This is a genomic window from Aliivibrio sifiae (assembly GCF_002954705.1).
Taxonomy (GTDB): Bacteria; Pseudomonadota; Gammaproteobacteria; order Enterobacterales; family Vibrionaceae; genus Aliivibrio; species Aliivibrio sifiae_A.
The window spans coordinates 1,503,484-1,561,154 of record NZ_MSCO01000001.1 but is presented as its reverse complement, the minus strand read 5'-3'; the positions used below and the strand labels follow the sequence as shown (position 1 = coordinate 1,561,154).

53 protein-coding genes (2 of these 53 only partly in view) are annotated in these 57,671 nt (G+C 38.8%); 31 read left to right on the top strand and 22 right to left on the bottom strand.

The window, feature by feature from the left end; genetic code table 11:
- From BTO22_RS06995 to BTO22_RS06960, 8 genes are all read left to right on the top strand, one after another.
- A protein-coding gene (locus tag BTO22_RS06995) for a hypothetical protein (protein WP_105054869.1) crosses the window boundary here: on the top strand, positions 1–457 show its 3' portion. It extends 515 nt beyond the left edge of the window; 457 of the gene's 972 nt are visible here — the last part of the coding sequence; its start codon lies beyond the left edge, outside the window; its stop codon occupies positions 455–457.
- 152 nt (positions 458–609) lie between these two features.
- On the top strand, positions 610–1,428 hold the full coding sequence (locus BTO22_RS06990) for an alpha/beta hydrolase (protein WP_105054868.1): 819 nt from the start codon (positions 610–612) through the stop codon (positions 1,426–1,428).
- A 205-nt stretch (positions 1,429–1,633) separates the two neighbouring features.
- The gene (locus tag BTO22_RS06985) at positions 1,634–2,665 is read left to right on the top strand and encodes a cytosolic protein (RefSeq protein ID WP_105054867.1); all 1,032 of its coding nucleotides are present in this window, start codon (positions 1,634–1,636) and stop codon (positions 2,663–2,665) included.
- 172 nt (positions 2,666–2,837) lie between these two features.
- Positions 2,838–4,106 (top strand): DEAD/DEAH box helicase, encoded by a 1,269-nt coding sequence (locus BTO22_RS06980; RefSeq protein WP_105054866.1) that lies wholly within the window; start codon positions 2,838–2,840, stop codon positions 4,104–4,106.
- Positions 4,107–4,237: 131 nt separating this feature from the next.
- A complete protein-coding gene (locus tag BTO22_RS06975) occupies positions 4,238–4,690 on the top strand; it encodes a hypothetical protein (protein WP_105054865.1) in 453 nt (150 codons plus the stop codon).
- 54 nt (positions 4,691–4,744) lie between these two features.
- Complete coding sequence (locus BTO22_RS06970) at positions 4,745–4,906, top strand: hypothetical protein (RefSeq protein ID WP_105054864.1); 162 nt, start codon at positions 4,745–4,747, stop codon at positions 4,904–4,906.
- Between the two features lie 75 nt (positions 4,907–4,981).
- Complete coding sequence (locus tag BTO22_RS06965; RefSeq protein WP_105054863.1) at positions 4,982–5,434, top strand: YccF domain-containing protein; 453 nt, start codon at positions 4,982–4,984, stop codon at positions 5,432–5,434.
- Between the two features lie 318 nt (positions 5,435–5,752).
- Positions 5,753–6,109: a DUF4156 domain-containing protein gene (locus BTO22_RS06960; protein WP_105054862.1), complete on the top strand. Its 357-nt coding sequence runs from the start codon at positions 5,753–5,755 to the stop codon at positions 6,107–6,109.
- Between the two features lie 109 nt (positions 6,110–6,218).
- Here BTO22_RS06960 and nqrM read toward each other — a convergent pair whose 3' ends face one another.
- From nqrM to BTO22_RS06945, 3 genes are read right to left on the bottom strand one after another with little or no spacing between them, the layout of a single operon-like run.
- Positions 6,219–6,416 carry a (Na+)-NQR maturation NqrM gene (gene nqrM, locus BTO22_RS06955; RefSeq protein WP_105054861.1) on the bottom strand — a complete coding sequence of 66 codons (198 nt, stop codon included), beginning with the start codon at positions 6,414–6,416 and terminating at the stop codon, positions 6,219–6,221.
- Positions 6,413–6,853 carry a NifB/NifX family molybdenum-iron cluster-binding protein gene (locus BTO22_RS06950; RefSeq protein ID WP_105054860.1) on the bottom strand — a complete coding sequence of 147 codons (441 nt, stop codon included), beginning with the start codon at positions 6,851–6,853 and terminating at the stop codon, positions 6,413–6,415. The genes nqrM and BTO22_RS06950 overlap by 4 nt, the downstream gene beginning before the upstream one ends.
- Complete coding sequence (locus BTO22_RS06945; RefSeq protein ID WP_105054859.1) at positions 6,850–7,137, bottom strand: DUF134 domain-containing protein; 288 nt, start codon at positions 7,135–7,137, stop codon at positions 6,850–6,852. Before BTO22_RS06945 ends, BTO22_RS06950 begins: the two co-directional genes overlap by 4 nt.
- Positions 7,138–7,361: 224 nt before the next feature.
- Here BTO22_RS06945 and BTO22_RS06940 point away from each other — a divergent pair, with 224 nt between their 5' ends.
- Positions 7,362–7,706, top strand: coding sequence for a hypothetical protein (locus BTO22_RS06940; protein ID WP_105054858.1), 345 nt, complete (start codon positions 7,362–7,364; stop codon positions 7,704–7,706).
- 191 nt (positions 7,707–7,897) lie between these two features.
- Positions 7,898–8,173 (top strand): nitrogenase-stabilizing/protective protein NifW, encoded by a 276-nt coding sequence (locus BTO22_RS06935; protein ID WP_105054857.1) that lies wholly within the window; start codon positions 7,898–7,900, stop codon positions 8,171–8,173.
- A gap of 60 nt (positions 8,174–8,233) precedes the next feature.
- Here the strand turns inward: BTO22_RS06935 and BTO22_RS06930 are convergent, their stop codons facing one another.
- From BTO22_RS06930 to BTO22_RS06920, 3 genes are all read right to left on the bottom strand, one after another.
- Positions 8,234–9,805: an arylsulfatase gene (locus tag BTO22_RS06930; RefSeq protein ID WP_105054856.1), complete on the bottom strand. Its 1,572-nt coding sequence runs from the start codon at positions 9,803–9,805 to the stop codon at positions 8,234–8,236.
- 170 nt (positions 9,806–9,975) lie between these two features.
- Positions 9,976–10,881 (bottom strand): hypothetical protein, encoded by a 906-nt coding sequence (locus tag BTO22_RS06925; protein ID WP_105054855.1) that lies wholly within the window; start codon positions 10,879–10,881, stop codon positions 9,976–9,978.
- A gap of 68 nt (positions 10,882–10,949) precedes the next feature.
- Complete coding sequence (locus BTO22_RS06920; protein WP_105054854.1) at positions 10,950–12,500, bottom strand: arylsulfatase; 1,551 nt, start codon at positions 12,498–12,500, stop codon at positions 10,950–10,952.
- 223 nt (positions 12,501–12,723) lie between these two features.
- Here BTO22_RS06920 and BTO22_RS06915 point away from each other — a divergent pair, with 223 nt between their 5' ends.
- From BTO22_RS06915 to BTO22_RS06875, 9 genes are all read left to right on the top strand, one after another.
- Positions 12,724–14,271, top strand: coding sequence for an arylsulfatase (locus BTO22_RS06915; protein ID WP_105054853.1), 1,548 nt, complete (start codon positions 12,724–12,726; stop codon positions 14,269–14,271).
- Positions 14,272–14,441: 170 nt separating this feature from the next.
- Positions 14,442–16,697 (top strand): multiheme c-type cytochrome, encoded by a 2,256-nt coding sequence (locus tag BTO22_RS06910; RefSeq protein WP_105054852.1) that lies wholly within the window; start codon positions 14,442–14,444, stop codon positions 16,695–16,697.
- Positions 16,698–16,794: 97 nt separating this feature from the next.
- On the top strand, positions 16,795–17,808 hold the full coding sequence (locus BTO22_RS06905; RefSeq protein WP_105054851.1) for an AAA family ATPase: 1,014 nt from the start codon (positions 16,795–16,797) through the stop codon (positions 17,806–17,808).
- 8 nt (positions 17,809–17,816) lie between these two features.
- Positions 17,817–18,755: a DUF58 domain-containing protein gene (locus BTO22_RS06900; protein WP_105054850.1), complete on the top strand. Its 939-nt coding sequence runs from the start codon at positions 17,817–17,819 to the stop codon at positions 18,753–18,755.
- Positions 18,752–19,276 (top strand): DUF4381 domain-containing protein, encoded by a 525-nt coding sequence (locus tag BTO22_RS06895; protein ID WP_105054849.1) that lies wholly within the window; start codon positions 18,752–18,754, stop codon positions 19,274–19,276. Before BTO22_RS06900 ends, BTO22_RS06895 begins: the two co-directional genes overlap by 4 nt.
- The gene (locus tag BTO22_RS06890; protein ID WP_105054848.1) at positions 19,266–20,336 is read left to right on the top strand and encodes a vWA domain-containing protein; all 1,071 of its coding nucleotides are present in this window, start codon (positions 19,266–19,268) and stop codon (positions 20,334–20,336) included. The genes BTO22_RS06895 and BTO22_RS06890 overlap by 11 nt, the downstream gene beginning before the upstream one ends.
- Positions 20,329–22,059, top strand: a complete 1,731-nt coding sequence (locus BTO22_RS06885; protein WP_105054847.1) for a vWA domain-containing protein — start codon at positions 20,329–20,331, stop codon at positions 22,057–22,059. The genes BTO22_RS06890 and BTO22_RS06885 overlap by 8 nt, the downstream gene beginning before the upstream one ends.
- Entirely contained in the window at positions 22,059–23,408 is a 1,350-nt protein-coding gene (locus BTO22_RS06880; RefSeq protein WP_105054846.1) for a BatD family protein, read from the top strand. Before BTO22_RS06885 ends, BTO22_RS06880 begins: the two co-directional genes overlap by 1 nt.
- A gap of 64 nt (positions 23,409–23,472) precedes the next feature.
- A complete protein-coding gene (locus BTO22_RS06875; RefSeq protein ID WP_181044617.1) occupies positions 23,473–24,384 on the top strand; it encodes a LysR family transcriptional regulator in 912 nt (303 codons plus the stop codon).
- Positions 24,385–24,521: 137 nt separating this feature from the next.
- On the opposite strand, the gene BTO22_RS06870 is transcribed toward BTO22_RS06875, so the two are convergent.
- Positions 24,522–26,201 (bottom strand): alkaline phosphatase family protein, encoded by a 1,680-nt coding sequence (locus BTO22_RS06870; protein ID WP_105055574.1) that lies wholly within the window; start codon positions 26,199–26,201, stop codon positions 24,522–24,524.
- A 45-nt stretch (positions 26,202–26,246) separates the two neighbouring features.
- Entirely contained in the window at positions 26,247–26,918 is a 672-nt protein-coding gene (locus BTO22_RS06865) for a formylglycine-generating enzyme family protein (RefSeq protein WP_374954010.1), read from the bottom strand.
- A 321-nt stretch (positions 26,919–27,239) separates the two neighbouring features.
- On the opposite strand from BTO22_RS06865, the gene BTO22_RS06860 reads away from it, so the two are divergent.
- Positions 27,240–28,559 (top strand): anaerobic sulfatase maturase, encoded by a 1,320-nt coding sequence (locus BTO22_RS06860; protein ID WP_105054843.1) that lies wholly within the window; start codon positions 27,240–27,242, stop codon positions 28,557–28,559.
- A gap of 29 nt (positions 28,560–28,588) precedes the next feature.
- Positions 28,589–29,608: a hypothetical protein gene (locus tag BTO22_RS06855; RefSeq protein WP_105054842.1), complete on the top strand. Its 1,020-nt coding sequence runs from the start codon at positions 28,589–28,591 to the stop codon at positions 29,606–29,608.
- A gap of 80 nt (positions 29,609–29,688) precedes the next feature.
- On the opposite strand, the gene BTO22_RS06850 is transcribed toward BTO22_RS06855, so the two are convergent.
- Positions 29,689–31,071: an MATE family efflux transporter gene (locus tag BTO22_RS06850; protein ID WP_105054841.1), complete on the bottom strand. Its 1,383-nt coding sequence runs from the start codon at positions 31,069–31,071 to the stop codon at positions 29,689–29,691.
- Between the two features lie 262 nt (positions 31,072–31,333).
- Between BTO22_RS06850 and BTO22_RS06845 the strand changes: the two genes are divergently transcribed.
- Entirely contained in the window at positions 31,334–31,948 is a 615-nt protein-coding gene (locus tag BTO22_RS06845; RefSeq protein WP_105054840.1) for a riboflavin synthase subunit alpha, read from the top strand.
- 10 nt (positions 31,949–31,958) lie between these two features.
- Here the strand turns inward: BTO22_RS06845 and BTO22_RS06840 are convergent, their stop codons facing one another.
- Positions 31,959–32,159, bottom strand: coding sequence for a CPXCG motif-containing cysteine-rich protein (locus BTO22_RS06840; protein WP_105054839.1), 201 nt, complete (start codon positions 32,157–32,159; stop codon positions 31,959–31,961).
- Positions 32,160–32,397: 238 nt separating this feature from the next.
- The gene (locus tag BTO22_RS06835; protein WP_105054838.1) at positions 32,398–33,267 is read right to left on the bottom strand and encodes a fructosamine kinase family protein; all 870 of its coding nucleotides are present in this window, start codon (positions 33,265–33,267) and stop codon (positions 32,398–32,400) included.
- 276 nt (positions 33,268–33,543) lie between these two features.
- On the opposite strand from BTO22_RS06835, the gene BTO22_RS06830 reads away from it, so the two are divergent.
- Entirely contained in the window at positions 33,544–33,879 is a 336-nt protein-coding gene (locus BTO22_RS06830) for a DUF3802 family protein (protein WP_105054837.1), read from the top strand.
- An 86-nt stretch (positions 33,880–33,965) separates the two neighbouring features.
- On the opposite strand, the gene BTO22_RS06825 is transcribed toward BTO22_RS06830, so the two are convergent.
- Positions 33,966–34,442: a C40 family peptidase gene (locus BTO22_RS06825; RefSeq protein ID WP_105054836.1), complete on the bottom strand. Its 477-nt coding sequence runs from the start codon at positions 34,440–34,442 to the stop codon at positions 33,966–33,968.
- 433 nt (positions 34,443–34,875) lie between these two features.
- On the opposite strand from BTO22_RS06825, the gene BTO22_RS06820 reads away from it, so the two are divergent.
- Both BTO22_RS06820 and BTO22_RS06815 read left to right on the top strand, forming a co-directional pair.
- Entirely contained in the window at positions 34,876–36,468 is a 1,593-nt protein-coding gene (locus BTO22_RS06820; RefSeq protein ID WP_105054835.1) for an AbgT family transporter, read from the top strand.
- A gap of 149 nt (positions 36,469–36,617) precedes the next feature.
- Complete coding sequence (locus BTO22_RS06815; protein WP_105055573.1) at positions 36,618–37,304, top strand: pseudouridine synthase; 687 nt, start codon at positions 36,618–36,620, stop codon at positions 37,302–37,304.
- A 36-nt stretch (positions 37,305–37,340) separates the two neighbouring features.
- On the opposite strand, the gene BTO22_RS06810 is transcribed toward BTO22_RS06815, so the two are convergent.
- Positions 37,341–38,144: a sterol desaturase family protein gene (locus tag BTO22_RS06810; RefSeq protein WP_105054834.1), complete on the bottom strand. Its 804-nt coding sequence runs from the start codon at positions 38,142–38,144 to the stop codon at positions 37,341–37,343.
- 86 nt (positions 38,145–38,230) lie between these two features.
- Here BTO22_RS06810 and BTO22_RS06805 point away from each other — a divergent pair, with 86 nt between their 5' ends.
- A complete protein-coding gene (locus BTO22_RS06805) occupies positions 38,231–38,968 on the top strand; it encodes a tRNA-uridine aminocarboxypropyltransferase (protein ID WP_105054833.1) in 738 nt (245 codons plus the stop codon).
- Positions 38,969–39,099: 131 nt separating this feature from the next.
- Positions 39,100–40,011 carry an N-acetylglucosamine kinase gene (nagK, locus tag BTO22_RS06800; protein WP_105054832.1) on the top strand — a complete coding sequence of 304 codons (912 nt, stop codon included), beginning with the start codon at positions 39,100–39,102 and terminating at the stop codon, positions 40,009–40,011.
- Between the two features lie 139 nt (positions 40,012–40,150).
- Here the strand turns inward: nagK and BTO22_RS06795 are convergent, their stop codons facing one another.
- The 6 genes from BTO22_RS06795 to BTO22_RS06770 form a co-directional block, all read right to left on the bottom strand.
- The gene (locus tag BTO22_RS06795; RefSeq protein ID WP_105054831.1) at positions 40,151–40,483 is read right to left on the bottom strand and encodes a PBPRA1643 family SWIM/SEC-C metal-binding motif protein; all 333 of its coding nucleotides are present in this window, start codon (positions 40,481–40,483) and stop codon (positions 40,151–40,153) included.
- A 94-nt stretch (positions 40,484–40,577) separates the two neighbouring features.
- Positions 40,578–41,369, bottom strand: coding sequence for a M48 family metallopeptidase (locus tag BTO22_RS06790; protein WP_105054830.1), 792 nt, complete (start codon positions 41,367–41,369; stop codon positions 40,578–40,580).
- Positions 41,369–44,647, bottom strand: a complete 3,279-nt coding sequence (locus BTO22_RS06785; protein ID WP_105054829.1) for a type I restriction endonuclease subunit R — start codon at positions 44,645–44,647, stop codon at positions 41,369–41,371. Before BTO22_RS06785 ends, BTO22_RS06790 begins: the two co-directional genes overlap by 1 nt.
- A 16-nt stretch (positions 44,648–44,663) precedes the next feature.
- Positions 44,664–45,101: a DUF1016 N-terminal domain-containing protein gene (locus BTO22_RS06780; protein ID WP_105054828.1), complete on the bottom strand. Its 438-nt coding sequence runs from the start codon at positions 45,099–45,101 to the stop codon at positions 44,664–44,666.
- Complete coding sequence (locus BTO22_RS06775) at positions 45,101–46,348, bottom strand: restriction endonuclease subunit S (RefSeq protein ID WP_105054827.1); 1,248 nt, start codon at positions 46,346–46,348, stop codon at positions 45,101–45,103. The genes BTO22_RS06780 and BTO22_RS06775 overlap by 1 nt, the downstream gene beginning before the upstream one ends.
- Complete coding sequence (locus BTO22_RS06770; RefSeq protein ID WP_105054826.1) at positions 46,338–47,870, bottom strand: type I restriction-modification system subunit M; 1,533 nt, start codon at positions 47,868–47,870, stop codon at positions 46,338–46,340. The genes BTO22_RS06775 and BTO22_RS06770 overlap by 11 nt, the downstream gene beginning before the upstream one ends.
- Positions 47,871–48,202: 332 nt before the next feature.
- Here BTO22_RS06770 and BTO22_RS06765 point away from each other — a divergent pair, with 332 nt between their 5' ends.
- The 4 genes from BTO22_RS06765 (at position 48,203) to BTO22_RS06750 (ending at position 54,187) form a co-directional block, all read left to right on the top strand.
- On the top strand, positions 48,203–48,721 hold the full coding sequence (locus BTO22_RS06765) for an Hcp family type VI secretion system effector (RefSeq protein ID WP_061002478.1): 519 nt from the start codon (positions 48,203–48,205) through the stop codon (positions 48,719–48,721).
- Positions 48,722–48,797: 76 nt separating this feature from the next.
- Positions 48,798–51,062 carry a type VI secretion system tip protein TssI/VgrG gene (gene tssI, locus BTO22_RS06760; RefSeq protein ID WP_105054825.1) on the top strand — a complete coding sequence of 755 codons (2,265 nt, stop codon included), beginning with the start codon at positions 48,798–48,800 and terminating at the stop codon, positions 51,060–51,062.
- Positions 51,044–51,637: a DUF4123 domain-containing protein gene (locus BTO22_RS06755; RefSeq protein ID WP_105054824.1), complete on the top strand. Its 594-nt coding sequence runs from the start codon at positions 51,044–51,046 to the stop codon at positions 51,635–51,637. The genes tssI and BTO22_RS06755 overlap by 19 nt, the downstream gene beginning before the upstream one ends.
- 15 nt (positions 51,638–51,652) lie before the next feature.
- Positions 51,653–54,187 (top strand): LysM peptidoglycan-binding domain-containing protein, encoded by a 2,535-nt coding sequence (locus tag BTO22_RS06750; RefSeq protein ID WP_105054823.1) that lies wholly within the window; start codon positions 51,653–51,655, stop codon positions 54,185–54,187.
- Between the two features lie 51 nt (positions 54,188–54,238).
- On the opposite strand, the gene BTO22_RS06745 is transcribed toward BTO22_RS06750, so the two are convergent.
- The 3 genes from BTO22_RS06745 to mobA form a co-directional block, all read right to left on the bottom strand.
- A complete protein-coding gene (locus BTO22_RS06745; RefSeq protein ID WP_105054822.1) occupies positions 54,239–55,288 on the bottom strand; it encodes a formylglycine-generating enzyme family protein in 1,050 nt (349 codons plus the stop codon).
- A 215-nt stretch (positions 55,289–55,503) separates the two neighbouring features.
- Positions 55,504–57,285 (bottom strand): bifunctional molybdopterin-guanine dinucleotide biosynthesis adaptor protein MobB/molybdopterin molybdotransferase MoeA, encoded by a 1,782-nt coding sequence (locus tag BTO22_RS06740; protein ID WP_105054821.1) that lies wholly within the window; start codon positions 57,283–57,285, stop codon positions 55,504–55,506.
- On the bottom strand, positions 57,282–57,671 hold the 3' portion of the coding sequence (gene mobA, locus BTO22_RS06735; protein ID WP_105054820.1) for a molybdenum cofactor guanylyltransferase MobA. Its footprint extends 195 nt past the window's final position; 390 of the gene's 585 nt are visible here — the last part of the coding sequence; the start codon falls outside the window, past its right edge; its stop codon occupies positions 57,282–57,284. Before mobA ends, BTO22_RS06740 begins: the two co-directional genes overlap by 4 nt.

Sequence of the window (57,671 nt, the reverse complement as noted above, 5' to 3'; positions counted from 1 at the left end):
AGATAAATTGAAACTTGTTTACCGTTATTCTTATTACTCTGATGGACGACTAAAAAGAGTGAAAGAGATTAAGAAATTGAACCATACCGTTTTGGATAGGAATACTCTGAAATTAGACTATTATGATAATGGTGAAATTAAAAAAGCAACCCATGAAAAACAAGGTAACTTGGTAAGAGTGGTGGAATTAGAATACATAGATGATGGTTCATTGATATACGGTGTACATTATGTTGATCCAATAAAAGAATGGAAAGTTGATATGGACTTTTTTGGACTTGCTTTCTTTCCGATTAAATACCTCAAAGAAACAAGCGGTGATAATATTACTCAGTATGAATATAATTATCAAAATACGGATGGTGACAGATTGCCTGACGCGCTTGATGTCAAACTTACGTTACCAAGCAACCTGGCTATCGATCTTAAATATCGTTTTGAAAACAGCCAATTTTAGATCTGTAGGGTTGTAATACTTAGTATTAAATATCGATAAATAGATGCATTATTGTTCATCACCTGTCTTTAGATTTGCTCTTTTATGATTTAAATTATTTATTGATTTGTATAGTATCAATAGGTGTATTAATTGTAGGTTTGAGGGATTACATGCTAAATGAACAATGGTTAGATATTGATGATGATAAGCTATATTGCTTATCAACCCAATTTGAATCGTCTAAGAAAACAGTCGTTTTTATTCATGGGTTAGGGGAGTCTCATCTTTGTTTTGTTGATGCGCTTGATTATCTTGCTCAATATAATTTAGTCATGTTTGATATGTGTGGGTATGGATACTCTCCTGCATCTAATATTTCCCATACTACTGAGTTTCAAGCTTTGCGTGTATTAAAAGCGCTTGATTTACTAGAGGTTAAAAAGTGTGTTCTTATTGGTCATTCTTGGGGTGGGGATGTTGGTACGTTAGCGTGTAACCTTGATGATCAAAATAGAATCGATGGGTTTATTAATGCAGAAGGTGGATTACACGAAGAAAGCATTATTTTGTCCAAAATTATCTCTGATAAATATCGTAGCACTGATAAGGTTGAGTTTGAATCATGGGTGCATGGAGATGGCTTTGCTAAACAATTCTCGTTCTCTTGGGGGCACAGTGCAGGGATTAAATATTTATCATCATTGAGGCGTTGCTCTTCTACCGTATTAGGGGAAACCGCCAGTGAAATATATGCACAACATAAAACACTTGACTCAAGAGGCGTTGTTGAATGGGGGCAAATGTATGAGAATTTAGACTTACCTAAATGTTATTTTTGGGGAACAAATAGTCTTGATGAGTGTAAAGAAGCATTAAACTTTATTAACTCGTTAGAAAATATACCATTTCAAAATGCTAATCATTGGGTTCAAAACGATGCTTCTCTTTTTTACAAGGAAGTAGATAAGTTTATTAGCCATCTAGAGTAAAAATCACGATTAAATCGTTTCCGGTGGATTTAACCGAGTCATCGAATGTTCTTCACTTCTTTATATTAAATGCCAAGTTATATGTATAACTTGGCATTTTTTGTACCGAAATCATTCCAACTGTAATTATTAGTGTTCAAACTAAAATTTTCGTTTAACGGCTATCTTTGATACAATCTCGCGCCTGTTTTTGATGGAAGATTAAATGAAATTACTATATTGGTTAGATGAGTGGTTAACCAACTCACGTTCAGAGCAGCAAGCACAACTGCCAATGTCTGGTGGAGACTTACTAGACAACGTATATGTTAAATATAACTTTGTTGATGTGAACAAGCCGCTATTATTCACTTTTTCTCCTGCTGGAACTAACGTACAAGAGCAAGATCTGCATGAAGATTTTGCACCTTGGGGTTACCACTTAGCACAAAAACAGCAAGTGAACGTTATCTCTTTCCAACACTTAGGAAAAAGCAATTGGTTTCGTAGTCGAAATTTGATTTTCTTTTTAGAACAATTAGCTACGTTGCTTGAACCTTTTACTTATCGTTTAGGTTATGGGCTGAGTCGTGGTGGTTTTGCTGTCGGTGCTTTTGCAAACTTGCTGCAACTTGACCAAGTATTACTGTTTCATCCTGTGAGTACTAAAAATCAACAAATAGCTCCTTGGGATGATCGCTCTAGTACTGAAATTGCACAGCAGTTTGATTGGGAAGGGGATTATCACGATCTTGATTTAGGTAAAGCGAAGGGTTACATCATTTATGACCCGACCAATCGTATCGACCGTTTACACGCTAAACGTTATCCAGAATTGACTCACTTACGGGTGTTTGGGATGGGGCATGGAACTCATGCAACTTACTTGAATAAATTTGGCTTTTATAAGCAAGTAGCAGTGGATTTCATTCGTAATCAACAGATTGATATTGCACAGTTTCGCCAGCAAACGAGAACGTTACGTTTTAAAGAAGATTATTATAAACGTCTCAGCAAAGTTAATTCGAGCTCAGAACACCGTTTAGGCTTGTTGAGCAAAGCTCATAATATTCTGATTGATGAGAAAGAAGAACATGTGCAAGAGCATCAAGCACAAATTGATGTGCAGCCGCTTATTGATATCGCACTTAGACATCAAGATGATCATCCTAAAGATGCGATTAAATTATTAGAAATGGCTCAGCAATTAGTGCCAAACGATCCTTTAGTTGAACATAAGCTTAGACAGCTACTTTAGATTTTCTTTCGTTGTCTGAAGAAAAAGCGCCCCGTTTAAAATGGGGCGTTGTTGTATCTGAGCTATTATTTTTATTAATAGAACAGCTTATATGATGGATTTAATTCACTTTAGAAAGCAAAAATAAGTTAAAATAGTCAGTTATTATCTTAGCTTTGAGCCCTTTATATTAATGAGCACTATTACAACTCCAGCCAACTTTACTGAACTTGGCCTTATTTCACCTTTGTTAGCACGATTAACTGAGCTGGAATATCAACAGCCAACGCCTATTCAAGCGCAAGCTATCCCAAGTGTCTTAGCTGGACGTGACTTAATTGCGGGAGCAAACACAGGCTCAGGTAAAACAGCAACATTTGCTTTACCTATGTTGCAGCAAATTGCTGAACTTCAGCAATCAGGCAAAGTACAAAATACGAAAGGTAACTATGTTACTGGTCTAGTGTTAGTTCCAACTCGTGAGCTTGCTAAGCAAGTGGCTGACAGCATTAAATCTTATGCGGTGCATTTTAATGGTGCGATTAAAACCGTTTCTGTTTTTGGTGGCGTTTCAGTCAATACTCAAATGCTGGCACTGCGTGGTGGTGCTGATATTTTGGTTGCGACTCCGGGTCGATTACTGGATTTGATTTCAAGTAATGCTATTAAGCTTGATAAAGTAAAAACCTTAGTACTTGATGAAGCAGATAGAATGCTAAGCCTTGGCTTTACTGATGAGCTTAATCAGTTGCTTTCATTAGTACCAAAGAACAAGCAAACATTATTGTTCTCAGCAACGTTCCCTGAAGAAGTACAAACATTAACTCAAGAGTTACTTAATGACCCTGTTGAGATTCAATTACAAAGTGCAGATGCAAGTACATTAGTACAGCGTGTATTTACCGTTAATAAAGGTGAGAAAACCGCAGTTTTAGCACATTTGATTAATCAGAATGAATGGCGACAAGCACTTATTTTCGTTAATGCGAAAAACAGCTGTAATCACTTAGCTGATAAACTTTCTAAACGTGGTATTACTGCTGAAGTATTCCATGGTGATAAAGGACAGGGCGCTCGTAGTCGTGTTCTTGAAGCCTTTAAAGCCGGCGAGATTGAAGTGTTAATCGCAACTGATATTGCGGCTCGTGGTTTAGATATTGAAAAGCTACCAGTAGTAATTAACTTTGATTTACCAAGAAGCCCTGCTGATTACATGCACCGTATAGGTCGAAGTGGCCGTGCTGGTGAAGTGGGCTTAGCGTTATCACTTATTGATTATGAAGATTACCATCACTTCAAAATCATTGAGAAGAAAAACAAAATTCGTCTTGAGCGTGAACAAATCGCAGGTTTTGAAGTGGATGAAGAGATCACAGAAGCTTTATTAGAAGCGATTAAACCAGTGGCAAAACCAGAAGGCACTGGCAAGAAGAACAAAAGAAAATACCCAGATAACTGGTAAATATAACGTAAGTTATTAAATTAGAATGAAAAGCACTCGACACTTAACCTTGTCGGGTGTTTTTGTTTTAATGGTACTATTGAAAGGTGAATTTAGACTGATATAACTAAGATTATTAGGGAGAAGCTTGTATGACATTGTTATGGATACCTTTTTCATTGTTTTTGTTTGGTTGCAGTGAGCAACCCCAGTTAAGGCCAGATATACATCAAGCGGTTTCAGTTGCGCTTGAAAATAATGCCGCAGATTTTGATGTCGCTTATACCGATTTAAATAATGATGGACTTGAAGATGCCGTTGTTATGCTAAAAGGCATGAACTGGTGTGGTTCTGGTGGTTGTTCAATGTTGGTTTTTCAAAATACAGGATCAGACTTTGCTCTTATTTCTAAAAGTACGGTTATTAGTACGCCAATAAGGGTTACTGAGACAAAAAAGAATGGATGGAATAACTTAATTGTTTGGTCCAAAGGGAAGGGGTATGTACTTATGACATTTGATGGTAAGAGCTACCCAACTAACCCTTCTTTGCAGGACGGTGTTAGTGAAGAAGAAACCTTAAAAGCGAAAACTATTTTTAAATAGATAATATATTGAATCTTAATCCAAAGTAAATTTGGAAAAATATAAGGTATCTCGATGAGAAAGTTTTATACAACCGAAGGTAATACTGCTTCAAAAAAAAGAAAAGAAGCATACCCAATTCTCGCTTTGTGTGAAAAGTGTGTCATTCAATATACAGTGATCAGCGAAGGGGAAAGAACCTATGATGAATGTGCAAAATGTGGTGCTGATGATTAATTACAGTATTGATTTGTAATAGTGGTACTATGTTTCACGTTATATAAGTAATCATATTTAAGTTAAGGAAAGAAAATGAGCGCAATTGGTAATTTAATTTGGTTCCTTTTTGGTGGTGTATTCATGGGCTTGGCTTGGTGCTTTTTTGGCATTCTTGCTTTCATTAGTATTATTGGTATCCCATGGGGGAGAGCGTGTTTTGTTATTGCTGGATTTTCATTTTTTCCTTTTGGAAAAGAGGCGATTGCGCGTGATGAATTGACGTTAAATGAAGACATTGGTACAGGTAGCCTTGGTTTTATAGGTAATGTGCTTTGGTTTATTTTTGCGGGTTTCTGGCTGGCAATCGGACATGTAATATCAGCGGTTGCGTGCTTTGTTACTATTATTGGTATTCCATTTGCGATTCAGCACTTAAAGCTTGCTGCCATTTCTATTGCTCCTATTGGGCAGACAATTGTAGATAAAGAAGTTGCAGCGGCCGCTCGTAATGCAAATGCAAGAGCAGAAGCAGATAAGTGGCGATAAGCGTAATATCAAATAGCATCGATAATATCATTGTTATTGATGCTATTTATCTTTATATAAATAATATATCTACCTAATAAATCTGCACTTCATTCTTATTTAATTTAAAAGAGTTGGATTAATGTTTTTGGAATACGAAGGGCAATACAAAAATCAATAATTAACAATATTGTTAATTAAAAGGTAAGGTTAAATGTTATTATTATGGTTATATAATTGATTGGTTTCTATTAATTTACGCGTCTATTCATTTTTAACTTGCCAGCGGATTTTTTTTCACTAAAATCACGCAACATTTATTTTGTTAGTGATTATTTAATGAAAACGCTAATGGCTGGCATCATGCTGGCATCTACTATGCTATTAACTGGCTGTGTTACTTTTCCAACTCAAGAATCAGAAAAAGTAGACGTTATCTGGGATGAGGTTGATGAGGTAAAAGACTGTCAACGAATGGGAATTGTATTTGGTTCTGAAGGCCATTTTTATGATTATTGGTTACATGCAGATAAAAATATGGTTTGGGGAACATTAAACCAAATGCGTATTAAAACTGCAGCATTGGGGGCTAATACATTATATTTATTTCAGCCTTTGAATTTTTCAAGTTCAGTAACTATGTTTGGTAACGCTTATCTATGTGATAAAAAAGAAGAAGTAAAACCGTCAGCATAATAACAAATAGTAACCATATTTAACCGATGATATTAAATAAAGCAGTGAAGTGAGTTAATCATCACTGCTTATTTTCTAAGTATACTGACTGTAAGTGATAAGATTTAATTTATTTATCGGTAGGCTCTGATATTTGATACAGTTTGTGTTCGTCGCAGGTAGTCTCACAATTACATACCTTATTAACTCCGACATTATTTAGCCCGCCGCAACTGCCTTGAATTTCTTTTCGACCAAAAATTACGCCTAGCGCCATTAATAAAATAACGAGTATAAAAACGCTAAAAGTAATGAATAGGGTACTCATTGTTTCACTCCAAATACAGTAAATTGCCCGTTGATGTTTTGTTGAGGCTTTAATATTCTCGGTGGTGTATTTACTTCTTTTTTACAGCAGTTTTTTTTGCTGTTTTTACATGGGCGCCCTTGAGAGGGGTCGATTAATTCTGTTAGTTCAGAAAGTTTTAGTGTTTCTAGTGATAAACGACCAGATGTGCGAAAAACACGAATATTAGCATTAAGTAGTTTTGCTAATATCTTCTGTCCAATATTTCGAATTAAGACAGCATCTGTTTGTTGTTCTTTTAATAGTGCTAATAGGGATTTTTTTCCACCACAACTGTCGTTATTCAATGCTGGATTATTTCTGATTATAGAGTCGCTCTTATTGGTAAATACAAACGACTCTGCTTTTGAAAAATGGCCAGCGATGCGTTCATTTTGATAGGGGATTGCAAATATCATTCTTCTTTCTCCGTTTGGAGCATTAAGGCCTTTCCTTGCACTAAGCAACTCGTTACTTTGAACCTTGCCTGTTTAACAATATTCCCGAAGGTTTGACGTGAAACCATCATTTGATCAGCCGCTTCTTGTTGACTGAGACCTTCAAAATCGGCGAGGCGTAGAGCTTCTAATTCCTCAGCAAGTAACTTAATTTGTGGTAGTTCAGTTGTAGGTACACCATTTGGCTTAAAGCAACTGTAAGATGCTCTGCCACAGATTCTGCGACACTTTTTAGGTCTAGCCATGAATACTCTCCATTAAATATAAAACGATTATAAGAATGTTTTTAGCATATGCCAATAACTATTCTTGGTATATGCTAAAAACTAGCTCAGTAGTCAGATTAAAAAGTAATCACGGCGCTATTTTCCTTTACTTAGATCAATTGGTTTGTAGAAGTAATCACGACAAAGAGCGTATTTTTCGTTATTATTCGGCCTAATTAGAATAATTTAATTGGCTAAATATTATGAAAATATCTGTTGATGGTGGCTCTTTTAAGGTTTCAGTTGAAACTGAATATGCAGGGCTAGTAGTTGAAGCGACTAAGATTTTTCACACAACGCGTGAGCAAGCAGGATCAAACGATAAAGCAATCTTGCGTTTTCTACAAATCATCATTGAACACCGTGAAGACAACGATGCTATTGGTTATGCATCAATGGGGTTGCTGGGTTGGTATAATGAAGTGATTTATCCGGTTGAAGATAAAGATATTGTATTGAACTTACCTAAAATCTTACCGCATTTATTGAATCCAGCGGGTGATTTAACTGCAACAAGTGCCACAGAAATGAATACTTTCAAGCACTAAGTGCAGTGTGAAAGTTAGCAGATAATAATAAGGGATGCCCTCAATATTTTGAGTATTGGGGGCATTTTTTTGATTATTTATTAATATAAATAAGGCAATAGACGTTTTACATCAAGAATTGAATATCTATTAACTTTTACACTAATTTCTGTAATGAGCAGAATAGCTAGTCAATGGTATTGGTATAAATAATGAGCCAAGAAGAGATTCAAAAAACAATAGCGAGTTTTACCAAGATAGAACAAGCATTAGATCATTTTGACATTGGTTTTGATAGTCGTTTTATTGATGAGAATCGCCTACAGCTCATGAAGCGTTTTAATGGGTATTTGTTACTGACAAAGCCGGATGATTGGTTTTCTGCTCGCCGCGCCCTTAAAAATGCATATTGTAAGGTGCAAAGGAGCTATTTGAGTAAACATACTCGGTCTGCTTGTCGAGGATGTACTACGTGCCAACGTCGATAATGAGATATAAAAAATCCCCTTAGTGAATAAACATTAAGGGGATTTTATTTAACGAATGAATTACTTAATATTTAAGCTATTCATTTGTTGTTGAAGCTTATCTAATTGCTGCATTTTTGCTTTCAATTGAAGTGATTGAGAGCTAATTGCCGCTGGGTTCATTTGTGTACTCATTTGCATTGGATAATCAGGTAGTGTGTTAAAGAACTTACCTAATACATCTTGCATTGGAACGAATAACCACATGTTATCTGCCATCCAGCGCATATACATGCCTGATTCATGTGGTGCTTTTTCAAATGGGTCAGCACGTAGGTGAATGATTTGAGGCCAGTTTGGTTCTAGACGAACGGCATTAGAGATATTACCTTCCATCACTGCAAAGTTTAGTTTCCAATCTTTCCAGCGAACCGCATTTAATTCACCATTTGCTGTGAAGTAAAGTAGTGATTCACGAGGGCCTTTATCAACTTTACCTTCAAACAACGGTTTGAAATCGTAACCATCAATATGTACTTTGAATTCTTTGCCATTAGCTTTATAGCCTTTAGCCAGTTTTTCTTTCACATTCGGAACACCAGCTGCATCAAGTAAGGTTGGAAGCCAATCTTGGTGTGCCATCATTTCATTGATTTTAGTTCCTGGTTTGATTGTACCAGGCCAACGTACAAGTTGTGGAACGCGCATACCGCCTTCCCATGTTGTGCCTTTTTCGCCATAGAATGGGGTTGCACCGCCATCAGGCCATGTCGCTGTTTCTGCACCGTTATCTGTAGAATAAATAACAATGGTATTGTCTGCTACGCCTAACTCGTCAAGTTTATCCAGTAAAATACCCACTTGATCATCGTGTTCAAGCATACCATCGGCATAAATGCTTACCCCTGATTTACCTTGATATTTTTCTTGTAGGCGAGTCCAAACGTGCATACGAGTGGTGTTATGCCAGATAAAGAAAGGCTTATCTGCTTTGACTGCTTTTTCCATGAAAGCAAGTGATGAATCTAAGAACTCTTCATCTGCATGTTCCATACGCTTACGCGTCATAGGACCCGTATCTTCAATCTTGCCGTCAGCGTATGATTTTATAACACCACGAGGCCCGTAATTTTTACGGAACTCAGGATCTTTAGGGTAGTAATAAGTTTCAGGTTCTTCTTCTGCGTTTAAGTGATAAAGGTTGCCGAAGAACTCATCAAAACCATGATTTGTGGGTAGGTGTTTATCTTGATCGCCAAGGTGGTTTTTACCAAACTGAGCAGTCATGTAACCTTGTTCTTTAAGAAGATCGGCAATAGTTGGAGCCCAATCAGGAATACCGTGATCAGACCCTGGCATACCAATGGTTAATAAACCGGTACGGAAAGGTTCTTGGCCTGTAATGAAAGCAGCACGTCCTGCTGTACAAGATTGTTGTCCATAGTGATCAGTAAAAAGTGCACCTTCATTAGCGATACGGTCAATGTTTGGGGTTTGATAGCCCATCATGCCTTGATTATAAGCACTGATATTCCAATAGCCTACATCATCACCAAAAATGGCAAGGATATTAGGTTGAGCAGCCGCGAGTGCTGCACCTGATGTGGCAAGTAAGCCGACACCAACAGCGATCTTACTTAAATGATGGCCCATAAAGAACTCCAATTAGTTATGATTAATTATCTGCACTCTAAATGAGAAATAATTAGTCGTCGCTTTATAGGCGTTATAACCAAAAGTTATTTTTATATTTAATTATTTGAATATTAAGATTTTATTTGATTTGGTAGTGTTTTTTGATTTCACGTAAAGTGAGAGCTTTCTCAAAGAGTTTTAATTGGTAACTCTTTAAAAATTTTAGAATATCGACTGGCATAGCGAGACCATCGATATACATCACTTGCTATGGCTGCTTCGAATACAGTAACAATTTCAGGTTGTTTTAATGCTCTACGGAAGGCAAACAATTTACTGATTTGTTCAAACTCTTTTGGGGTAAATCCAACCGTTTCTTTGAAAGCATTTCTGATTGTTTTTTCGGAAATGTTTTTTTCTTTTGCTAATTGCTTAATGGCATCGGTGGAGGACATTTCCATCATATAATCGACACATTTAGGTATGAAACTTCGTCGTGGTAAGCGACTTCTTCCTGTTAATGATTGGGGGCGCATTGGTGTAGGGTGTAAAGATAAGATTTCGACAATTCGCATTAATAATATTGCGCCAACATTTGAATCTTTGTTAGGGAGCATCTTACTAGCATGGCGAACAACAGTTTTTAATTCTTGTGCATATTTTATATCGATATTAACAGGAACTAAACTATTACAAAGTTCCTGGAATTGTTTGTTATTTGTATTTATATCACAAACTAAAATAGGGCAATTGACTGGTATTTGAAGGCAAAAAGGGTGTTGGCTTTTTTCTGAAATTAACGCAAATTGATGTTCTTCGCAAAGGATGCCATTAAAACGTAATCCTTTATTGTTGACGTCTAATAATAATAGTGTTTTTGGTTTGAGTGATTGGGGTAGATGAAAACTGAATAAAGATAAAGGTTCAGGACTTTCAAATAAATAAAAATCTACATTATTTCGTTCAAGGTATTGAAACGAAAAGCAGGCTTCATTCAGTGGAGAATTAAATGTAGTGATAAGTGCTTGCCCATGGAATAAAGACCATAATTTTTCACTAAATTCATCAAAAGTGAAGTGTTTATTTAACTTCATGAGTTAGCCTTTTATCTATCTTAAAAGCGTTAAAATAGGGCTCATGTGAGCCCTAAATAATATTGGAATTATTTACGAGCGTTAGCTACTTTTTCCATATTCATCATTTGATCCATAACTTTATCAACGGAGAAGCTAGGGATTTCTTGACGTGGTGGAAACTCTTTAAAGCTTTGAAGCATTTTGGCAACTTTAGCTTGCGCAGGAACAAATAAGAACACATGGTCAAATGTCCATTCATCATAGCCAAATCCTTGATCTGCTTTTTCATATGGATCAACTTGTAGATCGAAAATCATTGGCATACGTAACGTAGTAAGTTCACGAGTCCATACTTCCCAACCTTGGTGCTCTTGTATCTTGAAGTGTAGCTTCCAGCGACCATCACGCATTGCAAGTAGATCACCATCATCCGACCAATAGAAGAACTCTTTACGCGCACTGTCTTTTGATTTTCCTGTTAGATAACTGACTTGGTTATAACCGTCTAAATGGTTTTTATAAGTTGTACCATTGTCAGATTTATAGCCTTTTAGTAACTCTTGTTTGATGTCTTTATTACCAGCGATAGCGGTTAGGGTAGGTAGCCAATCTTCACCAGCAAACATTCCGTTAAGTTTTGTGCCGGGTTTTATATGCCCAGGCCACTTCACAACAGCAGGAATTCGGAATCCACCTTCCCAACCTGTGTTTTTTTCTCCTCGGAATGGACTGAAAGCAGCATCAGGCCAAGTGGCATTCATTGGGCCATTGTCGGTGGTATAAATAATTATAGTGTTATCATTAATACCAAGGTCATCGACCTTATCTAATAATTTACCAATGATATTATCATGTTCAACCATGCCGTCAGCGTAATCACCAAGGCCTGTTTTTCCTGAATTTTCGGCTTTTATGTGTGTTCGTGCGTGCATTCGTGTAGTGTTATACCATGTAAAGAATGGCTTATCGGCCTTTACTGCTTTCGTCATGAAGTTGACTGCCGCATCTAATGTTTCTTCATCAACGGTTTCCATACGCTTACGAGTTAGAGGACCTGTGTCTTCGATTTTTCCATCAGCGTAAGAGTGAATAACCCCACGAGGCCCATAGTCTTTACGAAAGTTTGGATCTTTTGGGTAATCAGGATTTTCTGGCTCTTCTTCTGCATTCAGGTGATAAAGATTACCAAAAAATTCATCAAAACCGTGGTTAGTCGGCAACATATCATCATTGTCACCTAAGTGGTTCTTACCAAATTGCCCAGTGGAATAACCTAAATCTTTTAAGGTTTGAGCAAGGGTAATATCTTGGGCTTGCAGACCTTGTTTTGCTCCTGGCATTCCTACTTTAGTAAGCCCTGTGCGAATGGGCATTTGTCCTGTAATGAACGCAGAGCGACCTGCTGTACAAGATTGTTGGCCATAATAAGAGGTAAATAATGCACCGTCATTAGCAATGCTATCGATATTTGGCGTTTGATAGCCAAGCATGCCTTGGTTGTAAGCTGAAATATTTCCGTAACCAACATCATCGCCAAAAATAACAAGAATATTAGGTTGAGCTGCAGCATAAGCAACCTGCATTCCTGCTAAAACTAGACCTGTAGCAATGGCAGTTTTTTTTACTGTTTTGTTCATCGGTATCTCCTGAAAGAATAATTTCAGTTGGATAATATTGGAAAGAAAGCGGCATTATCCTGCAAAAGCGGAAAAAACGATGTATCGAAATTGGTTATTAAGTTCATAACCAGTAGTTATGTAGTTAAAAAGTGAAATAATTGTTGTACATTTATTGTCACTTTAGGGTTTATGTACTATACCTTTAATGGTGCTCTTTTTGTCAATGGAAACAGGAGTTTATATGGAAGTCAAAAAAGGAATGAAGCGCAGACTAACAATACTAAGTGCAGTATTGATGGGAGCTTCGGGTTATACATTGGCCGCTGAAAAACCAAATATTTTGGTTATTTGGGGTGATGATATTGGTCAATCTAACATTAGTGCGTATACCTTTGGTCTAATGGGATACAAAACACCGAATATCGATAGTATTGCTAAAGAAGGGATGATGTTTACCGACTATTATGGTGAACAATCCTGTACGGCGGGTAGATCTACTTTTATTACTGGACAAAGTGTTCTACGAACTGGTTTAAGTAAAGTTGGGTTACCAGGTGCTGATATTGGCCTACAAGCAGAAGATGCAACCATTGCTGAAGTGCTTAAGCCATTGGGTTATATGACTGGCCAATTTGGTAAAAACCACCTTGGTGATAAAGATGAATTTTTACCTACAGCGCACGGATTTGATGAATTTTTTGGCAACCTTTACCATCTAAACGCTGAAGAAGAGCCAGAGAATATTGATTACCCTAAAGATCCTGAATTCCGTAAAAAATTCGGTCCTCGTGGTGTTATTAAATCTTATGCTGATGGAAAAATTGAAGATACGGGTCCTTTAACACGTAAACGTATGGAAACTGTCGATGATGAAACGGTTTCTGCTGCGATTGACTTTATGGGTCGAGCAGTTAAAGCGGATAAACCATTCTTTGTATGGTGGAACGCAACACGAATGCATTTTAGAACTCACGTAAAACCTGAATTACAAGGTTCAACGGGTATCAGTAATTACGCTGATGGTATGGTTGAGCATGATAATCACGTTGGTGAAGTCTTAAAAGCGGTCGATAAACTAGGTATTAAAGATAATACGATAGTTTTCTATTCCACGGATAATGGCCCTCACATGAATTCGTGGCCAGACGCAGGTACAACGCCGTTCCGTAGTGAAAAAAATACCAACTGGGAAGGGGCATACCGCGTTCCTGCAATGGTTCGTTGGCCGGGTAAGATTGAACCGGGTGTAGTATCGAATGAGATTATGCACCATATGGATTGGCTTCCAACATTTGCAGCTATTGCTGGAAACGACAAGATCAAAGACCAGCTTAAAAAAGGAACTAAGCTTGGTAATAAGAGCTTTAAAAATCACCTAGATGGCTACAACTTTCTTCCTTATCTAACTGGTGAAGAAGAAAAAGGTCGCCGTGAAGAAATTTTCTATTTTACGGATGATGGCGATTTAGCGGCACTTCGTTATAACAAATGGAAAGCGGTATTCATGGAGCAACGTGTGAAAGGTACGCTTCAAATTTGGGCTGAACCGTTTGTTACATTACGTGTGCCTAAGCTGTTTAACTTACGCATGGACCCATACGAAGTTGCTGACGTAACGTCAAATACTTATTATGATTGGTTATTAGATCATGCGTATATGTTTGTTCCTGCGCAAGCGTATGTTGGTAAGTATTTAGCGACATTTGAAGAGTTCCCACCTCGTCAAAAAGCCGCAAGCTTCAGCTTGGATCAGGTAATGGAAAAGCTGCAACAGCCTCATAATAAGTAATTAAATCTCCCATAATGCTTGGGCTCTTCGGAGCCCTTTTTTATTTCAGTTAGCATTCACATATTCACGAACAGTAATGGAAAGATGTGAAGATATAGGCTATATCTAAGATGTTGTTATCTTTAGCGTTAGAGATGAAAAATAGAATAAATATCAATACAAGGATGTATATGAGTAGTAAACAAATCGTCTATGGACTGTGGGTTATATGGATAAGCATTATTGGGTTTTCATCAAATGCTTTTTCTGCCGACTTTGTGGGTAACGAAACTTGTGTTGATTGCCATAAAGAAGAAGTTGAAGCTTGGATTGGTTCAGATCATGATATGGCAATGAAACACGCAGACGACGCTAGTGTGTTGGGTGACTTTACTAACGCGACATTTGAATTTGAAGGTAATACGAATCGTTTTTTTAAAAAAGGTGACCAATATTGGGTCAATATCGAAGGACCGGATGGAAAGTTTCACGATTATCAAATTACTTATACGTTTGGCTTTGAACCACTGCAACAATACATGGTGGAATTTGAAGATGGGCGTATTCAGTTAATTCCATTTGCATGGGATTCAAGAGAAAAAACAGAGGGTGGTCAGCGTTGGTATCATCTGTATCCTGAAATGAAAAAAATAGATGAATTTTATTGGACTAACTCTGGTCAAAATTGGAACTTCATGTGTGCGGATTGCCACTCTACTGATGTAAAGAAAAACTACGATTCAACAACTGATACCTACCAAACGACATGGTCTGAAATCAATGTCAGTTGTGAGGCCTGTCATGGCCCAGCGAGTAAGCATGTCAATTGGAGTAAAAATCAAAATAATGCCACTAACCTTCATTATGGCTTTGATAGAGATTTAAGTAAATCGGTTAAAGAGTGGGTGTTTAAAGAAGGGCATTCAACACTGCAACCAAAAGACATTCAAAAGACAGATCAAGTCACTGTTTGCGCGCAATGCCATAGTCGTAGAAGCCAATTAAACGAAGACCAAGCTCATGTGAATGGTGATTCTCGCTCATTATTAGACAGCTATCTGCCAAGTTTAATTACACCTGAGCTTTATCATAATGATGGTCAGATTTACGATGAAGACTATGTTTATGGGTCTTTTATGCAATCTAAAATGGCTGATAAAGGGGTTACGTGCAGCAATTGTCATAATCCGCACTCAACAAAGCTAGATATTCCTGAGCAAGCCGTTTGCAGCCAATGCCATATCGCATCGGAATATACACCAGAAAAACATTCCTTTCATGAGGCTAATACTGAAGCATCACAATGCACGACGTGTCATATGCCAGAAACGACCTATATGGGGGTTGATGCGAGGCGAGACCATAGCTGGCAGATCCCAAGACCTGATTTAAGTAAAAACATAGGAACACCCAATGTGTGTACACAATGTCATGAAGAGAAAGACGATGTGTGGGCAGATAAACAAGTGGGAGAATGGTTTCCTGACTCCCCATTCCGTAATCAACAGCATTTTGCCGTCGCATTTTACGCATCAGACATCAATTATCGTGGTGCAGGAGATGCGCTTTCTTATACGGCACAAGATGCAAAGCAGGCTGGGATTATTCGAGGTTCTGCGCTGTATCGTTTAAGTGCGTTTCCAAGTAAAAATACGTTAGTTGCATTAGGGCGAGCGGTTAAAAATGAAGATGAATTGATGCGTTTAGGGACGGTTCAAGGCTCTGCTGGATATTCATCTCATGATCGCTGGCAAATATTGTCTCCGTTATTAAACGATCCTGTACTTGGTGTTAGAACTGAAGCAGCAGGCGCATTAGGTGCCTATTGGCCAGAATTAAATCCTCTACAAAGAGAACAACTTAATCCTGTATTAAATGAGTATATTAATATTCAGTTGTTTAATTCTGATAGAGGATTTGGGCGTACCAACTTAGGTAACGTGTATCGAGCAAAAGGTCAGTTGAAAAAAGCGGAGAAAGCCTATTTAGGGGCTATAGATATTGAACCGTACTTTGTAAACAGTTACGTAAATCTAGCTGATTTATATCGTAGGCAAGGTGATGAGAATAAGGGATTAGAGTTACTGAAACAAGGTATTCAAGCTCAACCTAAATCAGGTGCATTGCCTTATAGCACAGGATTGTCGTTATTAAGACTCGGTAATAAATCAGAAGCTGCAAATTATTTCAAACAAGCCGCAAATATAGAAAAGCAGAATGCTCAATATTGGTATGTTTATGGCCTTTCGTTAGAAGGAATAAATAGTGAACAAGGGGCTGATGCGCTAGGAAAAGCGTTTGAGTTGAGTGGTAATCCTCAACACTTATTTGCCCAATGTGATTTATTGTTAAAAGGAAAATTACCTCAAGCAGCACAATGCATTACTCAGCTTGAACAATATGCCCCTAAAAGTGTGATCAGTGAGCTTAAAAAAAGGCTTTATTAATGAACACTATAACCAATAGTTATGATGGACTTAACTAGAATAGTGAAAGCTAAACTCTAGTATCTATTGGTCTAACTCGTGAACGTAAGGAGAAAACATGAATCAAACTCAGCAGGCTATTACATCGCTTATCTCTCAAGTAGAGAAATCAGTGATTGGTCAATCCCATGTCGTGCGTTCATTGGTTATTGGGTTATTAACTCAAGGGCATGTTTTGCTAGAAGGTTTACCGGGTACGGCAAAAACACGCTCGGTTAAATCATTAGCTGATAATTTACATACCTCGTTTGGGCGAATTCAATTTACTCCCGATCTTCTTCCATCAGATGTTACTGGTACCGAGGTATATCAAGAGCAAAATGGTAAACCCCAATTGCATTTTCAGCCTGGCCCTATTTTTAACAGCATTGTCTTGGCGGATGAGATCAACCGAGCGCCAGCTAAGGTACAAGCGGCATTATTAGAAGCGATGGCAGAAGGTACTATAACCGTTGGCGATCAAACACATACTTTACCTGAGCTGTTTATGGTACTTGCAACACAGAACCCTGTAGAGCAAGAAGGAACGTATCCATTGCCTGAAGCGCAAATGGACCGATTTATAATGAAAGTATCTGTTGATTATCCAGATGATGATGCCGAGCTCGATATTATTCGCCTTGTGCGAAGTGAAGAATCGAGAGTGGAAGAGTCTGGTGATTCTGATGAAAACAGTGCCTCTCAACATAATACAGAGACCTCGATTCAATTAGACCCATCAGTAGTAATGCAAGCCAGAACAGAGCTTTCAAGTGTCGAAGTGTCTGAAATTAGCGAGCGATACATTGTCGGGTTAGTCATGGCAACTCGTAAGCCTGAGCGTTACTCAGAATCAAACTTGTCTTGTTGGATAGATATTGGTTCGAGTCCCCGAGCCTCTATATCACTTGATAAATGTGCGCGTGCGTATGCATGGTTGCAGGGGCGAAATTACGTAGAACCGGATGATATTCGTGCAATGGCACATTCAGTGTTGGGACATCGTATTACCTTGAGTTATGACGCTTTAGCTGATGGTGTGACACAAGAACAAGTCATCAATGAGTTATTGGACCACGTTGTTATTGGGTAGGGCTTTTTATGAACGAAAAAAGCACTGATACACGTATTCATTGTGAATACAGCCAATTAGTAAAACTGCAATCTCAAGCGAGATCATTCAGTTTATTACCGAATTTAAAATCAGGCACTGCGTTGTCTGGTCGTCATTCGTCTATTTTTCGTGGGCGTGGTTTAAATTTTGAGGAGCTAAGGCATTACCAACTCGGTGACGATATTCGCAATCTTGATTGGAAGGTGACAATGCGAACTGGCAAGCCTCATGTGAGATCGTACACGGAAGAAAAAGACCGAAATTTTATTATCTGTGTAGATCAACGCAGCAGTATGTATTTTTCATCAGTAGAGACAATGAAATCGGTTGTGGCAGCTGAATTGGCTGCACTCACTGCATGGCGAATTTTACAAGACAGTGATCGCGTTGGTTTTGTTATTAGTTCAAGTGAGAAAATGCATTGGTTAACACCAAAGCGTTCTCAGGGTGATTTACTCCATCGATTACAATTGTTATCTAGTATTAATCAGTCCTTAGATGTGGGAAGTAAAGATACAGGTGATGTTGATTTTACACAGTTTGTAACGTTACTAGGCCGATTAAAGCTCAAAGAAGCAACCATCATTATTTTAAGTGATTGGCATGGCGTTACTCCTGATGAGATCACTCACTTAAAACACCTTCAAAAACATAATGATGTATTAGGTGTATTAATTTCTGATCCGTTCGAGTCCAATTTTCCATCACAAAGCAGTTCATGGGTTGTGGGTGACGGTGCATTTCAGATTAACCTTAATGATTCAAAGAAATTTGATATAGCCAATAAGGGGCTTAGTGACCATCAAGATTTAAAGAAAGAGCAATTAATTCAGTTGATGGCAGCAAAAGGTCTTCCTCTTATTGAAGCAGATACGTCAGGGCATCATATCGAGCAGTTGAAGCGTGCAATAGGAGGCAGACGATGAGTATTCATGAGCCGCCAAGCAGTTATATGCTTAGAAAAATGAGTGAGGTGACCGTTCCCGATCATGTGAGTTGGTTTCCTCAAACGATAGGTTGGAAAATTGTCGCCATCATTCTGTTTGTTTTTTCGGCTTACTGCATTGTGACATGGATTAAAAAATGGTGGGTAAATCGCTATCGTCGTGAAGCAAGCAGTTTATTAAATTTGATATCAAGTTCAGTGAATAATCCATCATTAAGTTATGAGATTTTTGAAGTGATGAAAGCCGTATTAACTCACGTCAATCCAAAAAACGCAACGCTCTTTAAAGATGATTTTCTTATCGCATTAGATTCTTATTCATCCGATAGTGTGTGTGATTTTAATGGGGAACTTGGGCAGCAATGGATGCGTTCCTTGGTACAACAGAGATATGCATTATCAGAGCAACAACTCACTGAGTTAACTGTGTTATGTCAGCAATGGTTATCTAACCATGTAATGCCTACATTAAATCAACATGGAGGCGAAGATGCAGTTTAATCAGTTAGAATTAGCAAATCCATATTGGCTATGGATGTTGCCATTACCGATCATTATTTATTGGTTAATACCAGCTTACCGTACACGCCAATCTGCCATTAAAGTACCTTTCTTTGATGTGTTAGTAAAAGCATTAGATGAGTATCCATCTGAGGGGGCAAGTCAGTTACAAGCAAGTTATTGGCAAAAAGCATTTTTGATTATGTCATGGTGCTTATTAATTTTCGCACTGACCAAACCGACCATTTTAGGCGAACCTCAAACTCGTGAAAGCTTGGGGCGAGATGTGATGGTTGTGGTGGACTTATCAGGTTCGATGGCTGAGCAAGACTTTGTGTCCAAAGGTTCTTCAAGCGAAGGTTCTATTCAAAAGATTTCTCGTTTAGAAGCAACAAAAGAAGTGTTGGCCGATTTCGTTAAGACTCGTAAAGGGGACCGTCTAGGTTTAATTTTATTTGGTGATGCTGCGTTTGTTCAAACCCCATTTACCGCGGATCAAAGAGTGTGGTTAGAGTTATTAAATCAAACCGATGTGGCAATGGCAGGGCAAAGTACCCATTTAGGTGATGCTATTGGGCTTGCGATTAAAGTCTTTGAGCAAAGCTCAAAAGAAGAGACAAGCAGTGAGGTTGATACCAAAGATAGCAACGTAAAACCACGTGAGAAAGTGGCCATTGTTTTAACGGATGGTAATGATACAGGCAGTTATGTCGAACCGATTGATGCAGCTAAGGTTGCGGCAGCCAAAAATGTACGTATTCATATGATCGCAATGGGTGATCCAAGAACCGTTGGGGAACAAGCTCTAGACATGAATGTAATTAATAGAGTAGCAGAAGCCTCTGGTGGTAAAGCGTTTCAAGCTATTAATCGCGATGAATTAGAGCAAGCTTATGAAGCCATTGGTGAATTAGAGCCTCAACTATATGAAAGCACGACTTATCGACCAAAGCAGTCAATTCATCAATACCCAATGATGTTGATCGTCATGATGTACTTATTCGCTTTTGGCTTTGCGACGATTAAGCGTCATGTTAAATCGGGAGAAAAGCATGTTTGATTCCCTGATGTGGCAGCAAATTGCTGAACAATTCAATTTTATTCGACCGTTATGGTTATTGGTCTTAATCCCGTTTGGTATTGTGATTTATTTACGTTGGAAACAAGATTCAAAAAATGAGTGGCAAGAACAATTACCAAAACATTTACGTAATGCATTAACCATTAATGATGCCGGGTGGAAAAAACAACTGCCATTAAAGTTGCTAAGTATCTCTATGTTTGTCGCAATTATTGTATGTGCAGGCCCAACTTGGCAGCGTGAAGCATCTCCATTTGGTGAAGATAAAGCGGCGTTACTTATTGTGTTGGATAACAGTGAGTCGATGTTGCAAAAGGATCTTGCGCCGAACCGTTTAGAGCGTTCAAAGCAAAAAATACGAGATTTAATCAAGCAACGACAAGGTGGTAAAACAGGGTTAGTTGTCTTTTCTGGTTCAGCGCATTTAGCCATGCCATTAACTAAAGATGACTCGGTATTCGCGCCATTTTTAGCCGCTATTCAACCCGATATTATGCCTGTAGAAGGTAAAAATGCAGAGACTGCATTGCCTCTGATAGAACCACAACTAGGTAAAGAGAGTGTTGGCACGGTCTTATTAATTACTGATGGAGTAAACCCGACCACGATTAAAGCGTATCAAGATTATTTTGCCGATAGTCGACATCAATTATTAGTATTGGCGGCGGGAAATGGTGACAGGGCAAGTGATAATCCTATGGATCTTTCCTCGCTTAAATTATTAGCCAGTAAAAGTAATGGTAGCGTCGTTGAAGTGACGATTGACGACAGTGATATTAAGACGTTAAACAGTAAAATAGAACGTCACATGCAGTTAAATAATGAATCGGCAATGCCGTGGAAAGACATGGGGTATTTTCTTTTATTCCCTGTATCTCTTTTGATGCTGTCATGGTTTAGAAAAGGCTGGTTAGTAAAATGGTGTTTGGTGGCATTGATTGTTTTTCCTAGCTTTTATTCGACTTCAACTTATGCTGAAACGGTGAGCTTAAAAGCCAAAACAAATGAACCAGTAAAAGAAGTGACGGCATGGGATAAAACGACGCAATGGTGGATGGATTTATGGTTAACGCCAGACCAACAAGGACAGTGGTATTTTGATAAATTTGAATATTTAACGGCCGCAAAGCGCTATCAAGACCCTCTTAAAAAAGGCATCGCTTATTATTATGCTGGCGAATACAAATTAGCTCATAGTGCCTTTTTACAAATAAAAACCAACTTAGGTATTTTTAATGCCGCTAATTCGCTGGCAAGACAAAGAGAGTATCTGGCTGCTCGTGACATTTATCAATTATTGTTAGAAAAAAATCTTGAAAGCGAATTAAAAGAAAAAACAGAAAATAACCTATCGATTATGCAAAGCATTGTTGAGGAAGTGAATCGCATGAGTGAAAGCCAGAAAGGCAGCACAGATGGGCCTGAGGAGTCTTTTGAATTAGGTGAAGATAAACCTAAAACGGGTGATGGAGCCGATGAGAAAGTAGATTCTGCGTTAATGAAAGAAGAGAAACTGAATGCGAATGAAATTCTAGGAAGCCAAGAACTTGCTGATAAATGGTTACGTCGTGTGGAGGCTGACCCTAAATATTTCTTACGCGCGAAATTTCAGCTTCAACTTCGCGATCAGCAGGCGACCTCCAAGCAATCTGTTTCAACATTATCGCTTTCTGAACCAACTAACAGTGGAGAGGGTAAATAATGTCTCAGAATAATGATAAACGTCGAGTCATACACCTTTTCATTTTTGTCGCTGTTATATTAATGGTAATAAGCTTTGGTTCTAGAGCCAGTATGGTTGAGACACTTGATAAATCAGATCAAGTGACAATAAAAACATGGTTAAGTGATTCGAATAAGCTTAAAGATAGTAATGGCAAGAAAGCAGCAGTTTACGCTGTAAATCAGCAGGTTATCTTATACATAGAAGTCGTGACGCCAAGGTGGTTTACTGGTGGAACTCGAATTACTCCTATTGAAATATCCAATGTGGTTGCAAAGCAGCGTAATCAATTAGCAACGAATTTTACGGAAAGACGTAATGGTGTAACTTGGACTCATCAACGTTGGGAGATTACGCTATATCCACAATCTGAAGGTAACTTTGTCATCCCCCCGACAGCGGTTAAAGTTCAAGTATCAAGAGAAGGGGGAGGGAATGTTTCCGGAGTTTTGTATACAGAACCCCAAAGGTTTACAGCTATTACGCCATCAGGTTTATTGAGTGATGAATCTGAATGGGTGTCAGGCCGCGATTTTTCAGTTGAACAACAATGGGATAAATCAAACGATGATTTAAAAGCGGGCGATGCGATCACTCGTACCGTTATTATTAAAGGGTCTGATACATTAGCAATGCTGATCCCTGAATTGATTAAGCAAACCTCGACCACGAATTATCAAACCTATTCACAACCAAATCAACTAGATGATTCACAAACCCGTGGTGATTATTTATCCAAACGAAAAGAGTCGGTGGTTTATGTACTCCAGAATGGAGGTGAGGTAACGTTTCCAGCGATTCATTTAACTTGGTGGGATACAGATGCTCAAGAATTAAAGACCATTACGCTTGATGGCCAATCATTTTCTGTTTCTCATACTATGAGTTCTTGGTTACATCAATATTGGTATTGGTTAGCGGTATTGATGATGGGCGCAATGGTTATTTTATTTATCGTGATTAAAACAGCACGGTATTATCAAACTCATCCATTACCAGCTTGGTTTATGTATTCAAGAGCTGTAAATAAACAAGAGTGGGGTAAGGTACGAACGCTTCTTTATCGTTCATTAAGAATTAAGAGCGAACAGTTAGAATTAAAGCATTGTTATTCGACAGCCGATTGGCGACAAGATTCTTCAACGTTTCAATCAAATGAGATTACAAAAAAGTTGTCTTCACGTTTATGGAAGAAGATGTCTCACTCATTGAATGGATTATTTTCTTTCTTTTCTGTGTGGAAACCAAAAGCCGTATTTCCTCAGTTTGATCAATTACGAAGAAAATATGTAAAAAACCAAGAGAATCAACACAAAAGAAAAGATTAAAGGTTGTGTAGAACCTTTAGTTATATACAGTGCATAGTAGGATCAATCAGTAGTGCCAGTAGCAATGAAAAGTACAGAGCTTAATTTAATACCTATTTTTGTCGCGATTTATGAAGAAAAAAACCTTTCTAAAGCCGCAGCAAGAATGAATATTAGTCAACCCGCGGTAAGTAAAGCGCTAAAAAGGCTACGTGAAATTTATGACGACCCTTTATTTCATCGTAATACGTCAGGGGTAGAGCCAACAGTGTTCTCCTCTGATATTTATCCTGCGATGTCTGCAGCTCTAAAAAACTTTACATCAACACTATCAGCGTCAAGAGAATTTGATCCAAAAACATCAAATCGTATCTTTTCTATTGCTGTCGTTTCTACGGTGAGTTATTCGCTTATTCCAAGGTTAATACGCCAAATTCGAGCTTGTGCGCCGAATATATCATTAGAAGTACATCCTCAGTTTACTGAAGATCTTGAATCTGACTTACGTTTACAGCGTTATGATTTAGTCATTGATATGGCCATAAGAGGGCGTACAATTTTAAAGTCAGAAGTGATTTATACTGAAAAATTAAGAGTCGTGTGCAGTCAAAATCACCCAAGAATTGGTGACGAAATTTCGTTAAGTGAATTTCTAAGTGAAGAGCATGTTGCTGCATCTCGCTGGCATAGTCGCAGTAGTTTATTGAATGCGGATGATATTGGAGAGCTTGATGCTCGAAATATTGTAATTAGAGCCGCTGGTGCGTTTGAAATGATGCCCATCATTAGTTCGACAGAAATGATTGGCATGTTGCCACAATCAGCAATCGATGACTTAGGCGCGTACTACAACCTTAAATCATTAGATTTACCTTTCGGTCGCCAGCAGCATAATTTATGTACGATTTGGCACCCAAGTCGAACCTCTGAAAGTGGACATCGTTGGTTAAGACAACAAATTCAAAAAGCAGCAAAAGCTGAGTTTGATATAAATTAAGTATGTTATAAAATAAAAAGCAGTGTTGATATACCAACACTGCTTTCTCATTTTTACTTTATAGATAATAATTGATTACCAATCCAAATAAGTATCTAAATATTGACTTATATGGAGGAGTATTGTGTGAATTAATATCAGTGTTGAGTGACTTCAGTTAAGACTTTTCCTGTTGCGCCACTTGGTTGAGTTATCCCTAAGATGCTCGATAAGGTTGGAGCAATATCATAAGGCGTGATTTCGCGACTGATCTTTTCGTCATCAATGTTATAACCGGCAAAAATGACAGGAACGTAAGTATCATAACGCCAAGGAGAACCATGAGTAGATGCAATGGTTAAGCCATCCATATCATTAATGAAGTTCCTTGGTTGATAAACTACATAGACATCGCCTGAGCGTAAGGGATGATAATTATTTTTAACCAATTGCATGGTATGAGTATTTGGTACCTGATTTTTTTCTATGTCAGAGCTTGTTACTGCGTAAGCTATCCCTTTTATTTTTAAGAGCTCTTCAGCAACGGCTTTTTGTACTTTCTCTAATGAAACACCTTTCTTTTTTATCACATCATGATTTAAGTAAATGTATGGTTGTGCGTACAAACGAATAGCGTCTTCCCCTAAGCCAAATTCTATTTTTAAACGAGATAATAGTGTTGGAGAGATGAGTTTTTTCTGATCAAATGTTGATGATTGACTCGCGCCTAAAGCGTTAACGACTGCAGGAGCCTCTGGTGCGCCATGATCAGCAGATAAAACAATTAATGTATTTTCTAACCCAACTTGCTTATCAACACTTTTCAATAGTTTGGCAATGGTTTTATCTAACCGGATTAGATTGTCTTCAGCCTCTAGACTTGTTGGACCATACATATGAATGACGTAGTCATTGGCAGAGAAGCTAACAGCGAGATAGTCGGTAAATTTACCTTGACCTAAGTTCTCTTCTTTCAATAAAGTACTGGCGAAATCTTCAGTTAATTCATCACCAGCAGGACTGAGTGTTAGCATGGTTGTGTAGTATTTATAACTTGCAGGTCCATAAGGGTGAGGGAAGCTGCGTTTGAATCCAGCTAAGTCAACTTTGTAATCAGGATTGCTTTCTTTAAGAGTGTATTGGTCGGCAGGAAGAGAGAGCTCCCAACGCGTACCTGAATATTGGTTTGGGAGTTTTTTCTCATTCCAAGCCGTTACCCAATTTGGGTATGCATCGTAATAGTAATTACTGGTTACAAATTCAGAACCCGCTTTAGAGAACCAAAAAGCTTTACCTGAATGTCCACCTAGAGAAATAGCACCTCTGTCTTTAACTGATACAGAGAATATTTTTGATTCCCCATTGGTTGCGATAGCCAGTTCATCACTAAATGTGGTTGATAAAATAGGGTTAGGAGAACGACCATCTTGTGTTGCAACTTTTTGAGTTGGATCTATTTCTGTTGATTTATTTACTCCAGCACCAGAAGAGAGCATGCTGTAGTTACCGTCTTCAACGTTATAAACTAAGCGCTTTTCGTTTCTGTCGTACCAAACATTACCCACCATGCCATGCACATTGGGTGGTGCTCCTGTGGCTAAGGACACATGACCAACAATGGTTTCTGTGTTGCCATGTTGGTAATAGGCATTAGTATAATAAGTGCCATCATCCATTAAATAACGAAAGCCATCCTTTCCGAAATTTGCTTTATAGCGCTCTAATAAATCGCCTCTTAATGCATCAACCGTAATTTGTAATACGAGTTTAGGCTTTTGCTCTGAGGCTAATGAAAGTGCAGGGGTTATTAAAACGCTGGCTAACGCTACATAATGCATTGTTTTATTTTTCATTATTGGTTCCTTGCCAAGTGTATGGATGTTTTATTGTGCGTCTTTTACTAAGCGAAGCCCCATATCTGACATGATGATCGACTGGCTTGCAAAATCTCGACGGTAATTTTCAGATTCATCTGCGTTATAAGAAAAGCTACTTCCTCGCACCGATTTATGTGCTAAGCCACTGGTTTCATCGCGTGCGTTGTTTGGATTGTCTTTTGGAGAATAGCGATAAAAATTATCATCATAGGCATCACTTACAAATTCACCTACATTTCCTGTCATGTCATATAAGCCTAGTTCATTAGGGTGTTTCATTCCAACAGGATGAGCCTGGTTATTGGCGTTTTGTGAATACCATGCGACATCATCAATGTTATTTGAACCACTGTAAGCATAACCTTGGCTTGCATTGCCGCCACGTGCTGCATATTCCCATTCAGCTTCCGTTGGAAGACGATATGTTTCGCCAGTTATTTCATTCAATTTTTCGATGAAGAAATTAGCTTGTTGCCAACTTAGATTGTTCACAGGAATATCTGGAGATTGGAAGTAGCTTAATGATGACCCCATAACTGATTCAAATAGCTCTTGCGTCACTTCAAATTTAGACATGTAGAAGTCATTTACCATAACAAGGTGAGCAGGCTTTTCGGCTTTTTTTGCCTCAGAGGAATCAGAACCCATTAGATATTCGCCACCATCAATATGAATCATATTTTGATCTATTTTAAGAGCGATAGGATGGGGAGGAGAGCTAGCACATCCTATTAATGTTGAGCTAAGAATTATCGTGGTGAGTAATATTTTTGTATTGCTTAAAAAAGGCACTCTAAACATGACGTTCTCTACAGTAATGATTGAGTATTTATCATACAGTAAAAGGACTTTCCAAAATGGAATAACGTGTATAACTAATACGTGTGTTCTTTTTGTTTATTATAAGGTTAGAACTTACTTAGCGGAAACTATGAGGGTGGTTTATCGTTTTGCTAGGTAAGTTCTACTCATCACATTTGTAAGATAATAGGAATTAATATGATCATTACTCAAGGCCCGCAATTTCAAGGTAAAGCATCAAAACGATTACATGTTATGGCCAAGCCTATTGGTGCAGTTTGTAATATTGATTGTTCTTATTGTTATTATTTGAGTAAAGAAGATTTACTTGAGTATAAGAAAGGGTGCTCTCCACAGATGGATGATGAGACTCTTGAAACTTATATTCGGCAGTATATCGAGGGCCAAAATACGCCTGAGATTATCTTTTCATGGCAAGGTGGTGAACCAACGCTACTGGGTCTAGAGTATTTCCAAAAGATTGTTAAGTTTCAAAAACAATATCAACCGGATGGGATCATCATTTCAAATGATCTTCAAACTAATGGCACACTATTAACGGATAAGTGGTGTGAATTCCTTGCTCAAAATAACTTCCTTGTAGGCTTGAGTATTGATGGCCCTGAGTTATTACATAATGCATATCGAACCAATAAAGCAGGGCGTGGTACGTTTAATCAAGTAATGAAAGCGGTTGAGTTATTGCACAAGCATAATGTGAAATTTGCGACATTAACCTGTGTAAATAATTTAACAAGCCGTAACCCTCTTGAAGTATATCGTTTTTTACGTGATGTTGTTAAATCCCCTCAAATGCAATTCATCCCAATTGTAGAGCAAAAAACATTCAGAACCGTTGCGCCACAAACAGAGCAAATTGCCGCGCAATTACGTCAAGGGGATAAACGTTTAATTCCAGGTAATAAAGAATCCATCATGGAACCATGGTGTGTATCAGATGAAGCGTGGGGCAACTTTTTAATTGCCGTATTTGATGAATGGACTGAGCACGATTTAGGTAAAGTGTTTGTGCAATATTTTGAAGCCAGCGTTGAAACATGGATGGGACGTAAAAACCCGCTTTGTACGTTGGGTGAAATTTGCGGTAAAGGGTTAGCTATGGAGCACAATGGTGATGTATTTGCTTGTGACCATTATGTATATCCAGAATATAAAATTGGCAATATTCATACTCAAGAATTGGATGAGCTAGCTTACAGTCGTAAGCAGCAAGAGTTTGGTTTTGCAAAATCAAAAACATTAACTAGTCAATGTCAGCAATGTGAGTACAAATTTGCGTGCCATGGTGAGTGCCCAAAAAACCGTTTTATTAAAACAAGAGATGGCGAGCCAGGATTGAACTATTTATGTGCGGGTTGGAAAAAATTCTTTTCTCATGCAGATAAATCAATCGCGTATATTTTAAAAATGTTAGGTAACCCTGTTCAGCATGGTAAATACAGTGATGTAAAAATGCAGCAGGCACAAAGAAACGCGATATTTCCAACTAAATTTTAATCAAGAGCATAAACATAGGGAGTGTATTCGTGAATCACGCAGTAAAGAAGTTCGCCGCAATTGGTTTAGTGGGGCTATTAGGGCTTTCAGCTCCATCATATGCATCGACAGGAGCAGAGCCTGCTAATCAAGCTCAAAACTTGACGCCTGAGCAACAATTAGCCTATACCGCTCAGAATAAAAATGAGAGTGTAGAGAAAAGAGCAGATGCATTACGACAATTGGCACGCTATCCAAACCAAAACAGTTTAGTTGCAGTAGCAAGAGGTTTAAAAGAAAGCGATCCTTTGCTACGTGAGGCTGCAATTATTGGGTCGGAACTGTATCAATTTGAACATCGTTGGCGCATGGTTTCTCCGTTATTCACCGATGAGAATTTAACGGTTCGAATGACGGCAACTACTAATTTATTGCGTGAATACAGCGCAATGACAGCAGAGCAACAACAGCAAATAGAAACGCCTTACAATGAAGTAGTGGCTTATCTTTCTGCACAATTAGAAGAAAAACAAAATACGGCATCTCAATTATTATTAGCAGATGTTTATCGTTGGCATAAAGAATGGGTAAAGGCGGATGCGCTGTATCAACCATTAACACAAAGTGCCGCTAAAAATAGCCAAGTATGGTTAAATTTATCCGATAACTATCGTGCTCAAAATCAAGATATGCAAGCGTTGGACATTTTGAATAAAGGACTTGTGCAATTGCCTAAAGAGGCAAGTTTATATTACTCAAAAGCCTTGACTCAAGTTCGCTTAAATCATAAAGAAAGTGCCGCACAAGCAATTAAGGTTGCTGCTACACTAGCGGAAACTAACAGCTATTATTGGTACTTAAACGGGGTATTACAAGAAGATATCGATGTTGGAGTAGCAACTGAATCGTTTGAAAAAGCGTATATGATTTCAGGCTCTCCAGAGCAACTGTATGCGGTATGTGATATTTACGTTCGGTATAATAATGAAAAAGCCGATGCGTGTTTAGTTGAGTTAGCAAAGGTTGCCCCTGAATATGTTATTACTCAATTGAAAGAAAAACAGAAGTAACTGAGATACATTTTAAAATGTCATAAAAAAAGCCCGAGGTAGTTAATACCTCGGGCTTTATTGTTTATCGTGTTTCTGAACTAATGCATGATTTGCAGTTCATCAACTTCCATATTAATTTGTGCTGGATTCTTTTGTAACCAACGTAAGCGTAAGCTCAACAATACTGCAGAGGTAGTTAAACCACCAATAAAGCCGAACCAGAATCCATAAACACCCATAGGTTCTACGATCCAATCAGTCATACCAAGGATATAACCCGTCGGTAAGCCAACAATCCAGTAAGAAACGAAAGTACGCTTAAAGATGGCATTCATATCTTTATAACCACGAAGGGCGCCTGCAGCAACAACTTGTACAGCATCGGTACATTGGTAAATCACAGCTAAAAGCATCAGGCTAACAGCAAGTTCAACCACTTCTTGATTGTCTGAGTATAAATACGCAATATTTTCACGGAAGATGAAAGTTAACACTGCGGTACAACATGCCATCATCAGACCAAAACCTAGACCGCAATAACTCGCAATTTTCGCGCCTTCAAGGTCGTTTTCACCGAGTTTATGACCAACACGAATACTGACAGCGACAGCAATACTCATTGGCATCATAAAGATCAAAGAAGAGAAATTCGTTGCTACCTGATGTGCAGCAACAATCGTTGACCCTAATGGAGAGATAAGAAGGGCTACCGCAGCAAATAGTGTGACTTCAAAGAAAATAGATAAAGCAACAGGTAAACCTAATTTGAATAAACGGTAGATCTCTTTAGTTTGTGGTTTGCTCCAGTTTTCATACAAGTTTACGCGGCGTAGTTTAGGCGCGATAAACGTATAAATAACCATGGTGATAAACATTAACCAATACACGATTGCAGTCGCCACACCACAACCAACGCCACCAAGTGCAGGAGCGCCCATTTCACCATATACAAACATCCAGTTTAATGGGACGTTAGCGGCAAGACCGATAAAACCGATGATCATTGCAGGTGTGGTTAAAGACAAGCCCTCACAAAAGCTGCGTAATGCTTGGAATAATAAGAATGCAGGTGCAGCCCATAATACTGCATGTAAGTAACCTTTTGTTTTTTCAAACAATTCAGGTTCTACGTTCATTGCTGCAATAATGAAGCCTGCATTATAAAGGATTAACATAATCGGAATAGAAGTAAGCAGTGCTAGATAGATACCTTGATGGATCTCAAATGGCACTTTTTTAGACTTCCCTGAGCCGTTTAGTTGAGCAACAACAGGAACAAGAGCCATTAGGAGGCCAACACCGAATAATACGGATGGAAGCCAAACACTTGCAGCAATAGCTACGGCAGCCATATCTGTAGCACTTACGCCACCAGCCATTACTGTGTCAACAAACCCCATGCCTGTTTGAGCGACACTCGCAATAAGGACAGGAGTTGATAATTTGATTACTCGAACGATTTCTTTCTGGTATCTGTGCACTACGTCACCGTATCAATATATGTGTAAATAAGGAATATAAGTGTTGATTCTTCATTACGGTGATGACCGCAATAAGAATAAAAAGGTCTGATTGAGTGCTTTAAACAGAGGAACTGTTAAAGGTAAGCAGAAAGGCGACAGTATATAGAAGTCATCGCACTTCACAAAATGAAATATTAGACGTATGGTAGATATTTTTAAAAAAGAGATAGGGTAGAATAATACTCTTGAATTATTTTTCTTATATGTATTGGAGATACTGATGTTTACTGGAATTGTGGCTACCACTGCCAAGGTTATTGAGATCATTAAAAAAGAAAAATTTCAAACCCATATAATTGAAATTCCCACGGCTTATGAACAAGGTTTAGACATAGGTGCGTCAGTGGCTCATAACGGTTGTTGTTTAACGGTAACGAAGATCAATAATAATCATATACAGTTTGACTTAATTGAAGAAACACTACGTTTAACGAATCTTGGTCTATTAAGTGTGGATGATTCAGTCAATATTGAACGTGCAGCTCGATTCGGCGATGAGATTGGTGGGCATTCAATGTCGGGACACATCGTCGGTGTTATGGCTGTTAGGGCTATAAATAAAACAGTAGAAAACTGTCAAATTTGGTTCGATGTGCCGAGCGAGTGGTGTAAATACATTTTACATAAAGGTTATGTTGGTGTTGATGGGATCAGTCTAACGATTGGGGATGTAGATGAAAATGGATTTAATGTGAATTTAATCCCTGAAACGTTAGAAAGAACCAATTTAAGCCAACGTAACATTGGCGATAAAATTAACTTAGAAATTGATCCGCAAACACAAGCGATTGTGGATACGGTTGAGCGTGTATTAGCGAATCAAAATAAAGTATAAAAAGAGGGATTCAAAATAGCCCATCCTCAACGCTATCGAAAGTAAAATTAACAGATTGAGTCAGTGGATTTACCGTCATTTTCATTTCAATGGCGCGATGGCAAGACGGGCAGTCATCGTAGACTTGCTGACTTGATTGATTTTTATCTATAACTAAGCCAATCGTGTATTGGCAGTTAGGGCACTTAATGTCTTTTCTTATATAATTCATCACAATAACTCCTAATTAATTAGTACTTCAATTATTCACCTTAACGAATGCTTAACCTTAAGATGAGTCACTTTGTTTATCATGGATAAAACGAAAAGAGACAACAATGTGATACGTAGATAATAAGAAAAAGAGTTCATTTTAGAAGTAAATTAAGTGGAAAAGTTGATCAGGGGTCTAATTTGTGAATTTGTTACCGTTATAGGGTAGACAATTACCTACCCTACAAACTAGCGGTTTATTTTTGATTAAGGTTTAACTTATCGATGAGTTGTTGGGCATGGAACATGTACTCCCCACCAAACATGGTGCAATGGTTAAGTACGTGATAAAGGCTGTATAAATGTTGGCGAGTCTCAAAGCCTTCTAAAATAGGGGAAACAGATTCGTACCCATCAAAGAAGCTGTCTTGAAAACCACCAAATAGTTTAGCCATTGCAAGGTCACATTCAGGATCACCCCAATAAGAAGCAGGATCATAACTTACTGGGCCTTTTACACTAAGTGCAATATTACCATGCCAGAAGTCGCCGTGTAATAACGCAGGCTTTGGCTGGTGGTTATGTAAGATACGTTTTGCATTTTTGACTAGGGTTTCTATATCGCCAAGATCCATGCCTTTTTCATGCAGTAATTGCAGTTGCCATCCGATGCGTTGCTCGGCAAAGAAGCAATCCCATCTTCTGTGCCAAGTATTGACTTGAAGTACGTTACCTAAATAGTTATCGCAATCAAATCCATACTCTAGTTGATCCCCCCACTCGTGATGGTTCGCAAGACTGATACCAAGTTCATAAGATGTTTGTTTATCTATTGGTTTCGTCGGTAAGAAATTTAAAACTAAAAAAGAGTGTTCTTTTGTGGTGCCAACATGGAGAGGGGATGGGACAAACATATGATCTGATTGGTCAAGTTGATTTAGGCTCTCTACCTCTGTTTCAAAAATAGGAAGTTCTGCTCGTTCATTCACCTTAACAAAGTAGCGTTGATTACCATCACTGATCATGTAGCAGTCATTAATCTCACCGCCATTAACTGTTTCTCGTTCAGAAATAATAAAAGGACGTCCCGTTACATCAGAGATTTGTTTTGCGATAGCCTGCCACATAATTACCTCTCTTTGTTGTCTTAAAAATTACTTAACTAAGAATAGTGTATTCTTAATAAATATCTGTGAACTAAAGCTAAAAAATACGTCGTTTTTTGAGTAATCGTTTAAATGATTGAGTTTAAAGAAATGAGGTATGAAAAAATATATAAGTTTTGCTTGTCAATATAAATGGAAAGAGTTTGAGAGTTATTCTCTATTTTGATAAATTAGTCAAAGAGCTTACATAAAATAAGCATTTATCATTATTATGAACCATTACAAAACGGACAGATTATGATTGTCAACACAGAGGGTTACCACGCACTGATTGAATACCTTACCGAGCATCTGGCTATTTTTGCTAATCAGCAAGGATATACAGGTGAAGAGACGGTAGAAGATATCGTAAATGATTTAGTTGCTTCTAACTTGATGGCTGTTTTCCAACAAAATCCAGAGTTGGACGCCGATGTACGATTTACGTTATTGCGTGAAGCGGATGCTGTTGTTGCTGACTTAGGTGAAGTATTAGCAGGGGCTTGGGTTCAAAAAGCAACAAATGAACAAGTTATGTTTTTAGATGACTACATTGGGCTTATTAAAAATCTATTCGATAGTGCATTTAAATAATCACGATTAAATTTATTTATAACACCAAGTAAAATAAGGGCCTAATGGGTCATTATTTTACTTGGGTAATTCTTCATTGCCTTCTTTTATAATACACGTCTTACTTGCCAGAATGCTTTTTTCCAATATGGGTTATCTAAACTTGAAATGATCACGCCTTTTGAGGTGGATGCATGCATAAATTCACGATTGCCAATATATACACCAACATGTCTAACTTTTACGCTAGTTTTAAAGAAAACAAGATCGCCTTTTTTTGCTTCTGATAATGGAATTTTTATTCCTGTAACCACTTGGTTCTGAGTTGTTCTCGGTAACGATAACTGGTGAAGGTTAATTAATGCATTTTGTGTGAAAGCAGAACAATCGACGCCATCTTTATTAGTACCGCCATATTTATAAGGGACACCTTGCCATTCTTGAAAGTAGTCTTGGTAACCATTTGATTGTGATAGCTGAGGGTATTTTGTTTCTATTTCTTGCTCTGTTAATTGTGGTGATGGAGACGAGGCGCATCCAAATAGCCCAAGTAAAGCAAGAATGCAGATAGATTGGCGAATCATAATCGACCCTAAGTGATAAAAAAGCAATATCACTATTTTGACTCATTACAGGTAGAAAAAGCAATATTAATGAGAGTTCGACTTAGGCAATCTAAGCTTCATCATTTTTGGTTGTTTTAATCAATTTCTTACATGCTTACTCTAACCGTATTCTTTTTAGATAGAACGAGAAGGTGGTTCAAGAGTTACTTTTGCAGTGTTTATTGTGTGATTGTTAATTTAAAGTTTTATATTATTGATTATTCTTAGTTGAAAAAACTACAAGTGAAACATTTTGTGACATTTCGAACTTTCATTGGATTTTACAATCATGTAACCTTTGCGTGAATTTTGGAAGCACTTACTTTTAACGAAAGCGCTCATCATTTAACTATTTAGATCGTGATGGTGTGCTGAATAATAGAAATAGTAAGACAAAAACAAGGAGTTACAGATGAGTTCGTCTGCATCGCAACAACAAAATCAACAACAGCCAAAAAGGCCGTTGTTCACACGTTTTCTTGATTCAGTAGAATACTTAGGAAATCTTTTACCACACCCAATTACTCTTTTTGCAATCTTTTGTGTGGCTATTCTTGTTTCATCTGGTATTGCTGGTTATTTTGAATTATCCGTAATCGATCCTCGTCCTGAAGGCGCGAAAGGTCGTGCTGCTGATGGCATGATCCATGTTGTTAGTTTATTTAACGCTGAAGGCCTGCAACTTATTGTGACTAACCTAGTGAAAAACTTTGTTGGTTTTGCACCATTAGGTACGGTTCTTGTTGCCATGCTTGGTGTTGCAATTGCTGAGCACTCAGGCATGTTATCTGCTGCTATGCGCGGTATGGTAATGGGCGCATCTAAACGTATGGTTACTATAACCGTTGTTTTTGCTGGTATTATTTCAAATACAGCATCTGAACTTGGTTATGTCGTGCTTATTCCTCTAGCAGCAATGCTTTTCCATTCATTAGGCCGTCATCCGCTAGCGGGTCTTGCAGCTGCGTTCGCTGGTGTATCTGGTGGTTACTCTGCAAATCTTCTAATCGGTACGGTTGATCCACTGCTTTCTGGTATTACAGAAACAGCAGCACAAATGATTGACCCAACTTATACGGTTGGCCCTGAAGCTAACTGGTACTTCATGTTTGTATCAACCTTCTTTATTTCAATTACAGGTGCGTTTGTTACTGAGAAAATTGTTGAGCCAAAACTTGGCAAATATAACGATGAAGAAGCGTCAGAAGATCTATCAAATGATAAAATGGGCAAGTTGACTGTCGTTGAGAAAAAAGGTCTTAAATTTGCAGGTGTTGCGGTTCTTGTGGTGAGTGCGCTGCTTGCATGGACAATTGTTCCTGAAGATGGCGTATTACGCTCAGCAACAGGTACAGTTGCGGGTTCTCCATTCCTTAAGAGTATTGTTGCCTTTATCTTTGTGTTCTTCGCCATTCCGGGTTTTGTTTATGGCAAAATCGTAGGCACTATGAAGAATGACCGTGACGTAATTAATGCAATGGCAACATCGATGTCTTCAATGGGCATGTATATTGTTCTTGTGTTCTTTGCTGCACAGTTTGTTGCTTTCTTTAAATGGACTAACTTTGGTCAAGTAATCGCAGTGGGTGGGGCTAGCTTCTTACAAGATGTTGGTCTTACGGGTCCAATGCTGTTTTTCGCATTCATCTTAATGTGTGGCTTCATTAACTTAATGATTGGTTCGGCGTCAGCACAATGGGCTGTGACTGCTCCTATCTTCGTACCTATGTTAATGCTAGTAGGTTACGCACCAGAGACGATTCAAGCGGCTTACCGTATTGGTGATTCAACAACAAACATTATTACACCAATGATGAGTTACTTCGGCCTTATTCTGGCGGTAGCGACACGTTACATGAAGAATCTAGGCATAGGCACACTGATCGCTACTATGCTCCCATACTCAATCTGCTTTATGTTTGGTTGGAGTATTTTGTTCTACCTTTGGGTATTCGTATTTGGTCTACCTGTAGGTCCTGGAGCGGCAACGTTCTATACACCATAATAGGTAATAGAATCTGGGCTTCATAATAAGTACTTAACACAAAGGCGATCTTCGGGTCGTCTTTTCTTATCGTTCGTTTGTGCAATGCGATTGCTTATTTAAATAGAGCAAGGATAATGGCGTGATGATGAGTGGTAATGTGTGGTTCTATGCGTCTTGATAAGTTTATATGTAAAAGTACAGAGTTAACAAAACCACAAGCGATCGCAATGATTGAAGGAGGGAAGGTTAATGTTAATCGTGACGCGGTCACTATTGTATCTACTCAAGTTCATGAAAATAATCAGGTCACACTTAATGGATCTCTTTTAACGCTTAGAGCATTTCGTTATTTAATCATCAATAAACCCTCGAATACGATCTGTTCAAATATTGATGAAGCGTATCCCTCTTTATTTAATTGCATCACTGAAGGCAATAATGCGGAGTTACATGTAGCAGGGCGCTTAGATGCAGATACGACAGGTTTAGTACTTATTACCGATGATGGTCGTTGGTCCTACAATATAATTACGCCAAGTAAGCAGTGTGAAAAAGTATATCGAGTCGGTTTACGTAAGCCGATAACAGAAGATGCAGTAGAGAAATTTGCAGTTGGTGTGCAGTTACAAGGTGAACCACAGCTTACTCGCCCTGCTAAGCTTGATATAATAAGCTCTCAAGAGGTTTTACTTACTATTACTGAAGGTAAGTTTCATCAAGTAAAACGGATGTTTTCAGCGATTGGTAATAAAGTCGTTTCTTTACATCGAGAGCAGATTGGTGCAATCAAGCTTGATGTAAATGAAGGTGAGTGGCGGTATTTAACAGAAGAAGAAGTGAATTCATTTAGGTAATAAGAATGAGGTGCAGCAAGCACCTCATCGTGGTTTTTATTTATTCCTAAATGGTTGAGTCAGCATTTTATCTAGGCGTTGCTCTTTTTCTTTTCTGAAAAAACCAAGGCCAATTTTCATTTCTTCATGACCATCTTTCGGTTTTACTAAATAGGTTTTACCGAAATAGTCCCAAATGGATAAAAAGAATCCATAGTTATTATGCATTTCAGAGATATGAACGGAATGATGCACTCGATGGAAATCAGGAGTCACTAATAATACTCGTACATAGCGATCTAACCATTTTGGAATAAATAAATTGCTGTGATTAAACATAGCGCTTACGTTTAGAATAATTTCAAATAAGATCACTGCCTCAACAGGGATGCCTAATAATCCGATGGCTGCAATCTTAATAAGCATAGAGAAAATTATCTCAACAGGATGAAAGCGTGTGCCTGTTGTGACATCAATATCTTGGTCTGAGTGATGCATTCGATGTAATCGCCACAATAGAGGGATACGATGAAAAGCACGGTGCTGCCAATAGATCAGCCAATCCAACAATAAGATGGATAAGAGCCCAGTTAAAAATGGTGGAGTGCTTAGATAGTTGAATAAACCCCATTGTTCTTGGTTGGCAATTAAAGCTGCGTCGACGGCTAATAGAGGTAAAGCGAGTCGAAGAATTAAGCTGTTAAAAAAGACTAAACCAATATTGCTAACCCAACGTGTGGATTTTTTTTGCGTTAAGGTTTTACGTGGCCATTTGTATTCTGCTAAAGCCAAAATGATGAATGCAGCAATAAAACACCCTAAACGTAGAGGTTCATTGTATTCAATCCAATTAATTTCCATCAGGAATTCTCTTATAGAACTTGTTATTACCGATACTGTAAGTAAAATGCGCTTTTTTTTCCATATAAATAGCTTGGTTATTGCAAATGCGCGTTCATAAAGTCCATCAATTACACAAAGAAAGATTAGCTCGTTCTACAAAACCGTTTAACGCGCGTGGTGCCAATGTTAATCGCTGCGAATTTTGCCAAGTACATCAAGATTATTGTATTTGTGAGCATCAGCCCTCAGTAGAATCTGATGCGGCATTTTTATTGATCATGTTTGATACAGAAGTACTAAAACCAAGCAATACAGGAAAACTCATTGCTGATTTAGTGCCTGAAACTCATGCTTATCTTTGGTCTAGAACGGAACCTAACACTGAGATGCTTACGCTATTACAAGATGAATCGTATCAGCCATTTGTTATTTTTCCTGAAGAGCAGATTGAAAATAAAGCGCTTGTAACGAATGAGATCGTTATGGAGAAAGGCAAGACACCTTTGTTTATCCTTCTTGATGGAAGCTGGCGTGAAGCAGGGCGTATGTATCGTAAAAGTGCTTATTTACACCACTTACCCGTACTGTCTTTTAATCGTGAGCACTTATCTAGTTACATTATGCGTAAGGCCTCAAAAGACCACCAGCTATCAACGGTTGAAGTGGCAAGCTTGGTATTGGATTTGTTTGGTGAGAAAGAGAACGCGAGGCATCTTGAATGCTGGTTTGAACTGTTTAGAGAACATTATTTATACAGCAAGCGTCCAGTGAAAGGGGCAGAGCGTGGCATGGGATTAAAACGCTTGATGAATTTTCGTACAGTACTGAAAGTTAATCACTAAATCTAGCAACACTTTGAGGTTCACCTCACACTAAAAACCAGTGAATATCGTCTAGGTCACAGTCTGTATTTATAAAAATTAGGTAAAATAACACCATAAAAATTTAGAATAGATTAGGACAAGGATACCTTATGTACTACGGTTTTGATGTGGGTGGCACAAAGATTGAATTTGGTGCGTTTAATGAGAAATTAGAGCGCGTTGCCACTGAGCGAATTCCAACACAAACAGAAGATTACGCATTATTGGTTGATGATATTGCAGGTTTAATTGCAAAATATGATGCTGAATTTGGTGTTGAAGGCAAAGTTGGTTTAGGTATTCCTGGAATGGAAGATGCTGAGACAGGCGCTTTATTAACAAGTAATGTTCCTGCTGCTAAAGGTCAATTTTTACGTAAAGATTTAGAAGTTAAAATTGGCCGCTCAGTAAAGATCGATAACGACGCTAACTGTTTCGCATTATCAGAAGCGTGGGATGAAGAATTAAAAGACTCTCCATCAGTAATGGGGCTAATCTTAGGCACTGGCTTTGGTGGTGGTTTAATTTTCGACGGTAAAGCATTCTCTGGCTATAGCCATGTTGCTGGCGAATTAGGACACTCTCGCTTACCAATCGATGCATGGTTCCATTTAGGTGAAAATGCTCCTCTATTAGGCTGTGGTTGTGGTAATAAAGGCTGTTTAGATAGCTATCTTTCTGGTCGTGGTTTTGAGCTGCTTTATGCTCACTATTACGGCGAAGAGAAAAAAGCGATCGATATCATTAAAGCTAATGAAGCCGGTGATGCGAATGCTGTTGAGCACGTAGAGCGCTTTATGGAGCTATTAGCGATCTGCTTTGCTAACCTGTTTACCTGCTTTGACCCACATGTTGTAGCACTGGGTGGTGGTTTATCAAACTTTGAATTGATTTATGAAGAGTTGCCGAAACGTCTTCCAAAGCACTTATTATCAGTAGGTCGCGTGCCTCGTATTATCAAAGCAAAACACGGTGATTCTGGCGGCGTTCGTGGTGCAGCATTCTTAAATATTAAAGACTAATCTTGACTCAATATTTAGAATAGAAAATGCAGATACAAAAAGAGCCTCATGTTGTTTGTTATTATTAACAGATAAACAGAGGCTCTTTTTTTGTAATGCGATTAGCTAAGTAGCTAAAGGTTAAATAACTAAGTCGTTATTAAGCACAGCATTTTTTGTATTTTTTACCGCTACCACAAGAACAAGGTTCGTTGCGGTTAGGTGTTTTTTCAAAACGAGTTGTTTTTGGCTTGTTTAAAACGCCTTCAAGCTCAAGAATATTTTCTTCTTTTTCCGCATTCACTTCGATGTTTGCGAATAAGTTGTGCTCAGTAAGCTGCGCTTCAATTTCAACTTTACGTTCTTCTGTTTGAACAACTAAAGTTAGTGGTGCTTCTTCAGTACCTAACTTAACGTCACGCTTAGTGTTAAAACCAGAAAGAACGTGGTTTTGACGAGTCTCGATACGACCTTTGAAGAACATTTTAGACATCTTGGAGCCTTATAATTTTTGAACACAGTATTTTAGGCATGTTTATACTATAAACAGCAGTGGTGATAAAGGGTTTAAAAAAAGTAATCTTGATTTACTCATTTAAATACAGCTCAGCCATACCATCTAGCTTGCTTTTCACTTCTTTCCAATTTGGTATAACACTGGTTAATAAGCGCCAAAAACGTTCGCTGTGATTGTGCTCTGCAATGTGGCAAAGCTCATGCAGTATTACATAATCAATGCACTTTTTAGGGGCTTTGATTAGGTGAGGATTAAGCATCAAATTCCCTTTGGCAGAGCAGCTTCCCCATTGTTTTTGCATTGGCATCACACGAAAACTTGGAATGCCATCAACCCATGTCGCTTGTGGCAATAGCTCTGCTAACCGTTCATGAAAAATACGCTCTGCTTTTACGCCGTACCAACCAGAGACTAACGCTTTGGTTAGAGCGTGTTTGTCGTCATTAAAACGGGTGAGGGTAACAAGTAGTTTGCCTCGACTCATTTTTACGCTGGGTAACGCGGAGTTATCTTCAACCACTTTAAGTACATAGCGACGGCCTAAATAAAATTGCATTTCACCGCTTACATACAGTTTGGTTTCTACATACGCTAAATGGGCACGAAACTCTTTTAGTGCGTCGTAAATCCAACTGGCACGTTTCATCACGGCATCATGTATGTCGCTTCGCTCTGCATCATCAGGGGCATTAATCACTACTTCGCAGTTAGGATGAACCTTGATGCTAATTTTACGCTTTGCGTTCTCGCTATTGTTTTTTTGAGTAACGGTTTTTCTAATAACAGAGTAGGAGACCGCTTCATCACCATAGATAAAGCTGTACTCTTCTTTGTTACTCTCTTTTTCGTTTACCGATGCCATTAATGATGACCTGCTACGCCTAAACGAGTGATTTGGATAATGTCCGCAATCACTAGATTGGTTTTATCCATGCCAATTGCTTTGAATAGAACAGGCAATAGTTGACGGCGGATCTGGTTTTCAATCTCTTGTGGGTTAATTGAAAACTCAGCAACGGCTGCGGTAACTATTTCATCAATTTTTAGAGCGTAGTTGAAACGTTCATCTTCGCTCAAGGTATTGGTATCTTCTAGGTGCTTTAAGAGCAGGCCAAAGTACGCTTGCACATGACGTTTGATTTTTGGATCAAGCTCAGAGAAACGGTCTGTTGGTAACCCTTCAACGTTACGAGCGATCACTTGCTCTTCAAAATCAGCAAATAACAGATATTGCTTAATAGGGGCATCAAACATCTCTTTGGTTTTATCGATGGCTTGTTTCAATAATTTAGAGAAATACGCTTGGGCATAAGGGTCATCCGCTAAATCTTGCTCAATCATCTTAGTGATACGGCCTGTTATCACGTCTTTTTTGTTACGTGCTTCATCGTCACTCATCTCTTCTGGTTTGGCGTGTTTACCCATATTACCCACCAGATAAGCGCCTTCGGATTCTTGAATTTCTACGCCACCAATATGTTTATCCAACATGGTGCGAATGTTTTCTGCGTATTCATCGTAATCGACCGTTTCTTCTGCATCTTCACGGGCTTGTTTACGCAGATCAGACATAGATTTTAAGGTCTTTTTGTATAAATCTCGTTTGTCGTCAAAACTCTTATCTTCAAAGTAGGTTGCCGATTGCAGCGCCACTTTTAAACAATTAGAGAACGCGGTTAATGCGTCATAAAAATCGTTACGTTTTTTAAGATTGGTATCCGTTAATAACCCATCAATGGTATCGATTTTTGGTGCTAACGCTTGGCGCAATGCAGGGCCATCTTGTTTGTTTGATACCCCATCAAAAATAGCCCAGAGATCGCGATATAAGCCTGGTAATTTTTTGTATTCGGTATCCATGCGATGGTAAAGACCTTCTAGATCATCAATATCAAAACCGCCTTTAATGCGCTCTTCTAGCTCTTGGTAGTTTGCTATCGATGCATCAAGCTCTTTTAAAATGCCACGATAATCAATCAAATAGCCAAATTGCTTTTTAGTGTGCAAACGGTTCACACGCGCAATGGCTTGAATTAAGTTATGTTGTTTAAGCGGTTTATCAATGTAAAGCACGGTGTTTTTTGGTTCATCAAAGCCGGTGAGTAGCTTATCAACCACAATCATGAGATCAGGGCCGTCGTCTTTACTAAACTCATCAATAATGTGTTTGGTGTAGGCCTTTTCGTCACACCATTCTTTTTCTGTTACATTGGCTTTCCACCAATTTTGTACTGTGTCAGTGCTTTCACCATCAACCGTGTCATGGCCTTCACGAGTATCAGGAGCAGACATTGCAACAACCGATGTCACTTTACCAATCTTATCCAATAGCTTTTTGTATTGAATCGCAGAGGCTTTAGAGTCACACGCCAATTGGCCTTTTAACCCTTGGTGCTTAAAGTTTTGGAAGTGATCAGAAATATCATGGGCGATCAGCTCTAAACGTCCCTCGGTTTGGTAAATTTGCCCTTTTTGAGCAAACTTTTTCTTTAAATCCGTGCGCTGTTTTTCTGATAATTTATCGGTAATACGATCAAACCACGCATCAATGGCTTTGTCGTTGGTACTGAGATCAGGAATGCGCTCTTCATACAATAGTGGGGTAACGGTTTGGTCTTCTACCGCTTGTTGCATGGTGTAAGAGTGAATAATTTTACCGAATTTATTTTCTGTTTTATCATCTTGCAGCAGTGGGGTTCCCGTAAATCCAATATAAGCGGCTTTGGGTAGAGCTTGTTGCATACGAATGTTGTTTTCACCGTTTTGGCTGCGGTGCCCTTCATCTACTAATACGATAATATCAGGGCTGTTGTTGTAACATTCTGGTAGCTCAATCGCGGTACCAAACTTATTGATGATAGAGAAGATAATACGTTCGTTACCTTTACCAATTTGCTCGGCTAGGCGTTTTCCTGTGGTCGCCATGGCCTCTTTTTTATCTTTGTCTGATAATGCGCCACCAGAGGCAAATGTTCGAGCCAGTTGGTCTTCTAAATCCACTCGGTCAGTAACCACAATCACGCGACATTTTGCTAACTCTTTAAGCCAGATAAGCGCTTTAGATAAAAACACCATGGTGAACGATTTACCAGAGCCTGTGGTATGCCAAATTACGCCGCCATTACGTGCGCCCAGATCATCAAATGAGGTGATACGCTTAACGAGAGCTTTAATGCCAAACACTTGTTGATAACGCGCAACAATCTTGCCGACTTTTTTATCAAACAGGGTATAAAGGCGAGTCATTTCTAATAGACGGTCATGACGAAGTAGCGACATCAATAAACGGTCTTGGTTAGTTACCATTAAATCACCGCCTGAGATCAGCGATAGATACTCTTGACGCACCTTATTCGGGCGATGGTTAAAAATACGGTCGAAATTTTCTGGTGATAATGGCGTGTTTTTTAAGCGAGAAAAAGTGTGCTCTGTGATTTCTTCTTCTTTCCATTTCGCCCAAAATTTACTTGGGGTTCCGCAAGTAGCGTAGCGTCCATCGTGTCCATTAACGGACATTACCAATTGGCTATAAGCGAATAGGTGAGGGATGCAATCTTGTTTTTGATTACGAATGGTTTGAGATACGCCTTCTTCAATGGTGGGCTTTCCTACCGTTGAGGAGTCTGGGCGCTTGGCTTCTATCACGACCCAAGGCAAACCATTTACGAAGCAAACCATATCAGGAATGTAGTTTTTGGTGCCGTGGGTGTTTTCGACTTCAAGCTCTTCAGTAAAGTGGTATTTGTTGTTGTCAGGGTATTCCCAATCAATGATCTGAATGGTTGGGTTGGCTTTTTTGCCATCCACAAACTCAGTGACGCTAATGCCATACGTTAGTGAGTTATACAGCTTTTCATTAGCGGTTTTTAAGCCTTCATTCATTGCTGGGTTAGCTAATTCTTGAATGATTTTATCAATCGCATTTTTTGATAAATGATGCTCTTTACCCATGAAAGAATAGGTTTTGTGTTGCAGCACGTCACGCAATACATTAGGTAAGATGACGCTTGATAAGTTACCTCGCATAACTGTGCAGTCACTTGGTGGAATGAACTCATAATTAAGGTTGGTTAACAACGTAAGCGCAGGAATTTTTGCGCTTTGTTCTTCTTTGAAGTTGGGTAAATGAGGGTTAGTCATTATCAATGTGTCCTTGTTACGCCAATAAGTGTTGGCGTTCTAATGCTCTTGCTGACCAGCTTTGCTCAATAGCTTCGTTCATATACCAGTGGCGAGCGGATTTGTTTTCAATGCGAGTTAGGGTGCGATAGTGCGTCCAGCTTAATTCGGTACGCACTGCGTTCCAAATTGGAAAAACCAGATAAAACTGGCGCATATTGCGCAGGTTACGGGTATCGAAACCCTTACCAAATTCTTCTGTTAACGATACAGAAAGGCTTTTCAGCACTTGCTTGCCATATTCAGCTCGTGTTTCACCTTGCTGTTCACCTTCCACAATTAAACGGCCTATTTGCCAATAGGTTTGCACCATGGTGGTGTTGACGGCTTGTGCAACCTGTTTTCGTCCCTCAACCAGTAAAGTACGAATATTGTTTAACAAGTCGGTGTTTAATTGTGAAAGATGATTGTTCATTAGGCGGCCTCTACTTGTACTCTTCTCTTTCCTGTCAACAACTGTTGCATCAACGCCTTTTTCTCTTGCTTAAAGTGTGCAAGCTTGGCATTTAGCAATTCGATTTCTTTATCGGCAGCGATTAGGACTGAAGCTATTTTTTGTTGTTCATTTACTTTTGGAATTTCGAAGCGAATATGCTCAAAATCTTTTTTCGATAACTCAAGGAATGTAGAACCACTGGCTTTTGATATTAATTTGTGTTTCCCATAACTAACTAAATAGTAAAGAAAATCGATATTTGTTTTCTTATTTGGAATTAAGTTTTTAAAGCCTTGGTTTGTGCACATCTGGTGTTGCGATATTGCCATTGCACCGATAGTTGCACGAGTACATACCAGGAGGCTGCCAGTTGGCACTAATTTAGCCGAACTTGTACTAAGTCCCAGAGCTGTAATCTTTCTAGCTGAATTATCAATTATTCTTGTTCGTAGCTTTGTTATATCAGTTGGGGTAACCCAATCAATATTACCATTCCAATACTCTGATGAACTTGTACTAGGTGTACCGCCTGATACTATATTTCCAAGTTCAGCCAATCGAAATTCTTCCCATTCCCCCTCAAACGCCATCCCCGTTTCAGGATCAATCAAACGCTTTTTACCCGTTAACAACTGCTGCATTAACGCTTTTTTCTGCTGCTTGCTGGCATCAATCAGCTTTTCAGTGGTTGCTATCGCCATATCCCATGTAGAAAGGATTTGGGTGATTTTACGTTGTTCTGGAAGTGGGGGAATACCTATTTTCAAGCTAAGTAGCTCACCTTTAGTGATATTCTTCATCGAACCACTTGTTCCAGTTGCTAGGTTAGATAGTGTATATCGGCAGTGTTTAGATGAAAGCACATAACTTAACCACTTCATATTAGAGTTAGTTTTTGGAACCGTTTGCCATAACTTATCTGGTAGAAATAAGTTGTCGTATTGTTTATCAATGTACGCACTGGCACCTACTAACTCTTCTGTATTACTGCGACTTATTATAATTTGTCCCTGCTTGGGATTAACTTTTGCACGAGTGAGTTCAGTAGGCGATGTAATAACTTTGGCGGCATTAGGTCTAAATACGCCATAAGTAACGGCACTTACTTTTAAAACACCTTTTTCATTTTTTTCAAGAACGCGAGCTTCACCATTTACACTGACTCCCGATTCAAGGCCCAGTAAAAGGTCTCCAACTCTGCCATCTACCCAACCATTAGGCACCATAACCTAGCTCCTCTAGGTAGCCTGCCATTTCCGCTTCTAGGTCAGCTAGTTCGGTTTGTAGCGCCAAACGCTCACTACGCACTGCCATCAAATCAATTTCCGCTTCTTCTTCAAAGGTATCGACGTAGCGAGGGATGTTAAGGTTGTAATCGTTCTCGGCAATCTCTTCTAATGTCGCTAGGTAAGAATACTTGTCTGTCGTTTCACGGGCTTTATAGGTATCAACAATCTTCTGAATGTTATCGCTCGTTAATACGTTTTGGTTCTTGCCTGATTTAAACTCACGAGAGGCATCAATAAACAATACTTTGTTGTCGTCTTTCTGTTTTTTGAATAACAAAATTGCAGCAGGAATCCCCGTACCAAAGAACAGCTTTTCAGGCAGACCGATAACGGTATCTAATAGGTTTTCATCAATCAGTTGTTTACGGATTTTACCTTCTGAAGAGGCACGGAATAGCACCCCGTGAGGCACAACTACACCCATGCGACCGCCCTTGCTTGTTGGAGTAGCAGGTTTTAATGTCTCAATCATGTGTGAGATAAACGCATAGTCACCTTTGGTTTTTGGTGGTACGCCACGACGGAAACGACCAAAATGATCGCTTTCTGCATCTTCATGGCCCCATTTATCCAAAGAGAAAGGAGGGTTGGCGGTTACGACATCAAAGTGCAGTAGACCGCCTTCTTTATCTTGAAGTTTAGGGTTACGAATGGTGTCACCCCATTCAATACGGTGGTTGTCTTCACCGTGTAGGAACATGTTCATTTTTGCCAATGACCATGTAGAGCCAATCGCTTCTTGGCCAAATAAAGCATATTGCTTAGAGCCACCAAAGTTTTTCTGAACTTGCTTACCACATTTCATCAGTAGTGAGCCAGATCCACACGCAGGATCACAAATGGTGTCGCCTTGTTGTGGTTCTAAGATGATAGAAAGTAAATCTGATACTTCTGGCGGGGTATAGAATTCACCTGCTGATTTACCACTGCCAGCCGCAAAGTGTTTGATTAGGTATTCGTAAGCGTTACCAATGACATCTAACGAACCAACACGGCTTGGGCGTAGGCTTAATGCTTCTTTACCAAAGTCTTCTAATAGGTGACGTAGAATGTCATTTTTTGATTTCTCATCGCCCAGTTTATCGGTGTTAAAGCTAATATCTTGGAACACGCCTTTTAATTTAGTGCCATTGGCTTCTTCAATGGCGTGTAGCGCTTTATCAATACGTGAGCCGTTACCTGCTTCAAAGCGTGATTCATATAAGTCCCAAAACGTAGAGCCAGTTGGAATTTTGAATGATTGGCTTTCCATCATTGCCGCAATCAGCTCTGGCTCGTCACCATATTCTTTAGCTAATTCATCTACTTTGTCTTGGTGAACATCTGAAATGTATTTTAAGAACAGCATGGTTAAGATGAAATCTTTGTAGATAGATGGATCTACGGTCCCGCGGAAAGTATCACAAGCAGACCATACGGCTTTGTTGATGTCGTCTTGGTTGATTTGGGTATGTGGCATGGGTTACCTAGCTGTTATGTGTCACGCTTATTTTTATTGGTGATTAAGCGAATGAAATATGGGGATATAGTACGTGGTTATGGTGTTTTTTTACAGTTTTTTAAATCAAGATGGAGTAGGAGGGAGAGCCTAAGAAAAAAATACAACATGCTTGAAACAACTTATTGGATAATTATCCAATTTATTGTTTTTATTTATTGTTCTTGTAAATAGTAAAAACCCTAACTTGTTGTCTTTATTTGATTTTATTTTTGGCATTCTAATTGCTCTATTGAATTTAACTCGTGAAGTTCACGACTCTAAATCGAATTCAATTATTAAGGAATAAAGCCATGCCAACTCCAGCTTATATGTCAATTAAAGGCCAAACTCAAGGCGATATTACTAAAGATGCTTACTCTGCAGATTCAGTAGGTAACGTATGGCAAGAAGCACATGTTGATGAGTTTCTTGTTCAAGAGCTTGACCATGTACTAACTGTTCCTCGTGACCCTCAAAGTGGTCAACCTACTGGTCAACGTGTTCACCGCCCAGTGATCGTAACTAAACAACAAGACCGTTGTTCTCCACTACTATTTAACGCTTTAGTCTCTGGCGAGAAACTGCCTGAATGTAGCATTAACTTCTACCGTACTTCTACGTCTGGTAAGCAAGAGCATTACTACACAATCAAATTGATTGATGCACTATTAGTTGATATGCAAACTCGTATGGCTCATTGCCAAGATGCAGCAACGTCTGATCGTGTAACTGAAGAAGTGCTTAAGTTCACTTACCGTGCAATTGAAGTGACTCACGAAACGTGTGGTACGGCAGGTAATGATGACTGGCGTACACCACGCGAAGCGTAATCAATTCGCAAACTATTTATAAAAGCTAGGGCCTTATTTTGGCCCTATTTGTCGTCATATCTATCAGGTGTACATAATGAGTAAAGAGGTAGAGTTTAAGTTTGAAGTCCTCGGCACACAGCATGAGTTTCGAGTTGAGAGTTTTAATGTGGTTGAAGAAGTCTCTCAACCATTTAAGGTAACCCTGTCGCTATTATCATTGAATCCTGATATAGAGTTTGACGTATTAAGTCGAAAACCTGCATTGCTAAAAGTATTAGGGCAGGGAATGGATACTGGTCGTTTGTTTCATGGTGTGGTTCATGAAGTTCGCTATTTAGGATCTGGTCGCCGCTTCTCTTGTTATCAAATTACGCTTGTTCCTCAATTGTGGTTCTTAACCCAACGACAAGATTGTCGTATTTTTCAAGATAAATCGATTGTCAATATCTTAACTGAAGTGCTCGATGGTGCATCGGTAACCGATTACCGTTTTGAGTTATTTAATAGCTATCCAAACCAAGAATATCTACTTCAATATCGAGAAACAGACAGCCACTTTGTTCAGCGTTTATTGGCAGAGCACGGCCTATGGTATTACTTTGAGCATACTGCAAGTAATCATACTATGGTGATTGTCGATAAAAATGACGCCATCCCAGAGTTAATTAGTTCACCATTGAATGCATCTTATGTTGGTCCATTGGTTTATCAATCGGATGGTGGTGGGAACTCGGATAGAGAGCATGTCTTTGAATTAATTGCTTATAATCGTGTACGTACTGGTCACGTCACTCAAACAGATTATAACTACGAGCAGCCTCGTATCCCACAACACGTTCAACAACAGGGTGAGCGAGATAACGATTTAGCATTCTTTGATTATCCAGGGCGTTACGGAGAAATTGAACAGGGCCAACAGCGCAGTAATTACTTGGTAGCCGATCATCAGGTTTATAATCATCAAATTGACGCTGAAAGTAATATAATGCGTTTAATTGCAGGCTATAGCTTTAACCTAACAAAACACCCTAGAAGTACGATAAATAGAGATTATATATTAACCTCTGTAACGCACAGTGGGTATGATCCTCGTGTGCATGAAGAAGAGTCAAGCGAGCTGCCAACAACGTATCAAAACCAGTTTACTTGTATTCCTCGTGATGTTGAATATAAAGCAAATAAACTATCAGCCCCTGTGGTTGATGGTCCGCAAACCGCAGTGGTCGTAGGCCCAGCAGGCGAAGAAATATATACCGACCCAATGGGACGCATTAAGGTTCAATTTCACTGGGACCGATATGGTAACAATGATGAGCATTCAGGTTGTTGGTTACGAGTGAGTCAATCGATGGCAGCTCCTACATGGGGCGCGGTGTATTTACCAAGAATAGGGCATGAAGTGGTGGTTACGTTCTTAGAAGGTGACCCAGACAGACCTTTAGTGACAGGTGCTGTATATAACGGGCTGAACACGCCACCATACGCCTTGCCAGAGCATAAAACCAAAACGGTGTTTCGTACCCAAACCCATAAAGGAGAAGGTTATAACGAAATGTCGTTTGAAGACGAAGCCAACCAAGAAGAAGTCTACTTTCATGCTCAAAAAGACATGAGAACTAAGGTACTAAATAACCGATTCAGAACCATAGGAAATGATGAAGAGTTAGAGGTCGGTAATAATCAAATTAATAAAATAAAAAAAGATCGAAAAGAAACCATCGAAGGTCATAAAACATCAACCACTCACCAAACGTTTACAGAAACGGTTGAACAAGATGTAAACGTTAAATATAACGCCAATATAGAAAAGAGCGTGGCCGTTGATCAAGCCTTTAAAATCTACGAAAACCGAAAAAGTTCAGTGGGTAAAAATGATGAGCTGACGATTAAGGGTGAACAAAGCACGATAACTATGGGGTCAATGAGTCGTGATATTAGTGCCGACGATACATTAACTGTAGGTAAAAATCTCACGGTAGAAGTTGGAAGTAATGCTTCTATTAAATCTGATGGAGATCATACCATAATCAGTGCTGATGAAATTAGCGCTCAAGTTGGTAGCTCAGGTTTTATTCTGAAAAATAACGGAACAATAACGCTATATGGCTCAGATATTATGGTTGATGGCGCCAGTTCGGTCGCTTTAGCTGGGGGCAATGTTGCGATTAATCCTAGTGCTGCTCAAGGTCAGAATACCAGTGTGAGTATAAACCCTCCTCGTGCCTTCTCAATGTCTCCATTAGCATCGACTAAGCCAGTGATGAACTCTGCGGCGTACAGTGAAATGGTTGAAGAAGGTTCATTAATGAAAGAGTTATGCCAATGTGGTAAGGGGGGCGTATGTCAACTGCACAGCTAAACAGTGAATGGCGAATTGATACTGTTGAAACCCCATTACTTAACTCATCAGAAAATATTTACGCATTAATTGAATCAGAGTTATGGCCTGAATGGCATGCGGAGCTGAGTCTATACGTTGAGGAATTAAATACGTTTGAGCTATTTAAAGCGACGCAGTTTAATGCGATAAAAAATGGACCTATTGTTATTGATTTATCGCACTCTCAACCCTTATTAAATGCCTGTGTTGATAAAATGAGTTCAGCGCATTGTGGTGCGTTGCTTTATACAGAGAACACAACTAACAGCAGTGAATTAATGTATTCATTACGTAATGCGTTAGTAGTTAAAAAGGGCAATGGAGAGGTATTTTTACGCTATTACGATCCAAGAGGATTATTGCCTTTAGTGGCATCTATGTCTGATACAGATCGTCGAGACTATTTCGGATCGGTGACTAAAATAACGTGGTTTAATAAATCATGGCTTACTGTTTCAGTACCTGTTGCTATAACCCCTCCGTTTTCTGATTATCAATGGACAATGACTGAACAGCATTTTGCGTCCATGCAATCCATCTCAACTCAATGGTAAAGGAGTGTTAACACCATGAGCCAATCTTATATTGTTCAACGCGGTGACACGCTGCTTAAAGTTGCCATTGATAATGATGTCCCTTTTACCACGTTACTTGAGCTGAACCCAAAATATCAACCTAACCCAGATTTAATTCATGTGGGTGACAGTATTAGTCTGCCTGAGGAAGTTGAAGATGAAGAGGTAGAGCAAACCAACACCGTCGAACCTATTTCAAAAGTACGCCCCACAGCGGAAACATGCACATTAATGGCTGCACCAGAATGTGAAGCCAAAGAAGTGCATGATGTTGTATTTGTTACTGGTGAAGCAATGACTGATTTCTATTGTTTAGATGAAAAATCTATTCAATACATGGATGAAGAAGCGAAGTGTATGGACACCTTGCTAGAAGGTTATGCAACACTTTTAAAAGAAACCCCTCAAGGCAAAAATGTTACTAAACAACAAGTAGAGCAGCACGCGAAAAAGAGACAAGTGTGGCTAAATGACGCAAGTAATGCAGGTGCGATTTGTTTGGTTGAATCAACAGAAGCAAAGATAGGTCGGAAAGTAGCGTCAGCTTTTGGTGGCGGTACAGAAAAAAAGAATGATGAGAACCAACAACGAGTATTAGATAAATTAAAAGCGTTAGATAAGCGAAAACGTATTGTCACTAATTATGATGAATCATGGTTTTTAGATGACGACTCTGTTGAGGTACTCAAAAGAAAAGTATTAGCAAAAATTGAAGATGAGATTTCGTATTGGCAGAGCTTGGATAAATCACCTAAAAAACCAGAAGCTCCCAATAAACAGTCAGTGAATCTGGATAACTTTAACTCAATTGGTAAGCAGCTAATTAATCCAAAAGTGAAGCAGCATATCGTTGAAGTCTACTCTATGCGCCATAACAGATATCTTTATCTGAGAAGTGAATTTATTGAGCAAGAGAAAGCTGAAAATAAAGGACGTTGGAGACCAATAAAAAATCGTTCAAAAACCATGGCGGCCATTGAAAATAATGATAAAGCTGGTTTTGCTAGAGCTGTGAAAGAAGATATTCAAAATGATATCAAGAGTAAGTTAAGTAATGGCATACCACTGGAGATTAAATTTCAAGAATGGAAAGCCGATGGTGGGCATTGGTTAGAATTTAAAGCGGCGCAACATATTTTAACTGAAGAGGGAGAAACTCGTTTTGCCATCAGTCAAGATGCTCAGTTATTACGTTGGGGAGCTCAAGCCGCTTTTAAGGCTGACATTAAACCCCAAACCGGTGACGTAGATGTTGGTTTTGGTGCAGAAGCTAGCGTTTCTTTGGTTGAAGGGTCGGTTAAAATTGATTCATTTTTACCTTATGAAAGTGGTTATCCTGTCACATTAAATTATAAAGATGCAAATGGGAAAGACGCAACGTACTCGTTTGGTTGTTTCAGAACAAAAGGGTGTTTATTACTGAGTGCATTTGTTGGTGGAATGGTTTCTGTTGGGGCGAAGATAAATAATAAAAAAGCACCACCTAGAGGTGATGGTAGCGTTGGGATGTTATTCACACCAAGAGTTGGTTTTGGTAATTCAACGAAAGGACAGGTTGGGTTTAAGGCTGAAGGGTTTGCAGGTGCGCAAGCTGGTGGGCAATTATCTGGTGGTGTTGAGTGGTTAGCACCAGAAAAGAACAATACGTTAGATTTTGCAACGTTGGCAGAAATTAAAGTGGAGGGTAATGTTGCCGCAGGTTTAGGTGCTGGTGCTGATTTTCAGTTGAGCCTCAGAGGTAACAAGTTCCTTTTAATATGTTCAGGTCGACTGGTTTGGGGTGCGGGTGGTAGTGGAAGCTTTGGTGCTGCTTTAGATGGTAGAGAGTTTTGGAACGTAACTCAAATTATTTGGCAAGGGTTGCAATACATAGATTATAGAATGCTTAAGAATATTGATGAAGATACATATAATTACTTAGTTCAAGCAAGTTATTTAGCGTTTGCCTCTGATTTGATTGAAGACCCAGAACAAGCTCTTTATAAAACAGTTGAGAAAGGTGAAAATATAATTGGTGGTTTTTGGAAACAAAGAGGGCTTGTTGAACAGCGTAAAAAAGAGGCTTATTTATTATCCGAACGCATTATGAATAATAGTGTTTTTAGTGGGATGCCCCCAGATCAATTATTGCCAGAGGTTGTTGGCATGATGTTGAATACCTTGGTAGAAGAGTTTTGGACTAGCATGAATGAGAAGCAAGAAACGGCTATTTGTGAGTTATTGAAAAAGACGACGTATAATTGGCGAAAGTTTGAAGAAATTTTATCGCGGATAAATGATAATGGAGACAAAGTTGGCGGAGACGCTGAATTGTTTAAAAATTTAAAACGTATCAATACAATTCTAGACAATGAACAACAACGAGAATTTAATTATTGGGTTTACCAGTTAGCTGAAGGTAATCTTCAGGTTGCAAGTAGTACAGTGCCATTTGAGGCTAGAACTGGCGAGCTTTTTGAGCGTAAAAAAGCCCAAGTAACTCAACAGATTGCTATGCTTAATAATTCTAGTGAGTTGCGTTATACATAATAAATCTAACAAGGCCTATAGTAAGGTTGTAGGCCTTTTTATAAAATATGATTAAGGCTTTATAGTTGCTGCTTGCTGAAGTGAACAACGAAAACTCACTGTATAGTATTCAGGTTTTGTATCGAATCGTTCAAAAACCATAATTGCACCAGAGGCATCTCGCATGACTTTTTGTTTCCCAGCCTTTGGTCCTTGTGGATTATACTCTGGGGATTCTTGATAATAATCAGCAGAATACCAATCATTAACCCATTCACTTATCTGGTTACTCATTCCGTATATCCCCAATGGATTAGCAGGCCATTGACCAATATATTTTTCTGAGTTTGTGCTAGCGTTAACATCATCATCATTATAATCAACGTAATACTCAGTATTTGGATTATAATAATCACTTCCTTGTAGTTGTCGGTAGCCATTATTGGTTGCAAAATATTTTTTTTGGCCGCGGCTGCGAGCTGCATACTCCCATTGTGCCTCGGTTGGTAAATCAAAAGGTAAAGTAGTCACATCACCTAACCATTGGCAATAGTTTTTTGCTTCTTGCCAATGTTTTGTAACTGCTGCACTATTATTTAGTTTAGCTATATATTGCTGATATAGTTCAGAGTCTCTGTGCATATTTGATAGGGTTGAAAAATCAGTTGCAGCTACTGGTAAATTATTAAGCTGCCGCATCCACTCCATATCCATAAAGCTGGTTTCATAAGCAGATATAGAATAAGAATCTAATGTTACTTTATGTAAATTATCAATTCCTGTTTTGACACTAAAGAATGAACTTAGGCATTGTACATCTGGTGACCAATCTATTCTATTTCTTGTTCTGCTTGGTATTTCACAAGGAGCACCAAAGTCCCCCATCTCAAAACTGCCGCCTTTTACGAACACGAGATTCTCAATAGCACGAACCGCAGTGTTTAATGCATTTTGTTTTAATTCATTGGATGCATCAGGGTACTGCTTATTGATGTTGGTAATAATGGTATCAATTTGTTGTTTTGATACCGTGTCACTTGATGCGCTAATAGAGGAGTTCGCATCGTTGCAGCCGCTTAATAGTGGTAGTAAGCAAGCGAATCCTAACCATTTGTTTTTCATAATTCTTCCTTATAATTTATGCCTCTATTTTAAGCTATTTTGCGCTCTCATTGAAGGTGTAACAGGAAGTAAAGTGTGATATTTGTTCAGTGTTTACGGGGAGTGATAAGAGTGAAGTTTGTGCCATGCAGATATTGTTTTTTATGTAGCCTTATAAGAAAAAGCCCCACAAAAGTGAGGCTAAATTTAGCGTTATTTTAAGTTATTCAGGTGCTTTAAACTCTTGTTCCTAATGGAATAATTGTTACTTTCTGACCAATATCTATCGATTCGACCTCAGGTTGCACTTCAATTAAGCAATTGGCTTCGCTCATTGAACGTAAAATACCAGAGCCTTGTTTACCTGTAGTTACTACTTCCATTTGACCATTTTGGTTAATCGAGTAAATACCACGGCTGTATTCAGTTCGGCCAGTGCGAGAGCGAATAAACTCTTTAGCAATTGCCGTAAAAGTCTCTGGTTGCCAATTGTCTTCGCCTTGAAGTTTACGTAATGCAGGCTCAACAAATTGTAAAAACGCCACCATTACCGCAACAGGGTTACCCGGTAAACCAAAGAACGGAGTATCACCAATATGACCAAATGCAAGAGGGCGACCCGGACGCATATTAATACGCCAGAAGTTAATATTGCCTAGTTTGTCTAAAATCGTTTTGATGTAATCGGCATCGCCAACCGACACACCACCAGAAGATAAGATCATATCTGCCTGTTGTGATGCTTGAGAAAGCGTTGATTCTAGAGCGGTTTCACTGTCTTCAATGATACCGAAATCAATCACTTCACAACCGATCTTCTGCAATAATGCCGTTAACGTGAAGCGATTTGAATCGTAAATAGAGTTGGCTTTTTGTGCTTCACCTGGAGCTTGAACTTCATCGCCAGTAGAGAAGATAGCGACTTTAATTTTATTAAACACAGGAATAGAGGCGATACCAAGCGAAGCAAGCATGCCAACTTCAGGGGCAGTAATACGTGAGCCTTTAGCTACACAGATTTGATCGATAGCCAGATCTTCACCTGCTAAACGGACGTTTTGGCCTTTACGAATGCCAGATTTTCCAGTATCAAAGCGTACTTGATTGCCTTCTTGAATAGCTTGTTCACGCATGATCACCGCATTACCATTTTGTGGCACTGGTGCTCCTGTCATGATTTTTGCTGCTTCACCATGTTGAAGAGGGGGATCGTAACTGTGTCCTGCCATGATCTCGGCAACCACTGTGTAGTCATTACGGTCTAAGTCATCACCACAAATCACATAGCCATCCATTGCTGAATTATTATGCTGAGGAACATTAATCGGCGATAAAATATCTTGAGCCGCTAATGCATTAATGGATTCAACTAAAGAGACATTACTTTTTGATTTTAGAGGTGTAATAGTCTCTAAAATCTTAGCTCTGCCTTGGCTAACTGATAAAAACGCAGGAGATAATTCATCACAATTAGCAGATAAGTCACTTTGTTGTTTATGCTGGTGTTGTTTTACGTAGTCAACAATGAAGGCAGTGATTGAATCGGTATCATTGATATCCATTTGAGGAAGTTTAGATTCTGCTTTTGAGTCTGCGGCAATAGCTATGATGTTGTCATCTTCAGGGAAGATCCACGGCTTACCGACTTCATCACGGTGCAATTCAATCTTGGTGTATGGCAGTTGTTTAAAGCCTTCAATAAGAATCAAATCAAGTTCAGTTTGATCTAACTTATTGATGAGTTGCTGACAGGTGGTTTCTTCATCAGGTGTTTCCGTAATTAATGCATTACGAAAACGAGAGCTGATCAACATTTGGCTTGCACCGGCTTTACGCAAACGGTAGCTGTCTTTACCTTCTTGGTCGATATCAAAATTGTGATGAGCGTGTTTGATGACTGCGACTTTTAGTCCCATTTCATTCAGTTTTGGTAATAGCTTTTCTAGTAATGTCGTTTTACCTGTGCCGCTATAAGCAGCAAAACCCAATAGTGGGATAGACGCAGTCGTTAAGCTCATAATAAAGATCCAAATTGTTCGAGTTCTTGAGGGCTATTCAAATTGATAAAAGCATTTGGGTAATTAGAGAAATCAGCAAAGACGGTATTACACTCTTTGTATAATAGAATGATTTTTCTATCACCGCGCGCTAAGAAAGCATCAATTTTAGGAATGATACGTTTATGCATTAAAGTGACAACTGGTTGCATGTATTCGCCATCATGAGCGACCACAATATCAGTGTCTTCTTTTACCGCATCACACAATAAAGCAACAAGGTTGTCAGGTAAGTTAGGGGAGTCACAAGGAATAAAACCAACCCAATCAGAATTCATATTGATTAAACCAGAATGCATTCCTGCCAATGGCCCTGGGTAATCGCTAAACTGGTCAGAAAAAGTGAC

Bases quoted from the DNA above. Each gene is read 5' to 3' on its own strand.
- BTO22_RS06925 (WP_105054855.1), bottom strand. From the start codon at position 10,881: ATGAAGTTAAATAAACACTTCACTTTTGATGAATTTAGTGAAAAATTA.
- BTO22_RS06785 (WP_105054829.1), bottom strand. From the start codon at position 44,647: ATGACTAACCCTCATTTACCCAACTTCAAAGAAGAACAAAGCGCAAAA.
- BTO22_RS06935 (WP_105054857.1), top strand. From the start codon at position 7,898: ATGAGCCAAGAAGAGATTCAAAAAACAATAGCGAGTTTTACCAAGATA.
- BTO22_RS06845 (WP_105054840.1), top strand. From the start codon at position 31,334: ATGTTTACTGGAATTGTGGCTACCACTGCCAAGGTTATTGAGATCATT.
- BTO22_RS06805 (WP_105054833.1), top strand. From the start codon at position 38,231: ATGCGCGTTCATAAAGTCCATCAATTACACAAAGAAAGATTAGCTCGT.
- BTO22_RS06865 (WP_374954010.1), bottom strand. From the start codon at position 26,918: ATGATTCATATTGATGGTGGCGAATATCTAATGGGTTCTGATTCCTCT.
- BTO22_RS06830 (WP_105054837.1), top strand. From the start codon at position 33,544: ATGATTGTCAACACAGAGGGTTACCACGCACTGATTGAATACCTTACC.
- BTO22_RS06780 (WP_105054828.1), bottom strand. From the start codon at position 45,101: ATGAACAATCATCTTTCACAATTAAACACCGACTTGTTAAACAATATT.
- BTO22_RS06940 (WP_105054858.1), top strand. From the start codon at position 7,362: ATGAAAATATCTGTTGATGGTGGCTCTTTTAAGGTTTCAGTTGAAACT.
- BTO22_RS06950 (WP_105054860.1), bottom strand. From the start codon at position 6,853: ATGATATTTGCAATCCCCTATCAAAATGAACGCATCGCTGGCCATTTT.
- BTO22_RS06860 (WP_105054843.1), top strand. From the start codon at position 27,240: ATGATCATTACTCAAGGCCCGCAATTTCAAGGTAAAGCATCAAAACGA.
- BTO22_RS06985 (WP_105054867.1), top strand. From the start codon at position 1,634: ATGAAATTACTATATTGGTTAGATGAGTGGTTAACCAACTCACGTTCA.
- BTO22_RS06900 (WP_105054850.1), top strand. From the start codon at position 17,817: ATGAACGAAAAAAGCACTGATACACGTATTCATTGTGAATACAGCCAA.
- BTO22_RS06870 (WP_105055574.1), bottom strand. From the start codon at position 26,201: ATGCATTATGTAGCGTTAGCCAGCGTTTTAATAACCCCTGCACTTTCA.
- BTO22_RS06890 (WP_105054848.1), top strand. From the start codon at position 19,266: ATGCAGTTTAATCAGTTAGAATTAGCAAATCCATATTGGCTATGGATG.
- BTO22_RS06880 (WP_105054846.1), top strand. From the start codon at position 22,059: ATGTCTCAGAATAATGATAAACGTCGAGTCATACACCTTTTCATTTTT.
- BTO22_RS06970 (WP_105054864.1), top strand. From the start codon at position 4,745: ATGAGAAAGTTTTATACAACCGAAGGTAATACTGCTTCAAAAAAAAGA.
- BTO22_RS06895 (WP_105054849.1), top strand. From the start codon at position 18,752: ATGAGTATTCATGAGCCGCCAAGCAGTTATATGCTTAGAAAAATGAGT.
- BTO22_RS06825 (WP_105054836.1), bottom strand. From the start codon at position 34,442: ATGATTCGCCAATCTATCTGCATTCTTGCTTTACTTGGGCTATTTGGA.
- BTO22_RS06885 (WP_105054847.1), top strand. From the start codon at position 20,329: ATGTTTGATTCCCTGATGTGGCAGCAAATTGCTGAACAATTCAATTTT.
- BTO22_RS06765 (WP_061002478.1), top strand. From the start codon at position 48,203: ATGCCAACTCCAGCTTATATGTCAATTAAAGGCCAAACTCAAGGCGAT.
- BTO22_RS06770 (WP_105054826.1), bottom strand. From the start codon at position 47,870: ATGCCACATACCCAAATCAACCAAGACGACATCAACAAAGCCGTATGG.
- BTO22_RS06745 (WP_105054822.1), bottom strand. From the start codon at position 55,288: ATGAAAAACAAATGGTTAGGATTCGCTTGCTTACTACCACTATTAAGC.
- BTO22_RS06965 (WP_105054863.1), top strand. From the start codon at position 4,982: ATGAGCGCAATTGGTAATTTAATTTGGTTCCTTTTTGGTGGTGTATTC.
- tssI (WP_105054825.1), top strand. From the start codon at position 48,798: ATGAGTAAAGAGGTAGAGTTTAAGTTTGAAGTCCTCGGCACACAGCAT.
- BTO22_RS06945 (WP_105054859.1), bottom strand. From the start codon at position 7,137: ATGGCTAGACCTAAAAAGTGTCGCAGAATCTGTGGCAGAGCATCTTAC.
- BTO22_RS06990 (WP_105054868.1), top strand. From the start codon at position 610: ATGCTAAATGAACAATGGTTAGATATTGATGATGATAAGCTATATTGC.
- BTO22_RS06775 (WP_105054827.1), bottom strand. From the start codon at position 46,348: ATGGTGCCTAATGGTTGGGTAGATGGCAGAGTTGGAGACCTTTTACTG.
- BTO22_RS06790 (WP_105054830.1), bottom strand. From the start codon at position 41,369: ATGGCATCGGTAAACGAAAAAGAGAGTAACAAAGAAGAGTACAGCTTT.
- BTO22_RS06815 (WP_105055573.1), top strand. From the start codon at position 36,618: ATGCGTCTTGATAAGTTTATATGTAAAAGTACAGAGTTAACAAAACCA.
- BTO22_RS06820 (WP_105054835.1), top strand. From the start codon at position 34,876: ATGAGTTCGTCTGCATCGCAACAACAAAATCAACAACAGCCAAAAAGG.
- BTO22_RS06840 (WP_105054839.1), bottom strand. From the start codon at position 32,159: ATGAATTATATAAGAAAAGACATTAAGTGCCCTAACTGCCAATACACG.
- BTO22_RS06975 (WP_105054865.1), top strand. From the start codon at position 4,238: ATGACATTGTTATGGATACCTTTTTCATTGTTTTTGTTTGGTTGCAGT.
- BTO22_RS06875 (WP_181044617.1), top strand. From the start codon at position 23,473: ATGAAAAGTACAGAGCTTAATTTAATACCTATTTTTGTCGCGATTTAT.
- BTO22_RS06835 (WP_105054838.1), bottom strand. From the start codon at position 33,267: ATGTGGCAGGCTATCGCAAAACAAATCTCTGATGTAACGGGACGTCCT.
- BTO22_RS06920 (WP_105054854.1), bottom strand. From the start codon at position 12,500: ATGAACAAAACAGTAAAAAAAACTGCCATTGCTACAGGTCTAGTTTTA.
- BTO22_RS06795 (WP_105054831.1), bottom strand. From the start codon at position 40,483: ATGTCTAAAATGTTCTTCAAAGGTCGTATCGAGACTCGTCAAAACCAC.
- BTO22_RS06960 (WP_105054862.1), top strand. From the start codon at position 5,753: ATGAAAACGCTAATGGCTGGCATCATGCTGGCATCTACTATGCTATTA.
- BTO22_RS06750 (WP_105054823.1), top strand. From the start codon at position 51,653: ATGAGCCAATCTTATATTGTTCAACGCGGTGACACGCTGCTTAAAGTT.
- nqrM (WP_105054861.1), bottom strand. From the start codon at position 6,416: ATGAGTACCCTATTCATTACTTTTAGCGTTTTTATACTCGTTATTTTA.
- BTO22_RS06910 (WP_105054852.1), top strand. From the start codon at position 14,442: ATGAGTAGTAAACAAATCGTCTATGGACTGTGGGTTATATGGATAAGC.
- BTO22_RS06915 (WP_105054853.1), top strand. From the start codon at position 12,724: ATGGAAGTCAAAAAAGGAATGAAGCGCAGACTAACAATACTAAGTGCA.
- BTO22_RS06980 (WP_105054866.1), top strand. From the start codon at position 2,838: ATGAGCACTATTACAACTCCAGCCAACTTTACTGAACTTGGCCTTATT.
- BTO22_RS06755 (WP_105054824.1), top strand. From the start codon at position 51,044: ATGTCAACTGCACAGCTAAACAGTGAATGGCGAATTGATACTGTTGAA.
- nagK (WP_105054832.1), top strand. From the start codon at position 39,100: ATGTACTACGGTTTTGATGTGGGTGGCACAAAGATTGAATTTGGTGCG.
- BTO22_RS06930 (WP_105054856.1), bottom strand. From the start codon at position 9,805: ATGGGCCATCATTTAAGTAAGATCGCTGTTGGTGTCGGCTTACTTGCC.
- BTO22_RS06740 (WP_105054821.1), bottom strand. From the start codon at position 57,285: ATGAGCTTAACGACTGCGTCTATCCCACTATTGGGTTTTGCTGCTTAT.
- BTO22_RS06905 (WP_105054851.1), top strand. From the start codon at position 16,795: ATGAATCAAACTCAGCAGGCTATTACATCGCTTATCTCTCAAGTAGAG.
- BTO22_RS06810 (WP_105054834.1), bottom strand. From the start codon at position 38,144: ATGGAAATTAATTGGATTGAATACAATGAACCTCTACGTTTAGGGTGT.